Source organism: Microcoleus sp. Pol17C6, from assembly GCF_036701145.1.
Classification (GTDB): Bacteria; Cyanobacteriota; Cyanobacteriia; order Cyanobacteriales; family Microcoleaceae; genus Microcoleus.
Genome location: NZ_JAUBQH010000015.1, coordinates 1 through 57,671, shown reverse-complemented (window position 1 = coordinate 57,671; position 57,671 = coordinate 1). Strand labels below are relative to the sequence as shown.

Genomic DNA, 57,671 nt, shown 5'->3' with positions numbered 1-57,671 from the left:
CACCGATAAATGTGGGATAGGTAAACTCAAGCTGAAAGGGACTCGCACTCTGCTGTTCTATAGCTTAGATCAAGTAAAACGGGTTCGACTGGTGAAGAGAGCTGATGGTGTCTATGTTCAGTTTAGTATTTCCGTAGACCGCTCTGAATCTATCCCCGCAACGGGTAATGCTATAGGGTTAGATGTGGGTTTGAAGGAATTCTATACCGATTCAAACGGTGAAACAGCAATCAATCCCCGATTCTTCCGCACAGGTGAATTGAGATTAAAGAAGGCCCAAAAGCGCTTATCAAAGCGGGTTAAGGGCTCAAACAATCGTCGCAAAGCACGGGTGGTTCTGGGTAAGAGGCATCTCAAAATAAGTAGGCAACGTAAAGACCATGCTGTCAAGTTAGCGCGGTGCGTAATCACATCAAACGATGTAGTGGTCTATGAAGATTTGAGAGTGCGAAATATGGCAAAGAATCACTGCCTTGCAAAATCGATTAACGACGCATCTTGGTATCAGTTCCGTATTTGGCTGGAATATTTCGGCAAGGTGTTTGGGAAAATCACGATTGCCGTAAATCCAGCTTATACGAGCCTTGAATGCTCTAGCTGTGGGACAGTGGTGAAAAAGACTCTATCCACCCGTACCCATGCTTGTCAGTGTGGATGCGTCCTAGATAGAGACCACAATGCAGCTAGAAATATCCTGAGTCGAGGATTAAGTACGGCGGGGCACGTCGGAACTTTTGGACGAGTCCAATAAACGTTTGGGGAGTTGAGACCGCTACTGAGGTTGGTGCAAACCTATCTCAGCAAGTCACGACGCGGAACCAAGAATCCCTGCGCCTTGAGACCGGGGAGTGTCAATATGATAAATAGTCACCCTAACATTTAGAAAAGTTTGAGTTAAAGCAATTATCAAGCTTTCAGACCGAGCCCCACACATGATTCAATTGGTGTCTTCTATGATAGGGTACAAAAAATTAACACTATCTGAAATGTAACTTAAGGAGTGCTCGGTAACTTGGAAAACCATAAAGAAAAAATTCTGGTAGTCGATGACGAAGCCAGTATCCGCCGCATTCTGGAGACTCGCCTTTCCATGATTGGCTACGATGTCGTCACCGCTGCTGACGGCGAAGAAGCTCTCGAAACATTTCGCAACACCGAACCCGACTTAGTGGTTTTGGACGTGATGATGCCGAAGCTAGACGGTTACGGCGTCTGTCAGGAGTTGCGTAAAGAGTCAGACGTGCCTATCATCATGCTAACTGCTTTGGGAGACGTAGCCGATCGCATCACCGGTTTAGAATTGGGCGCCGACGATTACGTCGTCAAACCTTTCTCTCCCAAAGAACTCGAAGCCCGCATCCGTTCGGTACTGCGGAGGGTTGACAAAAACGGAGCATCGGGGATTCCCAGCTCCGGAGTCATCCACGTCACCAATATTAGGATTGACACCAACAAGCGCCAAGTTTACAAAGGCGACGAACGAATTCGGCTCACGGGCATGGAATTTAGCTTGTTAGAACTGCTTGTCAGCCGTTCTGGAGAGCCTTTTTCGCGATCGGAAATTTTGCAGGAAGTTTGGGGATACACGCCAGAACGCCACGTAGACACCCGCGTAGTGGATGTTCACATCTCGCGGCTGAGGGCAAAGTTGGAAGACGACCCCAGCAATCCCGAACTAATTCTCACCGCCCGTGGCACCGGCTATCTCTTCCAGCGAATTGTCGAAATTGGAGAAGTAGGATAAAGTCAGTTGGCAGTTGGCAGTTGGCAGTTGGCATTAGTTAAATTACCAACTACCAATTACCAATGACTAATGACTAATGACTAATGACTAATGACTAAATCTGATCCTAATAAAGTTTTGCGGCAATTGCCCTTAGTTGCAGGAGGATTAGCAGGTACGCTGCTAATGGTAAACCGCTTGCTGACAGAGCAAATTACAGATTCTCAAGCTCGATCGGACGCTTTGGGAGTAATTATCAGCGCTCTGCTGATTTTAACAGGTTTGCTGTGGCAGCAGGTGCAAGCGCGATCGCCCGATTCGGTAAAACTTATCGGCGAAGAAGGTTTTGAATTTGCGCCGGATTTGCCGGAGGCCGTGAAAATAGAATTAGCCTGGGCGTCGCGTTTGCTGTTGACAAATACCGCCACAAGGTCGATCGTTGCTGTGTATCAGGGAAAAGTTTTATTGCGGCGTGGCATTTTAGGCATCAATTCCGAAGTCAAACCAGGGCCGATTTTGCAGCGAGTGCTCGACAAAAATAAACCAGTTTATTTAGTAAATCTCAATATTTATCCCGGGCGAATTGAATTTGACTATTTGCCAGAAAATACTCAAGGAGTCATCTGTCAGCCCATCGGCAGCCAAGGCGTTTTAATCTTAGGTGCTAACGCCCCCCGCAGCTACACCAAACAAGATGAAAACTGGGTTGAAGGCATTGCCGACAAACTAGAAAATACCATCAATCGATTTGAGATTTGAGATTTGAGATTTGAGATTTGAGATTTGAGATTGTGGATTGTCGATTGTCGATTGTCGATTGTGGATTTGAGATTCTGGACTGTGGATTTGAGACTGGAGACTTGAGATTGTGGATTTCACAATGCCAGCCCTGTCAAGGTGCGATCCTCTTCGAGGGCTGCGCTAACGACCGATTTGCCTCATTCTCGGTGTTGGCTATCGGCAATAAACAAGATTTATTACCGATATCTTTTGAAAAGAAGAAGAGCCAGCGCTCCCCCCAACGAAATTTCCAGGGTTTGAGGGTCTTCTTAACCACCAAGACGCGGGCTGCGTGTACAGGGCGCACCTTAGTCCTCAACAAGAATCTCCGGGTGCGCTAGGCGCACCTTACTAGCTCACAAATCGCAACTCAAAACTCAAAACTACTCGCGAGCCCAGTCAGTACCGCGCCACAGCGTAAAAAACAAAACACTAGAAATCAGCGCGCCCAGCAGCCACTTAACAGCATTTTTAAATAACCCCACACGCTGACTTTGCTGAACCGCAGCACTTTGCGTCTGTAACCGTTCCTTAGCCGGAGTAATTCTCGAAAGAATTTGCTCTTTCAATTGCTGTGGGTTTTGCGTATCCGCTTGTACCCCCAAACGAGTAAGTTCCCCCGCCAAATTCCTTAAATCTTCAGGACTACCCTTATTGAGCCGTTCTTCCACCTGCTGCAACTGAGCTAATTGTTGGTTTGCTTGAGTAGTAATTTGCTGGTTGTTTTGGTTATTGACGTAGATAGTGCCAAAAATTCCCAAAGGCAGCATCAACAGAAAAACCAGACCTAGCAGCAGACAAACCCAAGACAAAACCTTCAAAAAAACGTCTTCCAAACCTCTGCGGTCGTACCCTTCACCAAAAAATATCAGCGCCATTGCCAGTAAAGGAACGGGTACCCGTTCCACTATAGCCCCAATTGTTTGCAATTCCCAGAGGCGATTGCCAAAATTTGCTGGTATAAGAACTGCAATTGTATCTAATACAGACAAAATTAATAGACCGTAGCCAATCCAACGCAGTCTGTAGATAGAAAAACCTTGTTCGCCTTGTAAGTCATTCATAAAATAATCAGAGTTGTTGTTAAGAAAAATCTGTCTTGACGCCGCCCAAGAACGGATACAAGCCCCCGACAACAGTCGTGGAGAGTCAAAAATTTTAGACTCTTGTTCCAGCTTCCAGATTCACCTGTGGAGTAAATATAAAAGCTAAAAGCTAAAAGCTAAAATCGACTGAATCGAGTCAAGGCTCGGGGAATCGCGGCTGCCACCACTCATACCAAGAAACCCAAGCATTCTCTAGAATTTTTTTGGCATCTTCTGGAGTTGTTTTATCCAAAGGCACAGACATCTGAGTCCACAAACAGCGCCGGTCTTGAATATTTCCCCTACCCAACAACCAAAACAGAATACGGTTGGGCTGCCAATCGCGAGTATTTCGATTATATCTAAACTGTTGGGAAGTTACTGTAGGACTGCCATGAGGATTGATACACGAACTCAAATACAGTCGATTTTGCTGTTGCACAATTCCGTGAAACCCCGCGCCTTGAGTGTTTACTAATGCTAGTTTACCAGGATACGACTTGAGAATAGTATGTCCCCTCATCATACCTTCCACATCCCCAATGGTGTTTACGGCATAGCGCATCTCTATGTCTAGAGCCATGCTATTTTTTTGATATTCATATTTCCTGGCAGCTTTGAATTCTGAATTTTCCTTAATTTTCAGAAGCGCGCTCTTGTTGAGTTTCCACTCGGCTAGAGGCACCGACTCGGGAAACTCAAAAGGGGTTGCCACATTCTTGCCGTCCGATGGATAGAAAACCAATTTTCCGGCAACCAACAAAACGCCTCCAAAAGTAACAGCCAACAGGGAAATCCTAAGTGGTTTCCAAGAGATAATAGCCATTAGCAATTCTGTCCTTCCTGATTTGGGGGTTGGTCTTTCAAAATTGCAAACCAGCAGAATAAACCGAAAATAAATACAGCAATCATAGAAAATATTACCGAACCATTTCCTTCGTGCCAGTATTTAAATGCTTCTGGTTGAGATAGCGATACCAGCACGGCCAGGAGACCAACTCGCGCGGCATTCACTACAAATGCAGTAATTATTGCCACGAATGGCAATACCATTTTCTGACCCGTAGTGGTAGGAAACATCAGTAAGAAAACCAGAGCTAGTCCTAACAATTGTAGCATCGCATTCACCCCGGAACAGCCGTGATTCACTTCCACGCTGCCCTTTTCCAGGATTAGAAAAACCCCTTTTTGCACCACTTCAAATCCTAGATAGTGGAGGAGGAAAGCTGAAAATTTAGCTGTTAGTTTGGGGACATCAACGAATACTCCGATTAATCCGGGAGGAATAGCTGTATAGCCAAGAATTAGAAGTTCCTGCCAATATTGTTTCAGTCCTTTTGTGCCGGAAGCCAGCAATGCGAGACTAATTGCAGACAAAAAAGGCGTTGCTCGGATAAAAAAGTCGTATCCCGATATCGAGGAACTTTTGAGCAATATTAAAGCAATTAACGATGTCCCAAAGAAGCTGGCGAAAACTCCGCTTTCAAAAGTTAAGGATTCGTGCCTTTCCCAAATGAGAAATGCTACGACTCCCCAAAACAGTAACATTGTACCGAACAGGTCTGTGTCGTTTGTTCTGGAAGTTAGAGTTAGGTGTATGGCAATCAAACCGGAGGCGATGCCTAACAGCCAGTATTTAGGTTCTTGGACGTGCTTGAGCCAGTTTATTTCGGTCATTGGTGCTTTTTGTTTTTCCTAAAAGCTTCTAAAATGCTTAATCTTGTAACTATATTAAAATTATCAGCTACAAACACTTAAATTTATGCGTTTCAGATGATTTTTAACTAAATCTTCACAATGATTGACAAGGGCGAATGTGTGTGATACTTACCTCCACCTAATTAAATCTGAAGTTAGGCGCAAAGATTAAAGAAAACAGGTTTTTTAACTGTGATCGATCGCACTCAACTAAATATTTTCCTTTCTCTAACCCGGTTTCTGCGCCGGGAGTTTAAATGTAAAGCTTGAAGGCAAGACATAAACCTTTCTGGACGCACTCTTGAGCGGGAAAACCAGTTTTTTACTGGTTCTGGTTTTTGGTAGCCCGTGCGTCCAGGAGTAGATTAGTTAGAGTAGACTTTCCGGTAGTAAGTTTGATATTCCTCAGAAAGCAGGGGTTCCCACCAATCCCGATGGGCTAAGTACCATTCTACAGTCTGCCGCAAACCTTCTTCAACTGTTACTGAGGGAGTCCAACCTAACTCTGTTTTAATTTTGGTGGCATCAATAGCATAACGCCGATCGTGTCCGGCTCTGTCTTTGACAAATGTGATCAATTGTTCGCAAGGACGGGCGGGTAAATCCTCAGCTAATTCGTCCATTAGCTGACACAGCATTTTTACTAAATCGAGATTTTTGACCTCGTTGTTGCCGCCAACATTGTAGGTTTCCCCAGGCTGACCACGGTGAATAACAGCATCTAAAGCGCGGCAGTGGTCGAGAACGTAAAGCCAATCTCGCACGTTTTGACCGTCGCCGTATACTGGCAGCGGTTTGCCCAATAGCATATTGATGCACATTAATGGAATGAGCTTTTCTGGGAAGTGATAGGGGCCGTAATTGTTGGAACAGTTGGTGATAATTGTCGGGACGCCGTAGGTGTGGAAATAGGCGCGGGCGAGGTGGTCGCTGCCAGCTTTGGAGGCTGAGTAGGGACTGTTGGGCGAGTAGGCAGTTGTTTCTGTGAAGGCTGGGTCATCGGGGCCGAGACTGCCGTAAACTTCGTCGGTAGAAACGTGGAGGAAGCGCATTTGTGCTTTGAGAGATGCCTCATCAATTGCTTCTAAATGCTTGCGGAAGGCTTCTAACAGTGTGAAGGTTCCGACAACGTTTGTTTGAACAAAGGCGGCAGGCCCGATAATTGACCTGTCAACGTGGGATTCTGCGGCAAAGTGCGCGACTGTGGTGATGTTTTCTTCTTTGAGCAAGGTATCGACTAAGGTACGATCGCAAATATCCCCCTGCACAAACCGAAAATTTTCGCCTCCTTCCAAAGTTGCCAGGGTTTGTCGGTTTCCGGCGTAGGTTAAAGCGTCCAGTACCACTACTCGATCGCCCGGATAGCTGCTGCACCAGTGATGCACAAAATTCGAGCCGATAAATCCAGCCCCGCCCGTCACCAACAATCGGCGAGGGAATCGCTCAATGCCTTGATTCGCGTTGTCTGTCATAAAAATAAGAGTTATTCCAATAACTAAGCCTTTACAAAAGTAGCCTTAAAAGTAGTTTGTCACCAACTGTTTGCCAGTCTGTAACTAAATTTTCTACTGTCTCACCTCCGATTTTCTAATTTGGGCGCGATCAAAGTATTGGTTCACAAAACTTGAAATTCTACCGATCGGTTAGTTAAAACGCTTACACAGTAAGCATTTCATATATTTAAGCGGGCAATTTTAAATTTGAATGGCGTGACGCTATAGCTGACTTTTGCGATCGATCCGCGATATGGGCGGCGCACAGAGTTGATACATTTGTAAAGAGCTGTTACCATTAATTTTTTAATTATCCTTTACAATCTCCAGAGCACCATGAAGAAGTTTCAAGTGTTAGCTGGCATTGCTTCCGTCGTCGCGATCGCAAGCAGCATCGCCATAGGTGACGCCGCATCTGCTTTCCCCTGTTCCTACAGCAAATCTGGCGCGGCTAAATCTGGTTCTGCGACAACGATCCTAGGTTCCGGCGGCTCGGAGCGCATGAATCCCTGGAAATCCTACAAAACAGCAGCTCTCGGTTTCCTAGGTTTGGCTGGAGTTTTGGGTGGCGGAGCGGCCTACATGAGCTACCGTGCCGGCAAGCGCGCTTCTGCTGCTTGCGCTGCGATGACCGATAATTTTGAAGTTTTTGAAGAGTCGCTCGATCCGATCGCAGATGCAGATGTTTCTGGACAGATGGAAGTTCCGGCGTTGCTCGATTTGGCTGGGGCGGGTGCTGTAGCTGAGTCAGCAGATGGGGTTGCAGCCGTTCGCGAACACCCAGAAGCTCCGGGCGGCGAGCTGGATTTGCCGGTTTCGCCAGTTGCTGAGTTGAGTTCTGAAATTGCGATCGAACAAGTCCAAAGCGCGATCGTCAAATAGTTATCTCAAACCAACGTATTCGCTTAGCGCACCTCCAATCTTGCAAGATTGGAGGTTTTTTGAGTTGAAATTATCTACCCCTACAATTTCTTGTCATGGCGATCGCGAAGCACTGCCAACAATAGACAGATGAATCGATAGCACACAATATCATATTCCGGCTAAGCAAACGAGCGCTGAATTAATATCAATTAAAAAAACTCTTGCTACCATCATCAATCTCATAGCAATTATTAAAAATCGCTGCTCCCAGTCAGGACAAGGCTGTGCGGTTTTCCTACTGTAATTTAACTGTATTTGATCCGATGGAAAACTGCTATAAAATTAGATGAGTCAAAGCGAGACAGTACGCTGCCTAGGCGATCGCTAAAAATACTCTTCAGATCAATCTGAGGGTAGACGGCAAGAGTTCAAATCCCCTGCTATGGTGGGAAATATAGCCCTACAGATTACAACTATAGGTTATTATGAATGCTTGGCGCGATCGATTCAATCAATTTACAGGTAAAACTCGACTGGCAGTTTGCCGGGTGTTCGTTTACCTAACAGGCGAAGAAGTTGCACCGCTGTTAGGAGTTCTCAACCGCACCGCCAGACAAGCAATTGATGGCGATGGCGACATAGCAGTTTTAGGAGAAGGTCTTGTAGAAATTTGCAATCACCTGTTGCAGTACGACAACTACTGGCAAGCAGCCGCCAATGAAGGCGATATTTTTTGGAATGAAGGCGAAGCCGGCGATTATGTGGATGAACTTTTCACGGATTCAGCCGAGCGCTATCTCAGCGAGCCTCAATACAGTACATCGGTTTACGATAAAAATTCCCCCTTGTCTTTGCCGGTAACTAGAAATGTGGTGGTGATGCTGACAGTTGCGTATGAAGGCGAAGTTCCTGCCCTAGAAACTGACCTTGCTGACATCAGCGCGCTGAAAGTCGGTTTAAAAGCCCTGATTAATTTACATTACCAAGAAAGGCTCCGAGCTGTGCAAGTTCACTTTTCTCCCGCACAGTTGGGAGACGAACTTACCAACGACCAAGTGTTGGTCAATTTCCCCGAACTTATTCCCCTTTAAGGAAGGAGTAATTAGTTATTAGTTATTAGTTATTAGTTATTTGCGGTGCCCAGAGCGGAGTCGAAGGGTTATTTGCTACCAATGCGCGATGCCCGATGCCCGATGCCCAATGCCCAATTCCCAATTACTATTTATGATGCTGCGAAAACTGACAATTTATTTAATGGCTTTAACTTTTTTGTGGACGGCAACAGGCTGCGGTTCTCCTCGCACACAAACTTCTACAAATCCTGCCGGAAATCCGAATATTAACACAGTGCGTCCTGCACCAAATAATAACTTAAGTCAAGGTCAATATCCTGTACAGCAAGCTACCTACGACGATGCGGATGGCGAATACAGTTTGATGTTGCTGAATACTCCCCCCGGCAGTCCCCCAGTTTACCGCACTACGGATTTGCAAATGGCTCGGTTAACGGATGAAGAAATATCAGCAGGCAAGAAAAGTTATCTAAATGTGAATAACAATCAAGCGGTTTTGCATTTGACAGAAGATTTTAAAATTGAGTACGTTCACAACGTTACTGAAACTGTCAATAACCCTCAAACAGGTCAGCCACAAACCGTAGTAGTGCGGCAGCAATCTGGCTTCTGGGCGCCGTTTGCTGGGGCTATAGCCGGTCAGGCGATCGGCAGTTTGTTATTTAGACCGCAATATTATATGCCACCAGTCTATCAGCCGGGAATTATGACAGGATATGGCGGGTATGGCAATACTTACGGCCAAGCAGTTCAGCAGTATCAAACTCGCTACCGAACTCCGCCTCCAGTTGTGAGAAACCGTCAAGTTTTAAGGACGACCGGCCGCTTGCGATCGCCTACATATAACCAGCCAGTAAGACCCTCAGCACGGCCAAATGGCAATCGATCGACCGGTTCGGGTTACGGTGGCAGCACTTTGAGGCGATCGCCGCAGCAACGTCAAAATCAATACAAGCGGCAGCCGAGTTTTGGTAGTGGCAGGAATTCTCGTCCACCGAGTCGGACTCGCTCTTTCGGGAGTAGAAGGCGCTGATTTGAAGATAGCAAAAATCAGCAACTGACATCGGTAAAAGTTGATTTTATATATTCTCCCGATGTCACGCAGCCGCAGGTAGGGAGAATGAAAACTTTGGAATAATTGATTTAGTTTTCTCTGTTTCCCCCAGACCCAAAAAATATGTGATTTAATTTCTACATTGGTATGTAGGTGACAATATGTCTTCTTCACAACCCCCGTCAGGGGAAAGAAATCCTCTAGGATTGGATGAATTGATTGCGATCTTGGTTGCCTTCGGCACGATGGGAGCAATTTTATTTTGGGTAACAGGTAAAAATCCCGATCGATTGAATGCCAGAAATTGGCAATTTCCAGCCGTTTTTTCTCAACCTGCTGTCACACCCGCGAGCCCGGGAATATTAGCACCCGAATCGCCAAGTTCCGATTTGCGATCGCCCGCTAAAACGCTCCTTCCCTCAGAACCGGATGTCGCACCTGTGGGACCTTTAGGGCCGGTTTTACCGCAAACTCCTCCGGTGGGTGTAATCGTTGTTCCTCCCAAGCCAATTGCGCGATCGACTCCCGATCCAGCAATTACCAAACCGAAAGGCGATAAACCCAAAGTTGGGCCGGTTAGATTCTCCGATGTTCCAGACAAATATTGGGCGCGTCCGTTCATTGTCGCTTTAGTCGATCGGAAAATTTTTGCTGAGTCCACCGACAACAAATTTCGCCCCGACGAACCGATGACGCGAGCCGAACTAGCGCGCTTAATTCAGCGAATGTCCGACGACAAAGAACCGATCCGAAAACCGATTGATTTTAAAGACGTAAAAGACAAGAGTCCTGTAGCTCCTGCGATCGACCACACCGTCACAACTGGATATCTTAAAGGATACCCAAACAATGAGTTCCGTCCCGAAAAACAAATTCCGCGTGTCGAAGTAATCGCAGCTTTAGCGAGCGGTTTGAGCCTGAAACCATCAACAAGAGCAACCAAAACTTTACAAGTTTATACAGACAGGGCAAAGGTACCGAAATGGGCAGCTAACAAAGTAGCATCAGCCACCGAAGCTGGCATTGTTGTTAACCACCCGAAGCGCACACTTTTGCAGCCTAATAGAACAGCAACTCGTGCTGAAGTCGCAGCCATGATTTACCAAGCTATGGCCAAAAATGGCAAAGTACCTGCTAAGTCTTCACAGTATGTTGTGAAGCCTTTAAAGTTGCCCAAATAATATTTTAGGGGCGTTGCTCCTAGCCCGCCCCACAATAACATTTAATCGTTATTGTTTGTAGTAAGGACTGAAGCCTTCACTACGAAGCAGCTAAATTAATCTTGAAACACCATAATACTGCCCGAATAGCAAGCTACCCAAACCTGATTAGTTTCCGGATCGTAAGTAATCCCGATCGGACTTGAATTAACCTTCACTGTTTGCAGCACTTTCATATCGCTCGTCCTAACCTTGCTAACCGTATTCGAGAAATAGTTGACCACATAAAGCAGTTGTCCCTGATCGGAAATTGTCATGCTGCGAGGTGCTTTTCCTGTAGAAACTTTGTCTACCACTTTACCCGTTTTTATGTCAATTTTTGCCACATTTCCTTCACCATTTAAAGTGGCATAAAGATAATTTCCATTGGGGTCGATCGTCAAATGACGCGGCGCATTGCCAATATTCTTCAGCCATTCTACCGAAAAGTCGATGAGATTCACTTTCGCAATATCGGAAGAACCCATGATGGCAACATAGGCATTTTTTGAGTCGGGAGTAACAACAATGCCCCGAGGATATGCACCCAGTTTAACTCGCTCGATTTCGAGATTTTTATTGATATCAACTACGCTCAAATCCCAACTGCACCAATTGCTAGCGAGCGCGAAGCGATTGTCAGGCGAAACAGCATTGAATTTCGGAACTGCACCTACAGGAATTACCTTTTCTATTGTCAAAGTTTGGGTATTTATGCGGTACAGAAAACTTTGGTCGTGTTTTGCCGCTGGAGAACACCTGTCGGTTCCCGGATTTCTAAACCCGGAACCGTACATTTTGTAGTTGGAGACGTAGGCATATTTGCCATCGGTTGAAAAAGCAGCTTCTACGGGAGAGCCTTTATAATTGCCTTTGAATTTAGAAAAGCCGAACTTCGACAAGTTTACTGTATCGGGAATAGTCTTGACTAATTTAAAGTTCCTGTCGTAAACTGTGATTGTGTGGCGGTACATCATGTTTTGAGCAAAAAACAAACCCGCTCCCGAATAAACTATTGATTTGGGCGATATGTTACCGTAAATTGTTTTTTTCAAAGTCATTTTTCCTTGAGTATTATCGGGAGGATTTACGAGGCTTGTGGGTGGTAACTCACTTTCTTTATCCTCGGAATTTTCAGTTTTAAATGGTGGCAAAGAGGGTTCTTGAAATAGAGGTTCTTGGGGGTGAGTTTTAGTTGGATCTTCGAGTTCGTTTGTGTTTTCTGTGGCGGTAGGAGATGGCGAAGATCGATCGACCTTTGGCGAGATTTTTTCCGCAGCTTCCATGCTGGCGTCTTCCGGCTTACCTTTCAGTGCTGACAAGGTTTTAGGGCCAACAATTCCGTCAACTTTCAGGTTGTTCTCTGCTTGAAACTTTTTCACAGCAGCCTGGGTGAGAGAACCGTAAAATCCTGTAGCCTTACCGCGAAAATAGCCTGCGTTTTGTAGAGTTTTCTGGAGTTCGGCTACTTCCGGGCCTGAATCACCTTTTTTGATGGCGAGTGCGGGATTGACTAAATTGAAAATTGTGAGAGCGATCGTAAAGAAAAGTAAAGCAGAAGAGGCTAAATTCAGGTGCCTTTTTGAGTGGGTCGATCGAGTTTGACCCGCAGCCGTTTCCCAAGTTTCAGCTAAATGTAGGTAGGCCAGTCCGTCCATAGTTTTTACCGGGTATTTTTGGTGCTATGATACACCAGTTAACTTTGATGAAAGAGAGAATCTTATTATAATCAAACTTAGAGTAAAATCTCCAAGCAGTTTTTAATGGTGTAAGCAAGTAGGAGCGATCGACAATGTGGAGTGGGGAACAAACAACCGCAGAATCAACGACAAAAGAATCCCGCCAGACGTTGCTGTGGGACGATAACGGGGGGCTTTGCCAGCGGGCTTGGGTAGAAATCGATTTAGCAGCTTTAACTCACAATGTAAAACAGCTTAAAAAGCTCTTATCTCCCCACACAGAACTGATGGCAGTTGTGAAAGCGGATGCTTACGGTCACGGTGCTGTTGCAGTCAGTCAAACAGCATTGCAAGCAGGTGCTAGTTGGCTGGGAGTGGCGACAATTCCCGAAGGAATAGAATTGCGAGAAGCTGGGATAGAAGCGCCGATTTTGCTGTTGGGGGCAACCCATACAGCCCAACAGGTAAAGGCGATCGCCCATTGGCACTTGCAGCCCACTATTTGTACTGCCAAACAAGCCCTAATTTTTTCGGAAGTTCTCGCCGATCTCAACCAATCTTTGCCAGTTCACGCTAAGTTAGATACGGGAATGTCTCGCTTGGGTACGCCCTGGCAAAAAGCAACAGAATTTGTGCAATTAGTCCAGCGGTTGCCAAATTTAAAATTAGCCAGCATTTACTCTCACTTGGCGACAGCAGATAGTCCCGACCCCGCAGTTATGAGAGAGCAGCACCAGCGGTTTCAACAGGCGATCGAGCAAATTAAAATAGCAGGAATTAACCCCCCCCGCCTCCACTTGGCCAACTCTGCAGCAGCCCTCGCTGACCCGGCTTTGCACTACGATTTAGTGCGAGTCGGTTTAGCTACCTACGGTCTTTATCCAGCACCTCACTTGCAGTCGAGATCCAATTTGAAGCCCGCAATGCAGGTAAAAGCTAGGGTAACGCAGGTGAAAACAATTGAAGCAGGAACAGGCGTCAGTTACGGCTATCAATTTATAGCTGGGCGCCAGACACAGATTGCCGTAATTGGTATCGGCTATGCAGATGGCATTCCGCGCAATCTTTCTAATAAAATGCAGGTTTTAGTCCGGGGTCAATTCGTGCGGCAAGTGGGCGCGCTAACGATGGATCAATTAATGCTGGATGTAACCGATATTCCCGATTTAGAAGTCGGCGAAGTGGTGACGCTGTTGGGCAAAGATGGGGAATATCAAATTACTGCTGACGATTGGGCCGCGACTTTAGGAACTATTTCGTGGGAAATTCTCTGCGGTTTTAAACACCGATTGCCCCGCGTAGCAGTACACTATTAGCAGTCGTCCGGCAGGGGTTTAAACCCCTGCCTCATAGCAAAAGTCGGTTTAAACCGACTCAAGAGTTTGAAGGATAAAATTATCGATTTTAGTCCTCTTTTAGAGGACTTCCGCTATGAGACAGGGGTTTTCAACCCCTGTCGGACTCTCAGACTTATACAGAAGACTGAGACTGCGTTTACCAATGCCCAATTCCCAATTCCCAATTCCCAATTCCCAATTCCCAATTCCCAATTGATATGACAGTTATTCAGACGTTTTTACCCATAGCTCAAACCTTCTATTCTCAGCTAAATGCAGAAAGAACACAAGCCTTGGAAGTAGCCCAAGAATTCTCGAAAAAATTCGTAGAATTGGGGTTTAAAATTGTACCTCAACTGCTGTGGGCGATCGGCATTTTGTTAATTACGCGATTTGCGATCGGCTTTGCGGGCCGCGTGACTCGCCGAGCACTGAGTCGCACCGAAGCCACGCTGCGGAAATTCTTAGTTCAAGCTGCTGAAATTACGATTTTGGTAGTGGGAGTAGTCGCCGCTTTGAGTCAGTTGGGAATTCAAACTACCAGTGTGGTTGCGGTGGTGGGTGCCGCGGGTTTGGCCATTGGTTTGGCGTGGCAAAATACTTTGTCGCACTTTGCTGCTGGGGTAATGTTGATTAGTTTGCGCCCCTTTGAAGTCGGAGATGGGATCGAAGCTGGGGATGTTAAGGGAGTGGTGGACAGTATCGGGATTTTTTCAACAACCGTGGTGACAGACGATCGCATAAAAATTATTGTCCCGAACAATCAGTTGTTTAACGGTACACTGAAAAATACAACGGCAATGGGAACGAGGCGAGTAGACTTGAAGATTGATATTGGCGATCGGCCAATTCGTCCAACTGTAGCTGAGTTATTAGAAATTGCCCACTCTCACCCGCTGGTGTTGGAGAATCCGCCCCCGACTTGTTTGGTAGCCGAGATTACTCCCGATACAACTATTTTATCTCTCCGACCTTGGTGCGCGTCCGTGGCCTACGAACAAGTGCGATCGCAAGTTCAACAATACGTCAAAGAGGCAATGGATGCCGACAACAATCAAGAACAATAGATATAAATCTAAAATCTAAAACCCAAAATTGATCGGAGGTATTTCCCATGAGCAAGTGGTATCCCCAGCAAATTTTGCAAGAACCCGGTGTCAGAATCACCGCCACCGAAAAACAAACAATTCTCAACAAATTTCCCCCTCCCGACGAAAACGGTCAAATCTATGCCGACGGTGTTTTTGAAGGCGGCGGCGTGCGCGGAGTTGCGTTTTTAGGAGCACTCCGGTGTTGTAGCGATTTGGGCATCAACTGGCGAAAACTGGCCGGCACTTCGGCAGGTGCAATTACGGCTGCAGTATTGGCAACCGACTTGTCAATTGATGATTTAGAGGAAATTTTAGGACAGCTCGATTACAGCATATTTTTAACTCAAAAAAACAGTCCTCTAATTTTAAACGGCGACCCCGCCGACGACTTGCAATCTCCTGCTTGGACGCTGCTTTTCCTAACAGTTAGCCGTCAGATGGGAGAATATTCGGCGCAGCCGTTCCGGCAGTGGCTGGAAACAATGCTCGGTCGAGGTAACTTGCACACTTTTGCCGATGTCAAACAAATCGTAAAAGACCGGGAATTAAAAGTAGTAATATCCAACCTCTCTCGCGGTGAAATGTTGGTGCTGCCCGATGACTTGCGACGGCAGGAATCGGCAGATTCCGATGCTTTATACCAGCAGTTGCGACTCGCAAATCCCGAAGATTTTAGCGTAGCTGAAGCTGTGCGGTTGTCGATGAGTATTCCCCTATTTTTTGAACCGGGAAAACTCGGCGATGACTTAATTGTAGATGGCGGAATTTTGAGCAATTTCCCCCTGTGGATTTATGACAAACAATCCGTCGGTTCCACTCCCGCTATGCCGCGCTGGTTTACCTTTGGGTTTCGATTAGTCGATACCGGAATTGAGACTAAAGCTAAGATTGATACTCCCCTGTCGATGCTGGCGGCGATGTTCAGAACGATGATGAAAGCAAGAGACCGCTATCACCAGCGGGAAATGGATAAGGGCAGGGTGATTAATATTGATGTGACTGAAGCTCGGGTGACGACGACGGACTTTAATCTCGATGGCGATCGCAAGGCTAACCTGTACCGCTTGGGGTATTTGTATACTAAGAGGTTCTTTTTGAGTTCCAATTTTAGTTGGGAGAAGCACTTGAAAGCTAGGGGCTTTGGGGAGTAGGTTTCGAGTCTGGAGTTGGGCCAGAGGCGGATATTGGGTAAAATCTGCCTTTTGCCTGGGGCGGAAAGTATACAGAGTAAGGGATTGAGGAATTTTTAACTTAGGGGTTGGCAAAAATAAGATGTGTGTGCTATAGTTAGTTACTGTCATCTTGGAGAGGTGGCTGAGTGGTCGAAAGCGGCAGATTGCTAATCTGTTAAGGGTGTTAACATCCTTCGAGGGTTCAAATCCCTCCCTCTCCGTTCTAAGTTGTTCTAAGTAAGCCCAGCTAAAAAAATAGAATACCTAGAGCCCCGACTTCTTAGAGAAGTCGGGGCTCTAAAAGCGCTCGCGTTTTACCTTAGTTTTGTTACTAAAACCATTACAAACCAGAAATTTTCAAGAATTCATTTTGGAAGCAACGATGAGTATCTGAATCGGAACAAACAAAAAGAATAGACCCGATCGCACTAGATGTTAAAAGAAAGCGACGGGTTTGTGCAAAAGCAATTTCCGCCGCACGATCGGCTGGAAAACCCATTTCTCCCGTTCCAATAGCTGGAAAAGCAATACTCCGCAGTGAATGCTGTACAGCTAATTCCCAACAACCCCAGTAACATTCTGCTAATAGGTCTTCCTCTCCCTGAGAGCCACCGCGCCAAGGGGGACAAACCGTATGAATAACCCACGGTGTCGGCAAATTATAGCCAGGAGTAATTTTCGCCTCCCCTTCCTCACAACCACCTATACGGCGACATTCTTCTAGAAGTTCTGGTCCAGCAGCTTGGTGAATTGCGCTGGATATGGCACCAGAGTTGGATAGGTCGCGATCGCACGAATTAACGATCGCATCGACTCCTAAATCTTCAGTAATATTCCCCAAGATCGGGCCTTTGCGATAAGCGTATAAAAGGCTGACATGACCGCTACTGCGAGAAAAAGCCCGGGTGTAGCTTTGATGAGTTGACGTTTTGCGATATTTGTTATAATCTCGCTGTTTGAGTTGTACTTCTAAGTCGGTGATTGCCTCCGTTTCTGGGGCACTCATGGGAAGATCGGGATTATTGAGCAACTGCTGTTTTGTCTCCTGCAATAGTTGGCTGGCGCGATCGTAATCCCCTCCATCTACCAGTCTGACGGCTTCTTGTTTGGCGCGTCCTGTCATCATTAAAATCGCTTGCTGTCGTACCTCAGAGTTGAAGGGAAATTCCTCTAATTGTGCAGCACTGACGACGGGTAAGCGCAAGGAAACGCGGATTTTTTGCTCCTGTGGTTGTTCGGGGTCGTTCCAACTGACGCGAAAATAACATAAATCTACTTCCTCTGTCATCGCTGGCACTTTCAGCCGCACGACTACATCAACTGGATTACCAATTACTAAATTAGGTAAGCGAAACCGACCATTTGGGGTGACATCGAGCTGATTGAGTACCTCAACCAATTCTACTCCAGCTTGTGGCTCAATTCCCAAGGTGACATTTGTGCCAACTGTCGCCATTAAGCCCAGTAATTCTTGTTGAAAGATACTTGGCAATTGTTCGGGAGATTGAATGTAATAATAATTGCCATCCCCACTCCGCGCCATTGCTTCTAGCAAGTCTTCGTTGTAATCCTGACCAATTCCCATTGTGGTAGTGCTGACACCTCGTTTGGTTAAACCGTTTACATCGGAGGCAATTACATCGGGATTTGTTTCGCCCATATTGGCTAGTCCATCTGATAAGAGAATGACTCGATTTAAGTGTTCTGGATTGAGGTGTTGGCTAACTTGAATTCCTCCTTGCACCCATCCGGCGTGCAGTGCCGTACTGCCTCTGGCCTGAATTTTTTGAATTTGCTGCAAAAGGTGGGATTTATGAGTAGCAAGGGTGCTAGGAACTAGGGTTTCTATCTGGTTATCGTAAATTGTGATACTAACGCGATCGCTTGGTAACAACTGTTCGATCGCGTAACTAGCTGCTTGCCGTGCGTATTCAATTTTTTGTCCGACCATAGAACCAGAGCGATCGATTACTAAACCTAAATTAAGCTGCGGTCGCTCAATTGTTTTTTCCGGTGCTGGGGGCGTAATTCTGACTAAAACATCTAGAGTCGTTGAGCGTTCGGAACAAACGGCAGCACGTAGGGGGATAAGCTGTATGTCCATATTTGACCTCTTTTAGAGCTCGACTATTTAAATGATACAGTAGAGTCGAGGTGAATAGAGTACGCTTCAATCCCAAGCACTTACGAAAGTGTTTTACAAACTGCTGCCACTGTACTCCATAAACCTGCACCCTGCTGTATCTTTAAGCTCCTAATTGGCGGCTGCTATAAGAGCAGGCCCCACAAAAATTTTAAGTTTTGTCAATTTACAAGTTAAAGTTTAATTAAGCACTTTCATCGCTTCGACAAATTGCCGCGATATAAATGGTAAAATCTCTTCATTCTTGCTATTCTCTTTGCCCTCGGTAAATACAACCAACAAATACGGCCGCAAGCCCGATATTTCAATATAAGCAGCATCGTGACGCACTTGACTTGTCAGTCCCGCTTTTGACCATAATTTTGCTGATTCTGGCAATCCGCCGCCTAAAAAACCTGTAACTTGATTTTCGGGATCTGCCTCTAATTCTGCGGGGTCTAAACTGCGTTTCATTAAACCCATCATTTCTTGCGATGCTTGCGCCGAAACAGCTACGCCGCCGATTATACTGTGCAGCAAACGCGCCGCTGCATTTGTAGTCAGCATATTTCTATTTTCCATTAATTCTCCCAAAAGGGCTCGCTCGCGACCGTAGGGGCCGTCACACCAGGTTTTTTGATTGACGTTAATATTTTGTAATTCCGGCCAATCTAATGATTGAAAGTAACGGTTGACGATGTTTCGCTGCTGTTTCCAACTTTCAAAGGGCGCGGGTGATAATTCTGGGCCGCTGGTGGTTCCGGTGAGCACGTCTACTACTAAACTGGTGGCGTCGTTGCTGGAATCAACTATCATATCTCGGACGGCGCGTTCTAATTCTGGCGATGTTTGAATCATGCCTTTTTGCGCCCATTCCCAGATGGCAACGAGGTAGAATAATTTGACGATGCTGGCGGGATAAATTCGTTCGGAAGCTCTAGCGCTAAAACCTCGGGGTTGATATTTCCAAAATTCTTCTGGACTCAGGGCGCCGCCTGTATTGACTCGCACCGGCGGATCGTAGACTATCCAGGTAATGGCTGTACGATCGCCACTTAATCCTGTAAATTCTGCTTTGGCTGCGTCTATAATGCTACTGCCGAGGGTTTCTAATTGTTCGTCTTTGTGAAAAAATGTCATGGTTGATGGCTGACGGTTAACGGTTAACGGCTAGCAGCTAATGGCAATCTCTCGTTAAATGCGAACAATAAATGCGAACAATTAACAGCAAACAATGAGCAATTAGCAATGGCCAATTATCAATTATCTGATGTTCTGGAGTACCGCGCCCGATCGCACATAAATATTTACGATTCCCCAAAGTGCGATCGATTGGCAACTCAAGCAGCGCTGGGGCGACATTTGCGCGTCGTTGAACTCCCCCTAAGACAGAGCGATGTAAACTTGGATACAAGGGCTGTGATGGTGCGGCTGTGCGAAGATGATTATCCGGGATGGCTGGATATTCGAGATGTTGAGTTGCTCGACCCGACAGAAACAGTGTATCATCCTCTGGTGCTTTCTGAGGCCCAAATCAAGGAAAAATTACCACTTGTAATTACTTTCGCTCGTGAGGCTATGAACCAATCCAATTATTATCTTTGGGGCGGTACAGTCGGGCCAAATTATGATTGTTCGGGCTTGATGCAAGCGGCTTTTGTGGCTGCAGGCATCTGGTTGCCGAGGGATGCTTATCAGCAGGAAGCTTTTACTAAACCTATTAGTCTCAGTGCTTTAGAAGCGGGGGATTTAGTATTTTTTGGGACGCCAGAAAAAGCAACTCACGTAGGATTGTATCTCGGAGATAATCGCTACATTCACAGTTCGGGACAAGCACAAGGTCGCAACGGTATCGGTATCGATGTTTTGTCGGACGATGGCGATATAGTCAGTCAAGCTTATTACCAGCAATTGCGGGGATATGGTAAAGTTGTGGCAAGTTATCAACCTAGTTAGTTGTTGACGGTTGACGGTTGACTGTTAACTAATGACTAATGACCAATGATTACTGATGTTATCAAATAAATAAATGGACGCTGCATTATTTTTGGAAAAATTGGCTGCACAGCAAGCTGGCGCTGAGGTTGTTCTCGACGTTTCAGTGGTAGTGCCGGTGTATAATGAGGTGGAAAGTTTGCCTCATTTGATTGAGGCGATCGCCTCTTCTATCCAACCATCTGGACTCAGCTATCAAATTATTTGTGTAGATGACGGTTCTAAGGACGGTTCTGCTGAACTTCTCCAGCAGTTAGCCAGCACTCGCGATGACCTTTGTGCTGTAATTTTGCGCCGCAATTACGGGCAAACTGCTGCCATGTCGGCAGGTTTCGATCGCGCTCGCGGCCGTGCTATTGTTACCCTTGACGGCGATTTGCAAAATGACCCTGCTGATATTCCGCTATTGTTAGCAAAGTTAGATGAAGGCTACGATTTAGTTAGCGGCTGGCGGAAAAATAGGCAGGATAATACTATTAGTCGGTTGATTCCTTCTAAAATTGCCAACTGGTTAATTGGTCGCGTTACAGGCGTAACTCTGCACGACTACGGCTGTTCTTTGAAAGCTTATAAATCCGAGTTGGTAGCAGACTTGAATCTGTACGGGGAATTGCACCGCTTTTTGCCTGCCTTGGCATTTATTGAAGGGGCGAGAATTGCAGAACTGCCGGTGCGACATCACGCCCGCCGTTTCGGTCAAAGTAAGTACGGAATTTGGCGGACTTTTCGCGTGTTGATGGATTTGTTAACTATTTCTTTTATGAAAAAGTTCCTGACTCGACCCATGCACGTTTTTGGACTTTTGGGACTGAGTTCTATGACGTTAGGAACGATTTTAGGAATTTATTTGACAGTCTTAAAATTGGGTTTTGGCCAAATTATTGGGAACCGTCCTTTGCTGATTTTGGCTGTAGTTTTGCTGTTGACTGGCGTGCAGTTATTTTGTTTTGGTTTGCTGGCGGAAGTGATGATGCGGACTTATCACGAGTCGCAGGGAAAACCGATTTATCGGGTGCGCGAGGTGTTTGGTTCTAAGTAAGGGTTCGATACCAATTATACTCTGCCATAAAAAGAGGGAAAGTTTTGAGTTATAAGTTAAATAATTTAAAACTCAAAACTCAAAACTACTTCCTAATCTTCAATTCTCTTATCTAAAATCTCAAATTTCAAATCTAAAATTGATTGACTTTTTGAGCTTGTCGGAGAGATGTAATAGTTGCGATCGCGTGTTCGGCGACTGCATCTATTTCGGCTTCGGTATTGAACCGGCCAATACCAAAGCGAATTGAAGCATAAGCTAATTTGTCCGATCGCCCGATCGCTGCTAAAACATGAGATGGAGATATTTTCGCGGAAGTGCAAGCAGATCCCGAAGAAACTGCCGCCGCCGGTTGCAAACCCAACATCAACGCTTGACCGTCAACCCCGGCTACACTAATATTTAGATTCCCCGGCAATCTCTTAGTAGCGTGACCGTTAAGAAAAACATCGCCCAATTCACTTAAATTTTCCCACAAACGCTGCCGCAAATTAACCACTCGTTCTGTTTCCGACTGCATTTCTGCAATTGCCAATTCTACTGCTTTGGCAAACCCAACTATTTGCGGTGGGTAGAGAGTTCCCGATCGCATTCCCCGTTCGTGGCCTCCTCCGTGCATTTGCGGCGCTAGCTGCACTCTCGGTTTGTTGCGGCGGACGTAGAGAGCACCGATCCCTTTTGGCCCGTAGATTTTGTGGGCTGTCAAGGACATTAGATCGATATTCATCTCCTCTACGTCGAGGGGAATTTTGCCGATCGCCTGTGCCGCATCTGTGTGAAAAAGAATGTCATTTCCGCGACAAATTGCTGCAATTTCTGCGATGGGCTGGATGACACCAATTTCGTTATTAGCCGTCATCACTGAAACTAAAATTGTCTCGGCCCGAATAGATTTTATCAAATCGCCTATATCAATCAATCCGTCGCTTTTCACCGGTAAAACAGTAATGTCAAACCCCAATTTTTGCAAATATGTACAGGGGTCAAGAATTGCATTGTGTTCGGTTTTTACTGTGATAATGTGCTTTCCTTTGCTGAAATAAGCTTCGGCGATACCTTTAATCGCTAAGTTATTTGCTTCGGTTGCACCGCTGGTAAAAACAATTTCTTCGGGGGAAGCATTGATCGCTTCTGCTAAAATTTGTCGTGACTGTTTTACCGCTGCTTCTGCTTCCCAGCCGTAGACGTGGCTGATGCTGGCTGCGTTGCCGAACTGTTCGGTAAAATAGGGCAGCATCGCATCAAGTACCCGTTTGTCTACGGGGGTTGTGGCGTGGTTGTCGAGGTATATAGGACGTGCGGACATAGTGCAGTTTTGGTTGAAAAAAATGTTAGGTTTATTGTAGACGAGCCCCTTGTTCTACTACAAAACTTTATAATTAACAAATATTTGTGAAGATTTATGCGAGCTGACATTCAGGGATTAGAAATTACTGTTGGTGAGCTCAAGCACCTCAGCGGCGCGGGGCCCGATCGCGTATACCGGCCGGCGAGTGCGACTAATTTTGCCCGCGAAGCTCTCAAAACAGTCCTTTTAATTATTTTGGTGCTAGTCAGTTGTTGGCTGCTGGTTGCAATATTTCCTAGAGCTTATTTGTTGTGGTTCGCCCTCCACCTCGCTGCGATCGTCGGTTTAATCTTTGAGGATGCGTGGAAAATTCGGTGCAGCCACAACAAAGATTTAATCAATCTTTTCGATGATGTCGATCGCTATAATGGTATAATCAAAGCGATCGAAATAAATGACAAGATAGAAGATGCCGGCAATGCGGCAGTCAAAATAGGCGATCGAGCAAAAGTCATTCAAGCCTTGCAGCTAATCAGAGACGATTTAGTGCGAGCTCTGAAAACCGAGAGAATTCTTAGGGAAAACAAAAAATTTGTCGCTACTAACTCAGAACTGTTTGCCAATAATTTGAGAACTTTGAATGCCCTGCAAATTAGCGATCGAGCCAGCAAACAAGGGCGATTGCTCAACGAAGCTTTGCAGCTAGCTATAGGAGTTCAAGAAGAAATGAAAAAGTTCCAAGACCGAAACGCTGCTAATTAAAAAAATGGAAAATATTAGTAGGGTGCTTATGCCCCACCTTATTTGGTAGCAACGCGCACCTTACTGAAGCGATCGAACTAAAACACATTTTAAAATTTATGAGTTCTGGGAATTGTTAAGAAATATCATAGAGCAACCGCGCCCGACGTTGAGGACATTCTTAATCGCTGAAACCGTTGCTATTACTGCTTTTTCTTTCTTGCTTCTTCCGACTTCCATTTCTCTTCTGCTAGAATTGTAAATTTTTTCCTGTTACGTAACAGGTAAGGATATCTTGGAAAGGAGACGTTAACAACCAGGTCAGTATGTCAGCTAAACCCAAGATTATAGTTCTCGATGACGATCCCACAGGTTCTCAAACTGTACACAGTTGCTTGCTGCTGACACGTTGGGACGAAGAAACCCTGCGTTTGGGACTGCGGGACAAGTCCCCGATTTTCTTCATACTGACAAATACTCGATCGCTAACTCCCGAAAAAGCAGCCAGTGTCACCCGCGAAGTGTGCCAAAATCTCAAAAGGGCGATCGCCAGCGAAAAAATCGAAGACTTCCTAATAGTTAGCCGTTCCGATTCTACCCTGCGCGGTCACTATCCTATCGAAACCGACGCGATCGCCGAAGAACTCGGCCCCTTCGACGCACATTTTCTAATTCCCGCCTTTTTTGAAGGAGGCAGAATTACCCGCCACAGCGTGCACTACCTAATGGTTAACAGCGTCGCAACGCCTGTTCACCAAACCGAATTTGCCAAAGATTCAGTCTTCGGCTACAGTCACAGTTACCTGCCAGACTACGTAGAAGAAAAAACCAAAGGTCGCATCAAAGCTGATGCAGTCGATCGCATTTTACTCGCAGACATCCGCTACGGAAGTTTAGATCGACTGATGGAGATGGAAGACAACCAATGTGCAGTTGTTGACGGCGAAAGCCAAGGCGATTTAGACACATTTGCCAAACACATTCTCGCTGCAGCCAGTCAAGGCAAAAAGTTTTTATTCCGCAGCGGGGCGAGTATTTTAACGTCCTTAGCTGACCTCGGCCCGCAGCCAGTAGCAGCCGACGAAATGGCAAAATACGTCAGGGATGGCAAACCGGGTGCAGTAATAGTTGGTTCCCACGTTAAGAAAACTACTGAACAATTGGAGCGCTTGTTAAAAGAACCCAATATAGTTAGCATTGAAATAGATGTATCTCACTTGCTAGAAGATTCACCAGAGTATCGCACCCAAATGCTCGATGAAATTCTCGAAAAATGCCGCACTGCTCATGCCGATGGTAAAACGCCTGTAATTTATACCAGCCGCAAGGAACTCGAATTTGACAATGCAGAAATTAGGTTAAAATTTGGAGAAGCGGTTTCTGCTTTACTGATGGATATCGTGCGGGGGCTGCCTGCCGATATCGGGTTTTTGATTAGCAAGGGCGGCATTACTTCTAATGATGTTTTGAGTACAGGTTTGTCGCTGAAAAGTGTCAGGCAAATCGGTCAAATTATCGCAGGTTGTTCGGTCGTAAAAACCGATGCTGATCATCCTCTGTTTCCCAATTTACCAGTGGTTTTGTTTCCGGGAAATGTGGGGGATAGCCATGCTTTGGCTACGGTTTACAAGCGGCTGAGCAAGTAGTATAGTTCGACCAATCGCAGATTAACGCAGATGAATTTAGCTTCTAGTCAGGGAGGAGAATGTTCATCTGCGGTTGGTCGATGAGTTTCAATGCTCGATCGAACTTGATGGCAACTGCCACTGCACCACCACTTCAAAAAAAATCTCTCGCCTACTTTTTCCTTGCCCAATCCACCCAACTATGATATGATAGAGAGTCTGTCTGTAAGTAAAGCCGATCGCCAAACTTAAAAATCGCGTCACCGTTAGGCACTCTCAAAAAAATTAGATTTCTCAAAAATAGTTACCTCCGAACTCTACATATAGGGCCAACAGCACCAGAGCTACTGCTATCAGTAGCGTTTCCAGCTTGTACCAGCCTAAATTTTAAAATTAAGTAGAAATTTCCACATAGTAATTTTTAGCTCAAAGGATTAGCATATAAGGGTGACAGAACATTATCATCCCCTAAACTCATTAAAAGATGGCCATTGGTTCAAGCTGATCTGTGGGGCGAGCTTTCAACACCTGCCTGCTGTACGGAATCTCACCTTGGCTTACACCTTAGCAGGCGCTGACTGTATCGATGTCGCGGCCGATCCCGCCGCCGTCGCCGCAGCGAAAGAAGCCCTACAAGTGGCCAGCGACTTACAGGCAAGAACTCAAAACCGCAGGTTTGGCGGCAAAGGGTTGCCCTTGCTGATGGTGAGTTTAAACGATGGGGAAGACCCGCATTTTCGCAAAGCCGAATTCAACCCAGCCGATTGTCCGGCGGACTGCTGGCGGCCGTGCGAAAAAATATGTCCAGCCGAAGCAATAGTTTTTCAGAGTGCTGGCAGTGGTTTTTCCGGGGTGATAGACCAGCAATGCTATGGCTGCGGTCGCTGTCTGCCGATTTGTCCGAGCCAACTAATTTATACTCGTTCTTACGTGTCTGCTCCCGCCGCGATCGCACCTTTAATCTTGCAATCCGGTGCGGACGCCCTAGAAATCCACACGCAAGTAGGCAGAGAGGCAGATTTTGGGCGACTTTGGTCGAGTATAGCTCCCTGGGTCGGTCAACTCAAGGTAATAGCAATTAGTTGCCCCGATGGAGAGGGTTTGATTGATTATTTGCGGACACTCTATAAAATAATTTCCCCCCTTCCTTGTCCGCTAATTTGGCAAACGGACGGTAGGCCAATGAGCGGAGATATCGGAACAGGAACGACTAGAGCCGCGGTCAAACTCGGTCAAAAAGTTTTGGCTGCCCAGTTGCCGGGATACGTGCAACTTGCAGGCGGCACTAATGCTCACACTGTCAGCAAGCTGAGAGCCGAGGGACTGATGAAGGATGGCGGGAAAAATTTGTCAGTTCCCCCTGTCCCATACATTGCAGGTGTAGCTTACGGCAGCTATGCCAGGGTTTTGCTATCGCCAATTTTAGAACAGTTAGAAACAATGCAGACCGATCGAGCCTATGCCGTTCCGGTGGCAGTCGCGCGGCCAGGAGCCGGAGTTCAAACATCTCGGCTACCTCAACTCGAAGCCGTCCCAGAACTTCTCTCACAGGCCGTGAGTTTAGCTCGTTCTCTAGTTTCCCCGCTCAAAGAATTTTAGTCAGTAGTCAGTAGTCAGTAGTCATTAGTCATTAGTTACAAGTAAAAAACAACTGGCAACTGACAACTGTTAACTGACAACTGACTAAAAAGTTGAAAACGTCACCGAACACATCGAGGCGAATGCAGATTACAGACGACCTCAACAGATTATTAGACATCGTGCCAGATGAGATCCGGCAGCCCTTAGAGCAGCACCCGCAGCGCAACAATCTCATTGAGATTGTCATGGATTTGGGCCGCCAACCTGAAGCTCGTTTTCCATCCTTGGCCGAACCTCTTTCCCAAACACCGGTTTCCAAGGCACACCTCAACTATTGCATCGAGCGAGTCGGCCACTTCGGCGGCGACAACCGAGCCGGTATCGAGCAAACCCTGCACCGAATTAGCGCCCTTCGCAACCGCAGCGGCGAGATTATCGGCTTGACTTTGAGGGTGGGCCGCGCTGTGTTCGGGACGATCGGCATTATCCGCGATTTAGTGGAAACCGGTCAGTCAATTTTGATGCTCGGTCGCCCCGGAGTCGGAAAAACTACGGCCCTGCGGGAAATTGCCCGCGTGCTCGCCGATGACTTGGAAAAACGGGTGGTAATCATCGACACCTCCAACGAAATTGCCGGAGATGGAGATATTCCCCACCCAGCGATCGGCAGAGCTCGCAGAATGCAAGTTTCCCGTCCCGAACTCCAGCACCAAGTCATGATCGAAGCAGTGGAAAACCATATGCCGCAAGTGATCGTGATTGACGAAATCGGCACGGAACTCGAAGCTTTGGCAGCTCGGACGATCGCCGAAAGGGGCGTGCAGTTGGTCGGTACCGCCCACGGGAACCGGATCGAAAACTTGATGAAAAATCCAACTCTGGCAGATTTAATTGGGGGCATCCAAGCGGTGACGCTGGGAGATGACGAAGCAAGACGGCGCGGTTCTCAAAAGACGGTTTTGGAGCGCAAAGCACCGCCAACTTTTGAAATTGCCATCGAAATGCTGGAACGCCAGCGCTGGGTAATCCACGAGCGAGTTGCAGATTCGATCGACACTCTGCTGCGGGGACGCGAACCGAGCCAGCAAATCAGAAGCGTCAGCGAGGCTGGAGAAGTAATTATCGAGCAGGAGTCGGCAACTCCCCCCGCCCGGTTTCCGGGGATGGCAGCTTCCAGCGGTCCGGCTGCGGTATCGGCAATCCGGCCCGTCACACCGATCTCAGGGTGGCGGAGTGCTGGCAAAATGGTGCCGATGCCCGCTCCCAGCGAGAACTTTGCTGCTAAAAGCGCGCCGGTTTCTGAGACTCGGTATTTCGAGCAACTGCTCGAAGAATCCCTGTCCGTCGAACCGGTACCCAAGGCCGGACGCTATTCCCATAATGTCGGCCCTAACGGCGAAGATTTGCCCCTCCACGTTTATCCTTACGGCATACCTCGCCACCAGCTCGAACAGGTGATTTCGACGCTGAACCTGCCGGTACTGCTGACGAAGGATATTGAGAGCGCTGACGTGGTTGTGGCTTTGCGGTCGAACGTTCGGAACCAGTCGAAATTGAGGCACTTGGCCAAAACTCGCCAAGTTCCCGTGCACACAATTAAGGCCGCCACTATTCCCCACGTAGCCAGAGCTTTGCGGCGTCTGTTGGACATGGATGACCCCGGCACCCCGGAAGTGGCAGACCTCGCCTTATTCGCCCGCAGCGGTTCTTCTGACGAGCTCGAAGCTCTCGAAGAAACGCGCTTAGCAGTCGAGCAAATTGTCATTCCCAAGGGACAGCCGGTGGAACTCCTGCCCCGTTCTCCGAATGTCCGCAAAATGCAGCACGAACTTGTGGAACACTATCACCTGAAATCCCACAGTTTTGGGGAAGAACCTAATCGCCGCCTGCGGATATATCCAGCTTAAAGTGGGAGATTAGTGCCTTTGAAGGCAGAAGGTGGAAGGCAGAAGGGATAATTTTTTCCTGGCTTCTGTCTTTTACCTTTTGCCTTTTTCCTTTAAGTAGCTGGCAAGTTTCTGATATGATGTGGTGTAACACTGTTCTTGTTAAGGCGATCGGCTAAATGCCCGATTTCTAATTCCAAATTCCCCAATTCCCAATTCCCAATACTTCTACTACACGAGCTTACAAGTTCTCCAATTTCCAATAGTTCAGCTACGCACTTCCCTTCTGCTCCCTGCAGCTTTGCGAACCGACGAGCCGCAGGCTAGCAGCTATGCTCAGCCCAAACTCAGCACCAGATCAGTAAAAGTTGCCACTTCCCAAATTATTAAATGAATCTACCTCAGTTGACATGAATGATTCCATAATTCAGCTATTTATCAACTTAATTACTACTGAGATGGGTGTGCGAATCAGGTCTCAAGATCGAGCGGGTTTGTCTCATAAAATCATGACTCGGATGAGAGAACAAAAAATTGCAGAACCAGAAAAATATTATAAACTTTTAACCGCCAAAACTTTTGAAAGTAAAAATGAATGGGCAAAATTAGTATTGCTATTAACAACAACTGAAAGTTATTTTATGCGAGATAAAGGACAGTTTGCTCTGTTAAACAGAGTAATTTTTCCTGAATTGATAGAGCAGAAAAGAAACTTGCACAAAACCTTGGGAATGCAGCCGACACTGCGAATCTGGAGTGCGGGCTGCTCCACCGGTGAAGAACCTTATTCTTTAGCTATTGTTTTAAAACAATTGATTACTGATTGGGAGCAATGGAAAATATTAATTTTAGGTACAGATATCAATGAAAAAGTCATCAAAAAAGCGCCCAGAGGAGTTTACAGTCATTGGTCGTTTCGCTTGGTTGAACCGCAGATACAAATGCAGTATTTTCATCAGAGGCAAAATGATTGGGAAATTAATCTAGAATTGCGCGAAAGTGTCAATTTTAGTTGTGTAAATTTAATCACAGATGACTTTCCTAATATTTACCAAAATCTTTATAACATAGACTTAATTTTATGTAGAAACGTTTTTGTGTATTTTGAACATAAGTATATTTCACTGGTACTGAAAAAATTTTCCAACACCCTGAGACCTGGAGGGTATTTAATGACCGGTCACGCTGAAGTTTATGGTCAAATTATGAACGAGTTTGAACCCAAGATTTTCCCGGAGTCCGTGGTGTATCAGCGTCGGGATGCAGTACCGGAGGAAGGCTGTCAAATAGAGTCTAGGGTTGCGACGCTAGGGGAAGCCAACTCGGCATTTCGGGAATTCCCGAAAGCAGATACTATGGGCGATGATAGTGGTGAGTTGCTAACAGGGGAAACTATGCCACCTCGTTTTACTACTAACAGCAATTTTCCAGAGATAGAGATGCCGCCCGTATTAAAAATAAGTAATCCGCTGGGGAATATGCTGCCCTCTCGCTATCTGGAGGACGGCTTGCCGAACAATGCCGTGTCAGTTACAGAAAAAATACTAGCAGAAAATACTCAAAATCAAACGCCTCAAATGCTAATTTTAGAGGCTAAAAAATTATTTAAAAATCAAGATTATGCTGAAGCAATCAACAAGGCACAACAGGCAATAGAGTTGCAGGGGCCTAATTTTGATGCTTATTTTTTAATCGCTCAAGTTCAGGCAAATGCCGGTAATTATTCTCAGGCAATAGAATACTGTAATCGAGCTAGAAAAGTAGAGCCTGGATCAGTATATACGGATTATTTACAAGCTCAAATTGCTGAAGAACAGGGACAATTGGAAATAGCAAAAAAATTATTAAAGAGGACTATTTATATGTGTCCCTCTTTTGTTTCAGCTTATATAGAACTAGGGAATATATACAATAAAGAAGGTCAAGTAAAAAGAGCTCTTAAAATGTACAATTCATCTTGTGAAATCCTGAAAGCACTACCGCCCCACACTCCCATAGATTCCCAGGGGAAAATGACAGCTAGTCAAGTGCTGATGAATGTTAAAAAAAAATTGTTAAAATTATACAGTAAAGAAACTGTACACTAAAATATGGAAACTAAACCGTATCTTATCTTTGAACAGAACGGTTTTCTCTGCGGTATAGAAGCCTGCTACGTTCGGGAAATTTTCTTTTTGCCGGAGTTGACAGCAATTGCAGAAGCACCTCAAGATATTGTTGGGGCGATCGACCTTCGCGGCGAAATTCTGCCCGTGATGGATCTAAATCTTCGTTTTGGATACGTTTGGCAAGAGTATTCTGTGACAGATAGTACGATCGTCATAGAGTGGCAAGAATCGAAAGTCGGTATAATTGTCAATCAAGTTCGCGAAGTTAAGGAACTCTCAGAAGAGGCCATCACTCCGCAGCTATCTTACGGGCGAGAGAATTCAGAAGCCTCTCATTATTTTGTAGCTGGACTTGCCCGCAGCGAAGCCGATATTATCATGCTGCTGAATCTCGATCACTTAATTCGATATTCTCCCGAAAAGTCACAGGAAAGCTGGTTTGTTTCTCCAAGCAATGCAGGTAGTGAAGCAGCAGCAGGTGAGGCAGAGACGGAAAATTTACACGGGCAAATAAGTGCAAAATTGTTAGGTAAAACTCCTAAAATTTTGAGCAAGCGTCACGTTTTTTGCCCGCAGGCTACCCCGGAAGAAAAAGCAATTTTTCAATCGCGCGCTAATCATTTGAGGCGGCGAGGCGAGGGGGAAAATGATGCTGCAATTAATATGTCCTTGGCGGTGTTTGTTTTGAATGGCGAATACTTTGGTATTCATTTAGATCTAGTCCGCGAATTTACTGATATCAACCAAGTAACTCCGGTTCCTTGCACTCCCGATCGCATAGTGGGAAATATAAATTTACGGGGAGAAATTGTGACGCTAATTGATATTCGCAGTGTTTTAAATATGTCTTTAAATATGTTAGAGACTGCAAATTATCTCTCTAAGGCGATCGTTGTTGAAGTGGTCGATTTGGTCGCGGGTATAGTTGTTGACGAAATCTTAGATATTATATACTTAAATGTGTCGGAAATTGCGGCTGTTCCGGCAGCACTGCATTCTGCCAACCGCGAATATCTACGGGGGACAGCTATTTACGGGGAAAAAATGATGGCTATTCTGAACTTGCAAAAACTGCTGACAAAAGGAGGAGTAGTTGTTGATGAAGAGGTTTGAATCCAGAACAGGACTTACGCAAAGCATATCTGTCATGAGTCCAGTGAAGCATCTCGCTTGATGCTTCATTTCGTTCGCAATCCCGATCCAACGCAGAGATCAGAACGGGTAACGAGCGGGACTTAGCATGAGAGAATTATCTTGAAATGCGTCCAGGACTAAAGAAGTTAGTTATGCCACAATACGGTTGAGTTAAGCTCGATCCCCCTAGCCCCCCTTCTCAAGGCGGGGACAACAACTTACTCAAAGTCCTCGCAACGATGCGGGGGATGCGACGGGGATCTCTGAGGAATAAATAGTTTTAACCCAAGCGTATTGAGTTATACCAAATCCGCTTTTCAAGTGAGATTTGACTAAGCAATCTAATTCGTGTATGCACGTGCTTAAATTAAGGAGAAAAATATGTTTTCTAAGTTAATAAAATTAAATATTAGAAATAGAATGCTGCTGGCTTATGTAGCACCTGCAACTATATACTTGGGTTTTCCCGTCCTAGTTTATACAACTACTAATCAGGTTTTGAATAATTTTGCAGAAGTAGAAAGGATTGAAAATGTAATCAGACACACAAGTGATATGTCCGCAGGTGCTGAACAAATGGTACGCGGAATGCGCGGGTATTTAATTAATAAAAATCCCCAGTTTTTAAATGATTTTCAAACAGGGGGAGAATTAGCTCGGGAGTCGGGGAATAGTGCGGAGTTGAAAATGGAAAATCCTGAACAGAGAATGCGTTTAGAGAAGATGCTAGAGCTATGCAACGAATATTATGACGGTTCTACCGAAATAGTTGCTTTATTACAAAAAAATAATAGAACCGCAGCATTGGCTCTCTTTAACACCGGAAAACAGACACGATTTGTGGATGAATTTGTGGAAGTAAATAAGCAATTTCGCGCACTAGAAGTAAAAGCGATTAAGCAAGCTACAGAAAAAACGAAGCAATCCTTAATTTTCTTGATCTCGGCATTGGTATTTGGTTCCGTGTTTTTATTGGTGTTAGGTGCGGTTATAGCTTGGGTGATTTCGTCAGGAATTGCCCAAACTATCGATCGGGCAATTAGCTCGATCGCCGCTTCTTCCACTGAGATTGCAGCCACCGTGGAAGAACAGGAACGGATGGCAAGTCAGCAAGCAGCTTCAGTAAATCAAACTACTACTACAATGGACGAATTGGGAGCATCTTCTAGGGCGACATCACAGCAAATAGAAACCGCCGTGGTTCAAGCAATGCAAGCTTTGAATTTAGCTGGAGGTGGCACAAAAGCTGTAGAACAAACTTTAGAAGCAATGGCAACTCTGAAAACTAAAGTTCAGGATATCCAAGGACAAATTATAGAGTTGAGTGAACAAACAGATCACATTGGTAATATCTCAACTGTAGTTAGCGATTTGGCCAATCAAACTAATATGTTAGCACTCAATGCTGCTGTTGAAGCAGTGCGGGCGGGAGAACACGGTAAGGGGTTTGGCGTGGTGGCGTCAGAAATTCGCAAACTTGCCGATCGCAGTAAAAAGTCAGGAGCTCAAATTAATCTATTAGTTGCTGATATTCAAAAGGCGATTAACTCAACGGTAATGGTGACAGACGAAGGAACTAAAACAGTGGAGTCTGGCGTGAATATTGCCTCAGAAACCGCAGCGGCATTTGCAGGAGTTGCCAATGCCATTAACAATGTGGTTTTGAGCTCTCAGCAAATTTCGCTGAATGCCAAACAGCAATCGATCGCGATCGAACAGGTAGTGCAAGCTATGAACTCTCTCAATCAAGCCGCAGCCCAAACCGCTTGCGGTATCAGTCAAACTAAAGTCGGTACTCAAAAATTGAATGAAGCAGCCTTAGATTTGAAAGCAGTTTTGTAGGAGATCGATGAATTATAAATAGTTCCCAAAAAATGCGAAATATATCCTTAAAAATTAAATCAATTGCTTTGGCGATCGGCATCGCTACAATTCCAGCGATATTAACGGGAGTAATAACTTGTTTCTTGGCCAATCCGAACCTAATCTCAAATCAGCAGTGTAGTTAGTTGTAAGTTATTATTTGGGAGTTGTTATTTTTACTTTACTACCAATTCCCAATTACCCATACTTGGGCTAAGCGAGCGTACAATTTTCCAATTCCCAATACTTGGGCTAAGCGAGCGTACAATTTCCCAATTCCCAATACTTGGGCTAAGCGAGCGTACAATTTCTCAATTCCCAATACTTAGACTATGCGAAGGTACAAGTTACCAGTAACCAATTCCCCGTAACCAATGATGAACAAATTTTTCCAAAAAATGCAACACCGACTGCTCCTCCTCCTAATTTTAAGTACATTGATTCCAGTATCTATTGTTGGTTGGTATGGAATTTCTTCTTCAACAGAAGCATTACAAAATTTAGCATTAATAACCCTTAGTGACAGTGTTGATTCCACCGCAAATCAAATGATTAACAAATTTGAAAATCTGAGAGCTGATATTTTGTTTCTTCGTAAAACTCCCCCAGTCCAGGGAATGATTAGAGCTAGAGAAGGAAATGGAGTAGATAAACAAACAAATTCTACTTATAAAGATTGGGTTTATCGAATGCAACTCACATTTTTATCCCTGATGGAAGCCAAGTCATATTATATGCAATTGCGTTACATAGATAACAGCGGTAAGGAGATCGTGCGCGTAGATTCTGACGGCACAAATATTAAAGTTATTCCAGATTCTCAACTACAAAATAAAGCAGACAGAGATTACTTTATGGCAACTAAGAAGCTAAAATCAGGAGAAGTCTATGTGTCTTCTTTAGAGCTAAATCAGGAAAGGGGGAAAATAGAAATTCCTTACAAGCCAACAATTCGCTACGCAACTCCAATTTTTAATTCCAAAGGAGAAAGACAAGGTATTTTGATTAGCAATGCTCTGGGTAGCACTCTGATCGATAGGGTTAAAAATTTTAATCATGAATTATCAGATCAATCTTTTATCTTAAATCAAGATGGGTATTATCTGGCTCATCCCAATCCGAAAAAAGCATGGGGATTAGAACTAAAAACCAAGGAAAATGTCACAAATGATTATTCAGCAGACATTGTTGCTAAAATAATCTCAGGTGGCGAGGGAAATATTGAGAATAGGGATCTAGTAATTAGCTATAATACAGTTTTTCCCAGCAAACAAAATACCAAGAAATTTTTAGTAGTTGTGGATACTTCACCCAAGAAATTGCTATTCAATTCTATTGATGATCTTCAAAAGATAGCAGCGATTATTGCTATGGTTTCTCTGGCTGTGGTGCTGGGATTTGGATGGTTTTTTCTGCAAAAGATTGTTGCTCTCATTCGGGGGCTGATTTACCAAATCTCGTCATTTTCCCTGGAAATAGAATCTAATATGAGTCGGCAAGAGCAAATAGCAGATAGGCAATTTGTTTCGGTTAATCAAACAACTATAACTCTAGAAAATTTGGGCAGATCTTCTCAGCAAACAGCCGAGCAAGCTGAGTCTGTTGCCATTGCCGCTCGCCAAGCTTTAAATCTAGCCGAAGAAGGTACTAAAAAGGTAGATCTAACTCTCAATCAAATGCTGAATCTTAGAGAAGCTGTGGTGGCAATTTCTCAGCAAAATCATCGACTCGACGACAGCACGAGTCAGATTGGCAATATATCGACTCTCGCAAGTTTGGTTAGCGATTTAGCCAGTCAAACTAATATGCTGGCTCTCAACGCCGCTGTCGAAGCAGTCAGAGCCGGCGAGTACGGTAAAGGTTTTGCGGTGGTAGCAAGCGAAATTCGTAAGTTAGCAGATGAAAGCCAACAAGCAGCACAAAAGATTAATGGTATTATTCCAGAAATTAAGGGCGCGATCGACTCAACGGTGAAAGCAACTGAAGATAGTCGCAAAACGGTTGCAGAAGGGGTAAAAACAGCACAAGATACGGCAGAAGCTTTTACGGGTGTGAGGGAAGCTTGCAATCTGGTGTTTGCTAGCAACCAGCAAATTTCATTTAATGTTAAACAGCAGGCGATCGCGATTCAGCAAGTAGGTGATGCGATGATTTCTATGAAGGAATCAGCGTCTCAAACAGTCAGCGGCATTACTCAAGTAAAAATCGGTACTCAACAACTCACAGAAGCTGCATTTAATCTTAAAGAAGTAGTGTAGTCATGAGTCATTAGTCATAAACTATGAGGCATTAGTTATTAGCAATCGACTGATAATTCAACATAACTATCATTACCAATCACCCATGAGCCATGCTCAATTCCCTATTACTCAACAACATATATGATGATTGAAGATCAAGAACTTCGAGATGTATTTAAAGTCGCTAGTCAAGAACACTTACAGAAACTAGACGACGGATTGCTGTACTTAGAACAACATCCGAGCGACTTAGCTAAGGTAGAACAATTGTTGCGAGAAACCCATTCTCTTAAAGGTGATGCTGGGATGCTAGGCGTAAAAGATGTAGCATCTTTAGCTCATCAAATGGAGCATATTTTGGGAGCTGTCAAGCGGGGAGAAACTCAACTGAATTCCGATATTAGCGATCGACTTTCGCAAGGTTTAGACGCCATGCGAAAACTCGTTAACGAAGCCGTTACCGGCGAAGATTCCGGCGTTAATACTTTTTACATCCTCGCTAGCATGATGGGTGCTTCTAGTGAGTCACAGCCACAGGCAGCAGCCTCAATAGTAGATTACTCATCTTCACAAGTACCAGAACAACCGTTGGTAGAACTGCCATTTACTGAGCCTGTTACCCCAGAACTAGAAACAAATGTTGAAACTTCTGAAGTCCTTAACTTAGAGAAAAATTCCTCTTTTTTACCACCCCTACAATCCAAGCCCGAATTTCTACTGCAAGCTCAAAACTTGCCTGCACCTTCTGGGCGCGCCACTGAGTCGGCTTTGCAGTCGGCAGTTACTGCATCATCAACCTCATCTTACCGCATTGAAACCATTCGCGTTGCTACTCAAAATTTAGACGATTTAATGACTCAAGCAGGGGAACTTACTGTCACAAAAACTCGGCTAGGACACCGAGTTGCAGAGATCGAACAAATTACAACTTTGTGGGAAGAGTGGAGCCGAGAATATTTTGTAACGAGCTTGACTGTTGATCGGATGCAAATAGATGAAAACGGTATAAAAGCCAACGGTAAATTTAGCCAATTGCAGGATTACTATCAACGTACAGAAGAACGTTTAGAACGTCTCGGAACTTTAGTCAACCGCTTGAGAAATCGAGTTTATGAAGATACTGCCAGACTCGAATTAATCGCTGAGGCACTAGAATCAGGAATTCGCACTCTGAGACTGCTGCCTTTGTCTACTATTTTTAATTTATTTCCTCGAACTGTTCGAGACTTAGCAAAACGGGAAGGTAAAGAAGTTACATTAGTGATTGAAGGAGGCGAAACTACAGCAGATAAACGCATTTTAGAGGAAATGAAAGACCCTTTAATGCACATGATTAGAAATGCGATCGACCACGGCATTGAAACTGTTGAGGAGCGGAAAAAACTAGGTAAACCTCCCGTGGCTACTCTCCGAATTAAAGGCTATAATATTGCTAGCAATATTATTATTGAAGTTGCTGATGATGGCCGGGGACTAAATCTAGAGAGCATTAAACAAACGGCGGTAAAACGTAATATTTGTACGCTTGAACAACTGGCAGAGATGACCGAAACTCAAGTACAAGCTTTAATTTTTACTCCAGGTTTTTCAACCAAGAAATTTGTTACCGAAGTATCGGGTCGCGGCGTGGGTTTAGATGTAGTTCGCACTAATGTTGAAGCCCTAAAAGGTAGTATTCAAGTAGAGTCTTTACCGGGAAAAGGATGCACTTTGAGGCTGCAAATCAGCACGTCTTTAGCTACAGCAAATGTATTAATTGTCCTAGTTGAAGACATTCCTTATGCTCTGCCAGTCGAGTTTGTAGACACGGCACAACAGGTGGCTCAGTCGGAGATATTTGCTATAGAAGGTAAGGAAACTATACTTTCCAATGGTCAGCCTCTGTCAGTGGCTCATCTGACAGATTTACTAGAATTAAACAATAGAAAATGGTGGGACAAAAATAGGAACTTGAGACAGGAAAACGGGAGCGAACTTCAGAGAAAAAATCACAACTACTTCCGAAATTCAACTTCTTCAAAAATGCCTTGTATTGTTTTAAAAGTTGGGGAGGAAAGATTGGGATTATTTGTAGATGCTTTGATAGACGAACAGGATGTGGTGATGAAACCTCAAAGTCAATTGCTGAAACGGGTGCGAAATGTTTCGGGTGCCACAATTCTCGGTACAGGGGAAGTTTGCATGGTACTCAATCCCCACGATTTGATAAAATCTGTACGCCAGCAAGTTTCGTCCCGTGGGGTTTCTGGTGCGCGATCGCAACTTGAGACTGCCAGCAGAAAACAAGTTATACTATTAGCAGAAGACTCGATCGCCACGCGCACTCAAGAAAAGCGCATCCTGGAAGGTGCGGGTTACGAAGTTGTGACTGCGGTAGACGGATTGGATGCTTTCCATAAATTAAAAACTCGCGATTTTGATGCTGTGATTTCTGACATACAAATGCCAAATTTAGACGGTTTGGCCCTGACTATTAAGATTCGGGAGCAAAAAGAATACAGTGAGTTGCCGATAATTTTAGTGACCTCTTTGGCATCGGATGAAGATAAAAAAAGAGGGGCTGATGCGGGGGCAAATGCTTATATTCCTAAAGGTACTTTCAATCAAGATGTGTTGGTAGATACACTCAAAAGGTTAGTTTAGTCATTAGTCATTACTCCTTGGTTATTAGGCATTTGTTATTTACTACCAATTAGCAAGCCCAATGCCCAGTGCCCAGTGCACAATTACCAGTGCATCGATGCTGATCCAGGCCCAATACTTTGACTACGCGGTTACTGAGCGACTCGTGCTGAGCTTAGCCAATCGCCCTGCGCGCCTTGCCCGCTCAGCTTCGCCGAAGAGAAGTAAGTCGAAGGGCAGCACAAGTGCCCTATTTCCCATTCCCCATTCCTCATTTCCCATTCCCCATTCCCCATTTCCCAGCAAACTGATGTTATCGCCCATTAAACTATTGTTAGTTGAAGATTCTCCAGTAGTTACGCTCGTCCTCAAACGAATTTTTGAGTCCTCGCCAGACATCCAAGTTGTAGGAACCGCTTGCAACGGATTAGAAGGACTAGAATTAATCCCCAAACTTCAGCCCCAAGTAATCTGTACGGATTTGAACATGGCACCAATGAACGGGTTAGAATTTACGGAAGAAGTAATGAAGAAATATCCGCTACCAATTTTAGTAATTAGTGCTTCAGTACAAGCGAATGATACTCAGAATGTATTTCAAGTGTTAAAGGCGGGTGCATTGGATGTTTTTCCGAAACCGATTGGCGGGTTGGTATCTGATTACGCTCGCCTAGCCAATCAATTAATAGCTAAGGTGAAAATACTCTCAGGAGTTAAAGTATTTACACGGCATCAAAAAAAGATGCCAACAGAAGATAATAATCAAATAGTAAAAATCAACCAAGCACCAGTTCCTAATTACAAATTCTCCAACGAAAATGTTAAATTTTCACCTATTAAAGTATTGGCTATAGGGGCTTCGACAGGCGGGCCGCAAGCACTGTACGCGATTATTTCTAAACTTCCCGCTAGTTTTCCAGTGCCTATAATTTGTGTCCAGCACATCAGTGAAGGTTTTTTGCAAGGATTAGTTGATTGGCTGGGTTATGAATCGAAACTGCCTGTTAAGATAGCTGCTTTTGGAGAATTGCCACAAGCAGGAACTGTTTATTTCCCGCCAGAAAAGCGTCATTTAGAATTGGACGCTCAAGGGCGATTTGTTTATTCAGAAGCTGCTCATGCTGCGGGACACTGCCCTTCTGTAACGGTGACATTTAAGTCGGTAGCTAATTTTTATAGTCGGGCAGCAGCGGGGGTTTTGCTGACAGGAATGGGTAGAGATGGTGCTGACGGAATGTTGGCGATCGCCAGAGAAGGGGGGTTGACAATCGCCCAAGACGAAGCTAGCTGCATTGTCTTCGGAATGCCCAAGGAGGCGATCGCCCTCGGTGCCGCCCAATATGTTCTACCTGTCAGTGCGATCGCCCCCCTACTCTTGGCTAAATTAAAAATTTAGGACTTACCTCGCAAATAGTGCAGAAGGGCCCGCCCCTCGACTTGTTAAAGAAGTCGAGGATCAGAGAGCGCGAGCGCAACTTTTTAGTTCATTAATTACTCAAATTACTTCATTAATTACTCAAAACTGATTTTTTTTCCTAAGTCCGATTATTTGATTTTGATAAACTTACCAATTACCTCGCGCAACTTATCAGCATCAAACGGCTTAGTTAAATACTCTGTTGCTCCCGCCAAACGCCCCTGTACCTTATCAAAGGCTCCATCTCGTGCTGTCAGCATTACGATCGGCAAATTCTGAAACTGAGGCAAGCTCCGCACCGTGCGGCAGAGTTCCAATCCGTCAATACCAGGCATCGAAACATCCAGCAACAAAACAGAAATTTGTTCGTGATAAATCGTTGACAAAGCATCCACTGCATTGTCGGTTACGAGAACTCGAAACTCTTTGCTTAAGGCCTGTTTAACAAGTCCTTGCATCACGACGCTATCATCAACTGCCAAAATAGTTGGTACTTGACTGCTACTTGCAGACATATTCTTCTCCCTGTTTATTTATAGTTCTTGAAAATACAAAACATACTTCGTTCAGTTATTTTTAGAGAGTTGCCTCTACCCAATAATTGTCAACTCCGTTGGAGAGTTAGTTGAAGCTTTACCCCTGTTTTTTTACCTCAAACTCGAAAAAAGGGATTGGGAGAGTGGTCGATCGGCAATTACAACAGTTGCAAAATGTGCATCAGGGCCCAGAAACCCTAAAAGGTCGAGTTTGAACAACTATTGTTACAAAGTTTAACATCTTACCAATCTTTTGTAATTCATCTCCTAACTGTAGTTGAACTACCGGCTAAGGCACAGCTCGGTAAAGGACACTGGTATTGTGGCACAAACCCCTGATTTAAATCTACCAGCAAGCCAGCTACCCACGATTAGACAAGTCTGTTAAAATACAATTAAACTGATAAAAAAATTCTAGGTAAGCAATAGTCATATATTTTGGAAAGCTGCTTCCTCCCAACAGAGGCTCTTAGATTTAGAGAGCCGGAGGTATTCAAAAGCATAGTCAACTGGAAGTATAATTTATATAGTCTTAGATCTGGGGTGCTCTAACTCCGATAACTCAAAAGTTTCCCGATCAGTCAAGAGGTTAGTCTGAATTTGGCGCAAGCAACCTGCGCCGAACTTGCGCCCCGAGTCTCCCAGCACAGAATTCATAGCTTGTTTTTCAAGGGAAGTATTGAGAAGGGCGGTTGCCAGCAACTAAACGGGCAGTTACACATGATGAAAGCACCCTTGCCTCTTGGTAAAAAAGTGTTCAAGCTCCATAACATTGATTTGTATCAGCTTCTTGGCTCTGATCCAGAGGCTTGCTTGGACAGTTTGGTTAGTTTGGCAGCTCATATCAGCCGAAGTCCTATTGCTTTCTTGAGCTTGATTGACGGTAACCGCCACTGGTTGAAGTCGCAGTTAGGTATCGATCGAACTTTGGCCCAGCGTTACCTGAATTTTTGCGATCGCGCCCTAGACCCAACTCCCGAAGATTTCCCCCAGAGTTCAAACTCAAACTCGGAATTTGACCGGGCAATTTCCCTGCAACAACCGCCCGTTGCTCCCGAATTTGCGATCGAACTTCCTATAAATTCCTTTAAAGAACTGCCTGCCGCCATTGTTCGAGACGCTTCCACAGATATGAGATTTGGCGATCATCCGCTGATCGTTTTCTACCCCTTCGTGAAATTTTACGCCGGAATCCCAGTTGTTAGCTCAGAGGGGCAGGTGCTGGGAGTGCTATCCGTCATGGACTCGGTGCCGCGAGACTTGACAAAAGAAACGATAGAAGCTATGCAAGCTTTGAGTCGGCAAGTTGCGAGTTTGGTGGAGTTGCGCTGGCAATTAGTCCAAGCCCAGAAACAGTTGCCAGAGGTAGAAGATATCACCTCGGAGAGCCCGCAAATCTCGGAGTTAGTTCCTGGCTCGAACCGCGACAGCTTGTGTGCCGTCCATACGCCACAGAGCAGCATGAGAATATACGCAACAAAAGAGCTCCCAACGCTGGGGGAAACAGGCAAATCTCAATATGTGTGGGAAGCTTCAGCGGGCATCGGACACGCGGACGATACCCAACAAATCCGAGAAATCGTTGCCGGCCCCCGCGACACCTCCGATCGCCAACTAACGGCAGCGTCCCTACAAGAGCGATCGCGCTTGGGAACCCTGCAAGCTAAAGTCGGTGCAGCCCTCGGACAAGGCGGGAAAATATCGGTCATCCTCAACCGCTGCACTGAGGCAATGGTAGAGTACCTCGACGCCACAGGGGTGAGCATCTGGACTTTTAACTTGCAGACAGAGCGGTTAGAATTGCAGGCCAACTCAGGACTTAGCAGCCAAGAGTGGGCACCGGAAATAGAAGATTGGGTGCGAACAGAAGCCGGAAACCTCCAAACGGCTCCTGTGTGCCTACTGTCGAACCCGTCTCTTTGCACCATTGCCTATCCGCTGATTGTGGAAGAGCGACTGGTGGGAGTGATGGCTCTGTGCAGTAGCGCTTTGGCAAGCGAGGGAGCGCTAGAAGTTCTCGGCTGCATGACTAACGCCATCGCTGTGGCGATTGATCGCCACGCAGCCCGAGAAGAATTGTTGAGCCGCCGGGAAGGCTTGCTGTTCGGCCTCGCCAGCCAGATGCGAAATTCCCTCGACCTCGACAAAATTTTAGATACGGCTGTCAACGAAATTCGCAGCTTGTTACAGGTTGACCAGTGCTACTTTTTGTGGTATTCCATCTCGCGAGACGGGCAGCCAAGCTTTGCAATCACCCACGAAGCGGCAAATCCCGAAGTGAAAGACCGGCTTACAGAATACCCGATCGAACAAGTAACCCTGCTGGCCGAGAAAATTTGCCACCGCCAAACGCTCCGGATTGGCGACGCGGCAACAGCACTCTGCATCGAACAGCCGACGCGAGATTTTTTGACCAGTATCGGGATTGTTTCTAACCTGCTGCTGCCGCTCAAGACTCGCTCCGGTCAAATGGGGGCTGTAGTTTGCAACCATTACAGCAGCCACCGTTCCTGGGCGACGAGCGAAGTGGAATTGCTGCAAGCGGTGGTGGATCAACTGGCGATCGCGATCGACCAAGCCGAACTCTACGCCCAAACCCGCGCGGCAGCCTTAGCCGCCCAAACTCAAGCCCGCCAACTGACGGAAACTTTGCAGCAGTTGCAGCAGAAAGAAGCTCAGCTCATCCAAAACGAAAAAATGTCCTCTCTCGGTCAAATGGTCGCCGGCGTCGCCCATGAAATTAACAATCCGGTTAATTTTATTTACGGCAACTTGACTTATTGCAAGCAGTACATGAAAAATCTGCTGGATTTACTGCACTTGTATCAAAAGCATTACCCGGAGCCTTGCCCCGAAATTCTCGACAAAAGCGAAGAAATCGATGTTGATTTCATAGTGCCGGATTTGCTGAAAATTCTGTCTTCAATAGAGATGGGAACTGAACGCATCCGCCAAATTGTCCTGTCTCTGCGGAACTTCGCGCGGCACGACGAAGCAGAAATGAAGCTGGTGGACATTCACGAAGGAATTGACAGCACGCTGCTGATTTTGCAGAGCCGCGTCAAGTCAAATGGGCTAATACCGGGAATTGAGGTAATTAAAGACTACGGTAACTTGCCGAAGGTAGAGTGCTATCCCGGACAGCTCAACCAAGTATTTATGAATATTTTGGCGAATGCGATCGACTCTTTGGAAAATCAGCCTCCACCCAAGACGATCAAAATCTCGACGGCGGTGGTGAACCCAAACTCGGAGGCTGATGAGTCAGGAAAGTCAAGCGGTCAAGTTGTGGTGATTCGGATTCAAGACAGCGGGCCCGGATTGGCCGAAAAAGCTAAATGCCACTTGTTTGACCCTTTCTTTACCACTAAACCTGTGGGCAAGGGTACGGGACTCGGCTTGTCTATTAGCTACCAGATTGTGGTGGAAAAACACGGAGGAAGCTTGAACTGTATCTCGAAACCAGGACAGGGAGCGGATTTCAGGATTGAAATCCCGGTAGCTCGCCCCCGTGCGATCAGAGCATAAACCTGCGGGCGATCGCTTCCAAAAACATTTTTAAAATTTTCTTGTCAAAATGCTTGACAGATTGCTGTGTTTGAATGTTAAGATAGTGAAGGTTAAGACGTTGGGGCGTCGCCAAGTGGTAAGGCAGCGGGTTTTGGTCCCGCCATTCAGAGGTTCGAATCCTTTCGCCCCAGTTAAATTGTGTCAGGTCAATCAATTGTTTAACTCATCGTTGAGAGTTAGCGATCGACCGACGGGAGACAAACAACTTCCTAACTACAAATCTAATTAGGACTTACTCACAGGATATAAGAAACTGGGTTTCTTGCTGCGGGTTTTACCTAAAATCCTAGATTTGTGGTCAAGAAATTGGTTTTTTTGGTCGCCAGTGCCCATTTTTCGCAGAAACCGTTGTTTGTGCGTAATCTCACTTCTGACTGCGCCGAAATAGTATAGCAGAAGGAAGAAGGAAGAATCAATAAAATCAATCGTTTCAGCCATTAACAGCGTCCTAACCGTCGGGCGCGGTTGCTATAAAATCGAGTTAACATTCAACACTCATATCAAATCCGGTTGCATTGGAATGATTAAACCAATCTTGATGCAGAGAATACAGAGGAAGAGAACAGAGAGATGAATAATTCCGATGCAACCGGATTTGAGATCAACCATCCTTCAGTTTTTCAACTAATAGTCAACATTCAACAAGCCCTACTCCATATCACTGCAAAGTGCTGGGGCCACGAGCGTTTAGCCGATCGAAAACGTATCGGGAAATGGCCGGAAAAGCTGTTTCGTCCTTGGCATAAGCCGGATCGTCTGCGAAAACAACTAAGATATAAATCGCGCGATCGTCTAAAGTTCTGACAAAGGCCGCTTCGCTGCGGGATTTGGAAGTATAGCCTACTTTGGAACCAAAATAAATATTAGTTGGTAAAGATTCGCCCAGAAATCCTTGTATCGAATTGCTAGGGTCATTTTTCCACGCCTTGGGGTCTAAGTCTCTCGTTAGCAAGTAAGCCATTTTGCGGCTGGCGACGCTGGAAACGGCTTGTCTAGTATAGATTTCATATATTAATCTGGCGGCTTGGTCGGTAGTTACTTGATTACGAATCGGCTGAGAAGCATCGCCCCGCAATTGCAAGTCGCGACCGATTGGTCCTTCTTGTCTTAAATAGTATATGGGATAATTTTTGGTGCTTATACGAAGATCATTGTAGCCTGCAGACTGGAAAAATGTGTTAATTTGAGTGCGCTTTTTCAGCCATGTTTGCAACTCTTCTCCTGCGAGCCGTCCGCCGGATTTTGTATCTGTGATTTTGTCTAAAAGCCTGCTAGCAGAATCGTTGTTGGAGATGCGAATCATTTGCTCCAGGTCGTTTTTAAAGGCAGATTCTTTTTGCGTAATGAGGCCTTTTTCAATGGCTGAGTAAAACGCTGCCATCCAAAATAACTTGGCAACACTAGCGGGAAATCGGAGAGTTTGATTTTGATATCCGGCGAAGGTGTGAGTTTTGGAATTGCTAACATCAAATAAGGTAATTGATAGCCGTTCTGCAGGCAATCCTTTGCTGGTTGCAATTTTCACAGATTCATCAACAATCCCTTGCAATTCTTGAGAGTAAACGGGATTGGGAGGTGTTTTGATGTTGTAGCTAAACGTAGGCTCGCTTTGACGATCGGCTAAATTTTCCGATGGTTCAATTGTCGGAGGCGAGAGTGCTTCTTGAGGCGAGACGGCCTGTTGAGCCAAGATGACTGGCGGTTCTGGGGGACGGCGAATTCTGAACGGTATTGTGACAATCCAACCGATCGCGATCGCCCCGGCGATTAAACACAAAATGTTACGGTATTTTAGCCGAGAAAATTTCGTCCTCACTCGGCGACGAGAAGGCACTGGGCTTTCGCTGCTTTGGCGTCGGCGTCCGACTGGGCGCTGGCTGCTTTGGGGTCGGGATTGGATTAGACCTGTTGCATGAATCTTTGCTCGATCGGTCAACCTCAGATACAAGGGAGATGAACGCAGATTAACCCAGATAATTTCAAGAATTGAGAGCGACTTTTGCAAGAGGTCTATGGGGCGTCGGGTCTGGATTGGGCGACGAGATGGGACTGGGCGCTCGGTGCTTTGGCGTCGCGACTGGACTGGACGCTCGGTGCTTTGGCGTCGGGACTCGATTGGGCGTTGGGGCCCGATGGGGCGGCGTCGGCGTTCTACTTGCATTACAGTTTTGTGCTATCAAACTCGCACGATCAGTTTATAATAGGGCGGCATCTAAATGACAAGTGTATCGATCTAGTCCGCTGTTGCCAATTTTATCGGTCTACTAGGCTGATTGAGACTTCTAGTAATTGTAAAATGTAATTGTAAAATTTTCAGGATAGCACTGAGTTGAAGCAAAATCCTTTGAAAAACATGAGAAATTTTTGGAGTCTGGCTGTTTTGGGATTTGCGATCGTCGGCGTGAATAACTCTTTGATACCTGATGTTTGGGCATTTCAGTCTCAATCTGCTACGGGATATGTTGTCGAGCGACAAACAGCAGGACAGGGCGCGGATTTAGCGTTTTCCTTGACGGGAAAAAGCGAAAATCTGGAAATAACAAACAACCAAACTGTTTCCAGTTTTCCGAGTATGTTTTGGGACTTCAACAATTTAGCGGAAATTTCCTATTCCGAATTGCTGAAGGTGCTGGCGAGACGCTCGGACTCAAATAATACGGAGAGAGAAACCGTTGCACAACCTGAAGACATAGCACGTTTTGAAAAGGTTGTACAGTATGCAAAACAACAAAATTTGCACGATCGCTCGATGGGAGAAATCGTCCAGGCGATCGCCGATAATTTCCTAGGAAAGCCCTACGCCGCGGGTTTGCTGGACAAATCCGGCGAAGAAAAGTTGCTCATAACTTTGAATAAATTTGATTGCGTTTTGTTTGTAGAAACCGTTTTGGCGATCGCGAGGGGCGTAGCAGTACAAGATTACGACTATCAAAATTTTGTAAATCGCATAGAAGAACAGCGGTATTTAAACGGTAAAATCAACGGTTATTGCAGCAGATTGCACTATTTTTCCGACTGGATTAACGACAATCAAAAACGGCAAACAGTAGAAAATATCACGGCTGAATTAGGCGGAGTGTCCATGAATAAAACACTAAATTTCATGAGCCAGCACCGCAGCAGTTACCCGCAAATGGTCAAAGACGAAGCAACTTATCAGTGCATAGTCAGCCAAGAAGCAGAATTAGCAAAAACTACTGTTAATTACATTCCGACAAATCGGATAAAAAGTGTTTATTCTCAGTTAAAACCAGGGGATATTGTAGCAGTAGCTACGGATGTTAAAGGATTGGATGTCACGCACACAGGTTTAGTTTACCGCAATGCTGACGGCAATATGGGCTTAATTCACGCTTCGCCGGCTGGGGAGGTGACAGTTGCTTACGACTTGCAGAGATATATTAGGAGAGTCGAAAGTGCGATCGGCATTGTAGTCGCTAGGGCCAAAACACCTGATTAAATTAGTTTGTACTCCTAGGGTGCATCAGCTTGCATTATTTTAGCTGAAAATTTAAAATTTCTGTGCTGACGCACCCTATAAACTCTCTTGTGGGGTGGGCACGCGAGCTCGCCCGGAATATACAATTTCAATGCACAACAGCTTATTGAACAATTTCGCTGCGAGATACCTTACTACTTCTAGCAGGATTTGGCGTTAATTCCGGCGGCGAAACTTGAACACTTCCCCACTCATTCAAAAAGCTTTTCAGCAAAACCTCTTGCTGAGTGCGAAATGTCTCGACATTTGCCCCTCCATTCATAATCACAAACCACACAGTTTCTTGTTTTTGAGTTGGCAGGGCTCCGCCCAAAGCGCTAACATTATCCAACGTGCCAGATTTGACTACTGCTAATTTGGGAAGCGCCCGTTCTGCCAGTATTCCTTGATCTTTCCCAACTACAGTTAAGACATCCGCAACTGTCATGCTGTAAGGTTCAAGATAGCGTTCTAAAGCTATAAATAACGCGCAAGCAGCCCGGGGAGAAATGAGATTTTCTTCGCTCAATCCCGAACCGTTGACGAGTTGAATTTCTGCGGGAGGAACTCCGGTTGCTGCTGCTGCTTTTTGCGCGACTGTTTTGGCGCCGCCGACAGTATCAGCTAGCATATCTGCCATGAGATTGTTGCTGTACTGATTCATTTTTTTGATCAGTTCGGTAAGGGGCAAAGAATAATGTTTGACTAAAGGCTGCACATCGTTGGGAGATGCTGGCAAAACTTGTACAGTACCCTCAATGGCTATTTGGGGTTTCGGCGTATTGGGAGGCAGGGTTTGATACTGGGCGGCGGCTTCGCTGGGCCAGATTTGACTGTTCAATCCTTGTTTGAGCAATTCTCCCGATTTGAGGGGATCGAGTTCAAAGTTCATGTAAAACTTATCGACAATTATCAAATTGCCACTGACTCGCTTGATCCCTTTTTGATTTAAGGCGTTACCGAGGGCGATCGCCTCTTCCCATACAAACAACGGGTCGGCGTTTCCCTGTACAATTAAATCGCCTTTTAATACGCCGTTTTCAATTTTTCCCGTTGTACCAATTAAGGTGATAAATTCATGTTCCGGCCCGAATTCTTGCAGGGCTACCAGAGATGTTGCTACTTTGGTAATAGAAGCGGCTGACAGAGGAACTGTACCTTGATGATTGGCTAGCAAAGTATTGCCAGATTGCATCCAGACGCCTTGGTTTTCTTTGGCAAAACCTTGGGCTGCCAACCCGTTAAGATATTGCTGGATTTTGGTATTTGTGGCGGTTTCGGGATTGCTAACAGAGACTATTAAGGGCTGAGGTTGACTTGGTTTAACTGGGGGCGGAGAAGATTCAGCTACAGGAGTGGGAGATGCAAGTTGAGGTGATTCAGTAGCTGCACATCCGGCAATAATTGTGAGAAGGGCGATCGAACTCGCAGCAGTTAAGTAGGGGTTTTTCAGCATTACCTTAATTTTTTTCATCAAATGTACGATCGTCTGTTCGGCACGCCCGATGGAAATTTTAGCACTAGCCAGCGCGTTGTAGAGCCTCCGCATCTGCGTTACCAGAATTGCGAACTGCTAACATTACCTCTCTTCTTCTCCATCTTCCTTCGCGTTCTTCGCGTCTTCGCGGTTCGTTCAATAGAGATTGTTTAAAGACTGCGGAATTTTATACCAATAGTCCGGACTGTTTTTAGTTCGTAGTCTGAAACCCTCGATTTTTCGTTGGTAGCTCGATTGCCTTGGAGCAGGGAAACCCTTATTCTACGGTTGGTAATCAAAAACTGTCCGAAGTATTGAAATCTAAAATCTAAAATCTAAAATCTAAAATAGTCTGATCTTCAGCGCCTGGGGCCTTCACCCCAGGCCGATCGCTCTCACAAATTTTCGATAAACTGGTTTATCCGGCCATACTCCCTATACTCAGCGGCACCATTTCGCCGTGCATCGTCAGGCCTAATAACATCGGCCCGCCCGGTCGAATCAACTCTCCTGTAAGCGCGCAGCGTTCCTCCTGCTGTGCTGTGGCATTAATGCTGGCTCGAATATCCGATCGAGAAAACATCTGGCGATACTCTCCAGACTTCTGCTGCACGTAATTCCAGAGCAAATCTCGAATCAAAGCTTGATAGCCTTGATTGCCCGCGAGCTCTTTAAGTCTCTCCTTGAGCTCTCTTTCTAGTCGAATGCTGGTGACTTCCATTTCGGTGGTTGAGGTTCTAGGTAGGGTATGCATAATTTTTTCTCCGTGACGGGTGGACATATGTGTAATATCAGTGTAGTATGTTTACAGCTAGATTGAAAGCCTCTTAACCACCTTCTGCCTACAGTGAAATTTCTCCCCACCTACTCCACCTATCAACTGAAGTGCGATCGCCCCACAGGTCACTCCGAGTCGTTACAGCACGTCTTTAGCACGGGTTTTGCGACTGTCGCAGCGACCTCGTGGGCGGGCTTGGGCCTAATTAAACGCGGTTATAGTGGATTAGAACAAATTGCAGAAATTAATTACAACGAGGTAGACCGGGACGGTCTGCAAGTGGCACAGCCACATCGAGATACGCGAAGCGGGAGGTACAGCTAAACGACTGTACCAAGACAGGATGAAAATTTGCATGAAAGCAGTTTTTCTAGCCCCCGCTTCTAAGTAAGAGAAGCGGGGGCATTTGATTGGATATTTGAGAAATTCGATCCGCTTGGGGAACTGGGAAAAAACCAGATGTAGCCAATGCTGACGAAGCAAGCAAAATTCAAAATTCAAAATCTAAAATCTAAAATCCAAAATTGATGAGGAGGAGCAAGCCGTGACCGTAGTAACTGATGTATTGAGGCAATCTGTGGTGGTGTTTTCTCAGAATTACCTACCAATGAGCCGTGTCAACATCAAACGGGCGATCGTACTGTTGGTAACAGGCAAGGCTGAACCTCTCGATTTTAGCATCGGCAACGGCTGGCTGGTGCGATCGCCCAGCACCAGCATCCACGTACCCGAACAAATCCGCTTGACTTTTGGTAACAGGGAACGCCTGTGGAAAGTGCCCCCGGTCAATCGCCGGGAAGTTCTGCGCCGCGACGCTCATTCTTGCCAATACTGCGGTAGCAATCGGCATTTGACGCTGGATCACGTGATGCCTCGATCGAAGGGCGGCCCGCATACTTGGGACAACGTGGTGACTGCTTGCGAAAGGTGCAACTCTCGTAAGGGTGATCGAACTCCCATAGAAGCTGGAATGTCTCTGCGAACTAAGCCGAAGGCTCCTATACACCCCACTGTTGCTTTTGCCGAACTGTTTTGGCACGAATACCAAATTGGGGAATAGGGCATGGGGCATGGGGCATGGGGCAGGGGGGATTGGTAATTGGTAATAGCTAATAGTTAATAGCTAATTCAGTCCTGTAATTGAAAAGGATTTTAGTTCGGAATAGCAAACTTTTCATTCCGACCTATCCAATGCCCGATGCCCGATGCCCGATGCCCAATTCCCAATTCCCGATGCCCAATTCCCAATTCCCGATTTTCAATTTTAAACTTTCAATTCCAAATTTAGGGCTGTCAATATGCTGAAGTTGACTTACACTGAAACGGGCTTTAACCTAGAGCGTTTGGCTCAATCTCCCGAACAGTTAGTGGCGCTGCGAGTTGTGCTGGCTATGCGAGTTGGTCAAAGCATCAGCGTCGAACCGAGCACTGCGGCATTTTTGCTGCCCGCGAATTTGCCGGCGCTGTCTCTGTTGGAATCTGAGGCGCGCCGAAACGACAATGATGCGATCGAGCTTTGTGTTGCGGATACTGACTTTGTAGAAGTGACTCTGCGCGGTACGTGGATTTCTGAGGCGTCTGAGGGGGCTGACGGCGTGTTTGCGACTGTGTTGGGCGATCGGGTGGAGCTCTTGCTGCTCAAACTCTGGCTCGAAACTCAGGCTGCTGCGGAGGTTGTCGGGGAAGTCGGCGATTAATATCGGATGTGGAAGGAAGAGGGAAAAAGGAAGAGGGAAATATTTTCTTCATATCGGACTCCCCCACTTTTTCCCCTTCTGGCGATGTCAGTGGCGCACTCAATTCCATTCTCCTTGCAGCCCAAAAGCGGCCCAATAATAAGGAGATTGCCATTCTGGAAGCTGTAGCACTTCGATTTGCGCCGATCGCAGTGCCGCAGCAGGCGCCAATTTATCTTGGAGCATTTTTTTGTAAAATCGTGTCATCAGCTCAGAAGTTACTTGGTCGTCAACACTCCACAAAGAAACCACCACACGCGGCGCCCCCGCATACATAAACCCTCTCGTCAAACCCACCAACCCTTCTCCTTTAATTTCTTTTCCCAAACCCGTCTGACACGCGCTCAGCACCACCAATTCTGCAGGTAAATTGAGATTGAAAATATCATTCAGTCGCAAGTAGCCATTTTGTAAAGAGCCTTTCTCATCAACCAAAGAAAGCACCAATCCCGACAATTCTGGATGTCTGCTATTAGCAAATCCGTGCGTAGCGAAATGAACAATGCGATATTGAGATAAATCGGGATTGGTTGCCGTGGTACGATTAGCAGTAAAGTCAAACGCTGGTTTTTCCAAATCATCGGGAACCAAAGCCAGAATTTGCTCAGCTTCAGTTCGCGAGAAAGGTAAGCGAGTCCAATTAATGTTAGCCTCTGATGCAGATCTCTGTAATTGTTGCGCTTCCAAGGGCAGATTTTCAACAGTTTGATTCCTCGTTACCTGCGATGTACTCGTGCCTTTGAGCCGTTCATCGTCAGTGCTAAAAACTGGATCGGCAAACAAGGCGATCGTCTTTGGAGCCGGTTGACGAGTCGCCATATCCCGCCGCAGAATAGCTAAAGTTGAAGCAGAAGGCAGATTAACAATTTCATGCTTAACTATTAGCGGCGCTTCAGATTTTTCCAGAGTAAGGGCGCCAAAAGGGATGTATTGCAAGGCTCCATCCGCAACAATTAGCAAGCGCTTGTTGCCCAACTCAGAAGCAACTGGAGCGAGGATCATTTGGCTTATAAGTGCAGCAGATTCGGCAACCATTTGAGGAGAGGTTCTCGTGGTCTCTTTGGTTAAAGTATCGCGGAAATTCTTAGCCGTAGCTTCAATCTCGGTGCGAGAAGGAAGTTCGTAACTGGTGAAAGAAGTTTTCGTCACCGCCCACAAATAACTGCGCTCCTCACCCAAAGAATATTCTAAAAGTAGCGTATTGTCATCGATTACCTGTTGTTGAATTTGTTGCAAGTTGAGAGGTTCGGGATATTTGAGAGCAGCGTAACGAGGACTGTTGGCGCGAATTTTAGCTTCTATTTGAGCGAGTTCCTTAAGAACTGTGTCGATTTTTTGTTGAATTTCCTCCCGAGCTTCTTGCGTAGATTGAGCGATGACAATTTGGTATTTGCGAGTCTGAAAATCACTAAGTTGTTGTTGCAAATTTTGTTCTTGTGCTAGCAGTTGCGGGTCAACACCTTGGCGAATATTTGCGCTGGCTTCGCTGAGGAGTTCAAGCAGACTGCGGGCACGGGCACGTTCGCTAGCATGAAAGGCTTGTGCGTCGTAACCTTTATCGGGATTTTTCTGGTGCAGTTGCATCAACAAATCGATGTAAAACTGGTAATAATCTTGGTTGCGGGCAAAGTAAGACTGCCGCAGTTCTTGGCTAGCGATTTGAGTGCGGAGGTTTTCAATAATATTAATGGCGGTTTCGATTGGTGTTTTGGCGGCGGCGAGGTTATTTTGTTGGCGGTTTAAGATGGCAAGATTGTAGAGGATGTGCGCTTCTTCTGTTTTGTAACCGAGTTGTTGGGATAGAGATAAAGCTTGGTTATAGTTTTCAATGGCGGTAGAACTTTGCCCTAAAGCAGCTTGTATTTTCCCCATTTGGTTGAGGATTGTGGTTTCTTTTACTTTGTCGTTTAAGTGTCGGGAGATGCTCAGGGCTTGGTTGTAGGCATTCAGGGCCGTTGACCATTCTTTTGAAGCGATGTAGGTGCTACCAAGGCCAGTTAAGGCAGTAGCTTCTGCTGCTAAATTACCTGCGGGTCTGGAGATTACCAGGGCTTTGTTGTAGGAGTCTAGGGCATTTTTCCAGTTTCCTGTAGCAGCGTGAATATCACCCATGCTGTTGAGGGTATTGGCGACTGTTGCTTGGTCATTTAATTGATAGAATAATGGTAATGCTTGGTTATAGTAATCCAGGGCGCTTGTCGGGTCAGCTAAATGGATGTAGAGTTGACCAAAACTGTTGATAATGGCGGCTTCTTCGGCTTTGGCACCGGCTTGTTGCGATAAGGGTAATGCTTGATTGTAGGAGTCGAGGGCAGATTGAAATTGTCCGAAATGGGCGTAAATTTTACCCATTGAAAGGAGAGTTCGTGTGGCTTGGGCAGAGTTTTGCTCTGCACGATAGCCTGCAAGGGCTTCTTCTAACTTTTGAAGTGCGAGTTGTCTAGATTCGACACTACCTTGGCTAGAAAGTTGAGTTCCTTTGATAAAGGCGACTTCAGCCGCAGAAACTTTGATGCCCGTAGCAATATCCCAGACACGGGCAGTTCTATCCTGACTAGCCGTGAGGATTTGCCGCCCATCGGGGCTAAATTCTGCATGGTTGACCCCATCCTCATGTCCTCGAAATATCGCTAGAAGATTGCCTTTTACATCCCACAGACGGGCGGTTTGATCCTCACTGGTGGTGAGGATTTGCCGGCCATCGGGACTAAATACGGCGCTGTTGACAGAACTGTCATGATCTCGCAATACTGCTAGGAGATTGCCAGAAATATCCCACAGGCGGGAAAGTCTATCATTACTGGTGATCAGGATTTGATTGCCATCGGGGCTAAATACTGCACTCTCATCGTGACTGGAACCTTTATATACATCCTTCTGTCCCCGAAACTCTGCTTTGAGATTGCCTTTGGTATCCCACAGGCGGGCATTTCCGTGGAAATCACTGCCTAGAGTAAGAATTTGGCGACCATCTGGGGTAAAGATTGCACTTTCGACACTGTTCTCATGCCCCCGAAACTCTGCTTTGAGATTGCCTTTGGTATCCCACAGACGGGCGGTTTTGTCTAAACTGGCGGTGAGGATTTGACTACCATCGGGACTAAAGACTGCACTGTTGACATCATTCTCATGTCCTTGGAATATAGCCAAGAGATTACCTTTGGTATCCCACAGGCGCGCGGTTTTATCTATACTAGCGGTGAGGATATGGCGACCATCCGGGCTAAATACTGCACTTTCAACATCCTGCTGGTGTCCCTGGAACTCGGTGAGGATATTACCTTTGGTATCCCACAAGTGGGCGGTTTTATCACCAATTGTCAGGATATGGCGACCATCCGGGCTAAATACTGGTTTTCTGACCTCTTTCTTAGGGGCTTGAAACTCGTTTAGAAGAGTGCCTTTGGTATCCCACAGGCGGACGGTTTTATCGGTGGTGGTGAGGATTTGGCGACTATCCGGGCTAAAGACTGCACGCTGGACTCCATACTTATCGTCCCGTAACTCTGCTAGTTGAGCGCTATTTTTAGATACGCTTTCCCGAAAAGTTTGCAGCGCTGCCATTTGCTGGGCTTGGGCAGCAATTGCTACTGATACATCCCACAGACGGGCGGTGCCATCAGAACTAGCGGTGAGGATTTGACTACCATCGGGGCTAAATACGGCACTTGTGATACCTCTTTCATGCCCTCGCAACGCAGCCAGGAGATTGCCTTTGGTATCCCAGATTCGGGCGATTGGGTCTATTCCATTTGCAGCTTCAATACTGGCTGTGAGAATTTGGCTGCCATCGGGACTAAAAACTGCACTGTGGAGATATCTTTCATCTTCCCGAAACTCTGTCAAGAGATTGCCTTTGGTATCCCACAGACGGGCGGTTTTATCTAAACTAACCGTGAGGATTTGACTCCCATCCGGGCTAAATACGGCTGTTGTGAGTCTCTCTCTATGCCCCCGGAACACAGCCAGGAGATTGCCTTTGAGATCCCACAGGCGGGCGGTTTCATCATTGCTAGCGGTGAGGATCTGGCGACCATCCGGGCTAAATACTACACTTCTGACCCCATCCTCATGTCCCCGAAACTCTACCAATAGATTGCCTTTGAGATCCCACAGGCGGGCTGTTTTATCGTTACTAGCAGTAAGGATTTGCCTGCCATCAGGACTAAATACCGCACTTGTGGCTATTCCCCCCCATACTTTCTCAGGTGGTTGCAACTCAGCTAGGAGATTACCTTTAAGATCCCACAGGCGGGCGGTATCATCACCACCACCATTACCACCAGCGGTGAGAATTTGGCGACCATCGGGGCTAAATTTTGCACTGTAGATTCCTAAAGAGCCACTCCCCCGCAACTGAGCCAGGAGATTGCCTTGGGTATCCCACAAACGGGTAGTGCTATCATTCGCATCAACACTACCAAAACTAATGGTGAGGATGTGACGACCATCGGGGCTAAATATTGCGCGGCTGAGCCCCTCCTGCCCCTGGAACTCGGTTAGGAGATTGCCTTTGAGATCCCACAGACGGGCTTTTTTATCCTGACTAGCGGTGAGGATTTGCCTGGTATCGGGACTAAATACGGCACTGAGGACATCACTATTGTGCCCTCGGAATATTGCCAGTTGAGCGTTATTTTTGGACACGCCTTCCTGAAGGCTTTCCTTGACAGCTATTTGCTCGGATTCGGCAGCAATTGCGGCTGACACATCCCACAGGCGGGCGATTTTATCCCAACCTAATGTGATGATTTGCCGGCCATCGGGACTAAATACTCCCCAGACGAGATCCTTATGCCCCCGCAATTTTGCCAACAGATTGCCTTTGGTATCCCAAATTTGAGCAGTTCCATCCATACTACTGGTAAGGATTTGGCGACCATCCGGGCTAAATCCTGTTGCAATCGAGACAGAACTCCAGTGGGAATCTCCATGCTGCCCGAACACAGCGAGGAGATTGCCTTTGGTATCCCAAACTCGGACTTGCCTACTATAGGTTAGGATTTGCCGACCATCGGGGCTAAATATTGCATTTTGGACATGATTTTCATGCCCCTGGAACTCGGTTAGGAGATTACCGTTGGTATCCCACAGGCGGGCAGTTTTATCTAGACTAGCGGTGAGGATTTGCCGTCCATCGGGACTAAAGACTGCATTGGCGACACGATCCTTATGCCCCTGGAATTCTTTGAGAAGATTGCCTTTGATATCCCATAAGCGGGCAGTTCCATCCGAACCTACAGTAAAGATTTGGCGACCATTAGGGCTAAATACAGCTTTTGGGCGGACTGGTGCGCTAATTCTTGCTTTATGCCCCTGGAATTCTTTGAGAAGATTGCCTTTGATATCCCACAACCTGACAGTTTCATTCCCAAAGTTACTACTGGTTAGGATTTTAGAACCATCGGGACTAAACACGGCACTTATAACTTCACCCCGCTCCTGATCCCCCCGGAACTCTTTGAGGAGATTGCCTTTGATATCCCATAAGCGGACTCCATACTCAGTAGTAGTGAGAATTTGGCTGCCATCAGGACTAAATATGGCTGTACTGAATCTGGTTCCTGGCAAGCCTCCCGATCTACTTCCCGCTTTATCTCCCTGGAACATAACTAGGAGATTGCCTTTGGTATCCCACAAGCGGGCGGTTTGATCGGCACTAGCGGTAAGAATTTGCCGACCATCGGGGCTAAATACGGCACTGGTTACCTTCTCCTCATGCCCCACAAACATGGCGAGTTGCCCGCCAAATGCTTGCACGGGTTGCTGCGTTCCTGATGGGTTGGGTTTTTCCGTTGTCGGTGATTGGGATGGTGTGGCAATCCTGGGTTGGCCGCTGATGGGGATGCTGTAGGTAGTAGCGAATACAACTCCCATCACCAGAGGGAGACAGCGATGCACTTTTCGGTATTTATCTGGCAGCATAATTGTTTTTTGGGAGAGTTAAGAATTGGGAGAGGGGGGTCAACTAAACCTGTCTCTAGCGAATCCGTAAAAGCCAAAAGCTATAGTTTCTTTTTGGATAGGCAAATCTGCTTAGCGTTGGCTCATTTTTTACAGAGGTCATCAAAATTAAGATGGGCTGGGGGTTAAGCTGCTACGCAGCTAAACCGGATAAAATAGCATTGCCTTTATTTTTGATTTTTCGATCCCATTTAATAACCATTTCTCCTTCATTTAATAATCT

42 protein-coding genes, 2 tRNA genes and 1 pseudogene (1 of these 45 running past the window's edge) are annotated in these 57,671 nt (G+C 45.9%); 29 read left to right on the top strand and 16 right to left on the bottom strand.

What is annotated here, in order from left to right; translation table 11 throughout:
• The 3 genes and pseudogenes from QUA25_RS10110 to QUA25_RS10100 all read left to right on the top strand — a co-directional run.
• Window positions 1–867, top strand: a pseudogene (locus tag QUA25_RS10110) (RNA-guided endonuclease InsQ/TnpB family protein) (it extends 374 nt beyond the left edge of the window).
• 145 nt (window positions 868–1,012) lie between these two features.
• Window positions 1,013–1,744 carry a response regulator transcription factor RpaB gene (rpaB, locus tag QUA25_RS10105; RefSeq protein WP_071587789.1) on the top strand — a complete coding sequence of 244 codons (732 nt, stop codon included), beginning with the start codon at window positions 1,013–1,015 and terminating at the stop codon, window positions 1,742–1,744.
• Between the two features lie 90 nt (window positions 1,745–1,834).
• The gene (locus QUA25_RS10100) at window positions 1,835–2,482 is read left to right on the top strand and encodes a cofactor assembly of complex C subunit B (RefSeq protein ID WP_333037322.1); all 648 of its coding nucleotides are present in this window, start codon (window positions 1,835–1,837) and stop codon (window positions 2,480–2,482) included.
• A gap of 404 nt (window positions 2,483–2,886) precedes the next feature.
• Here QUA25_RS10100 and hpsJ-A read toward each other — a convergent pair whose 3' ends face one another.
• The 4 genes from hpsJ-A to rfbB form a co-directional block, all read right to left on the bottom strand.
• Window positions 2,887–3,567: an HpsJ-like protein, cyanoexosortase A-associated gene (hpsJ-A, locus tag QUA25_RS10095; RefSeq protein WP_333037321.1), complete on the bottom strand. Its 681-nt coding sequence runs from the start codon at window positions 3,565–3,567 to the stop codon at window positions 2,887–2,889.
• A gap of 178 nt (window positions 3,568–3,745) precedes the next feature.
• Complete coding sequence (locus tag QUA25_RS10090) at window positions 3,746–4,414, bottom strand: cyanoexosortase A system-associated protein (RefSeq protein ID WP_333037320.1); 669 nt, start codon at window positions 4,412–4,414, stop codon at window positions 3,746–3,748.
• Entirely contained in the window at window positions 4,414–5,265 is an 852-nt protein-coding gene (gene crtA, locus QUA25_RS10085; protein WP_333037319.1) for a cyanoexosortase A, read from the bottom strand. The genes QUA25_RS10090 and crtA overlap by 1 nt, the downstream gene beginning before the upstream one ends.
• A gap of 386 nt (window positions 5,266–5,651) precedes the next feature.
• Window positions 5,652–6,758 (bottom strand): dTDP-glucose 4,6-dehydratase, encoded by a 1,107-nt coding sequence (gene rfbB / locus QUA25_RS10080; RefSeq protein ID WP_333037318.1) that lies wholly within the window; start codon window positions 6,756–6,758, stop codon window positions 5,652–5,654.
• 357 nt (window positions 6,759–7,115) lie between these two features.
• Between rfbB and QUA25_RS10075 the strand changes: the two genes are divergently transcribed.
• The 4 genes from QUA25_RS10075 to QUA25_RS10060 all read left to right on the top strand — a co-directional run bounded on the left by QUA25_RS10075 (window position 7,116) and on the right by QUA25_RS10060 (window position 10,951).
• Window positions 7,116–7,661: a hypothetical protein gene (locus QUA25_RS10075; RefSeq protein ID WP_333037317.1), complete on the top strand. Its 546-nt coding sequence runs from the start codon at window positions 7,116–7,118 to the stop codon at window positions 7,659–7,661.
• Between the two features lie 467 nt (window positions 7,662–8,128).
• Window positions 8,129–8,734 (top strand): DUF1517 domain-containing protein, encoded by a 606-nt coding sequence (locus tag QUA25_RS10070; RefSeq protein WP_333037316.1) that lies wholly within the window; start codon window positions 8,129–8,131, stop codon window positions 8,732–8,734.
• 133 nt (window positions 8,735–8,867) lie between these two features.
• On the top strand, window positions 8,868–9,749 hold the full coding sequence (locus QUA25_RS10065; protein ID WP_333037315.1) for a hypothetical protein: 882 nt from the start codon (window positions 8,868–8,870) through the stop codon (window positions 9,747–9,749).
• Window positions 9,750–9,931: 182 nt separating this feature from the next.
• Entirely contained in the window at window positions 9,932–10,951 is a 1,020-nt protein-coding gene (locus tag QUA25_RS10060) for an S-layer homology domain-containing protein (RefSeq protein ID WP_333037314.1), read from the top strand.
• Window positions 10,952–11,046: 95 nt separating this feature from the next.
• Here QUA25_RS10060 and QUA25_RS10055 read toward each other — a convergent pair whose 3' ends face one another.
• Window positions 11,047–12,627 carry a peptidoglycan-binding protein gene (locus QUA25_RS10055; RefSeq protein ID WP_333037313.1) on the bottom strand — a complete coding sequence of 527 codons (1,581 nt, stop codon included), beginning with the start codon at window positions 12,625–12,627 and terminating at the stop codon, window positions 11,047–11,049.
• Window positions 12,628–12,761: 134 nt separating this feature from the next.
• Between QUA25_RS10055 and alr the strand changes: the two genes are divergently transcribed.
• The 4 genes from alr (at window position 12,762) to QUA25_RS10035 (ending at window position 16,469) form a co-directional block, all read left to right on the top strand.
• Window positions 12,762–13,964, top strand: coding sequence for an alanine racemase (alr, locus tag QUA25_RS10050; RefSeq protein WP_333037312.1), 1,203 nt, complete (start codon window positions 12,762–12,764; stop codon window positions 13,962–13,964).
• A gap of 239 nt (window positions 13,965–14,203) precedes the next feature.
• Window positions 14,204–15,052 (top strand): mechanosensitive ion channel family protein, encoded by an 849-nt coding sequence (locus tag QUA25_RS10045; protein ID WP_333037311.1) that lies wholly within the window; start codon window positions 14,204–14,206, stop codon window positions 15,050–15,052.
• A 47-nt stretch (window positions 15,053–15,099) separates the two neighbouring features.
• Complete coding sequence (locus tag QUA25_RS10040; protein ID WP_333037310.1) at window positions 15,100–16,227, top strand: patatin-like phospholipase family protein; 1,128 nt, start codon at window positions 15,100–15,102, stop codon at window positions 16,225–16,227.
• A 153-nt stretch (window positions 16,228–16,380) separates the two neighbouring features.
• Window positions 16,381–16,469, top strand: a tRNA-Ser gene (locus QUA25_RS10035).
• A 119-nt stretch (window positions 16,470–16,588) separates the two neighbouring features.
• Here the strand turns inward: QUA25_RS10035 and QUA25_RS10030 are convergent.
• Both QUA25_RS10030 and QUA25_RS10025 read right to left on the bottom strand, forming a co-directional pair.
• Window positions 16,589–18,352 (bottom strand): macro domain-containing protein, encoded by a 1,764-nt coding sequence (locus QUA25_RS10030; RefSeq protein ID WP_333037309.1) that lies wholly within the window; start codon window positions 18,350–18,352, stop codon window positions 16,589–16,591.
• A gap of 219 nt (window positions 18,353–18,571) precedes the next feature.
• Entirely contained in the window at window positions 18,572–19,510 is a 939-nt protein-coding gene (locus tag QUA25_RS10025; protein ID WP_333037308.1) for a serine hydrolase, read from the bottom strand.
• Window positions 19,511–19,618: 108 nt separating this feature from the next.
• On the opposite strand from QUA25_RS10025, the gene QUA25_RS10020 reads away from it, so the two are divergent.
• Together QUA25_RS10020 and QUA25_RS10015 are read left to right on the top strand one after the other, a co-directional pair.
• The gene (locus tag QUA25_RS10020; protein ID WP_333037307.1) at window positions 19,619–20,326 is read left to right on the top strand and encodes a C40 family peptidase; all 708 of its coding nucleotides are present in this window, start codon (window positions 19,619–19,621) and stop codon (window positions 20,324–20,326) included.
• Between the two features lie 73 nt (window positions 20,327–20,399).
• Window positions 20,400–21,404, top strand: coding sequence for a glycosyltransferase family 2 protein (locus tag QUA25_RS10015; RefSeq protein WP_190657555.1), 1,005 nt, complete (start codon window positions 20,400–20,402; stop codon window positions 21,402–21,404).
• Window positions 21,405–21,537: 133 nt separating this feature from the next.
• Here QUA25_RS10015 and QUA25_RS10010 read toward each other — a convergent pair whose 3' ends face one another.
• Window positions 21,538–22,710, bottom strand: coding sequence for an IscS subfamily cysteine desulfurase (locus QUA25_RS10010; protein ID WP_333037306.1), 1,173 nt, complete (start codon window positions 22,708–22,710; stop codon window positions 21,538–21,540).
• Window positions 22,711–22,806: 96 nt separating this feature from the next.
• Here QUA25_RS10010 and QUA25_RS10005 point away from each other — a divergent pair, with 96 nt between their 5' ends.
• Both QUA25_RS10005 and QUA25_RS10000 read left to right on the top strand, forming a co-directional pair.
• The gene (locus QUA25_RS10005) at window positions 22,807–23,454 is read left to right on the top strand and encodes a hypothetical protein (RefSeq protein WP_333037305.1); all 648 of its coding nucleotides are present in this window, start codon (window positions 22,807–22,809) and stop codon (window positions 23,452–23,454) included.
• A gap of 305 nt (window positions 23,455–23,759) precedes the next feature.
• Window positions 23,760–25,079, top strand: coding sequence for a four-carbon acid sugar kinase family protein (locus QUA25_RS10000; protein ID WP_333037304.1), 1,320 nt, complete (start codon window positions 23,760–23,762; stop codon window positions 25,077–25,079).
• An 87-nt stretch (window positions 25,080–25,166) separates the two neighbouring features.
• On the opposite strand, the gene QUA25_RS09995 is transcribed toward QUA25_RS10000, so the two are convergent.
• Window positions 25,167–25,322 carry a hypothetical protein gene (locus QUA25_RS09995; RefSeq protein WP_333037303.1) on the bottom strand — a complete coding sequence of 52 codons (156 nt, stop codon included), beginning with the start codon at window positions 25,320–25,322 and terminating at the stop codon, window positions 25,167–25,169.
• 183 nt (window positions 25,323–25,505) lie between these two features.
• On the opposite strand from QUA25_RS09995, the gene ldpA reads away from it, so the two are divergent.
• The 5 genes from ldpA (at window position 25,506) to QUA25_RS09970 (ending at window position 33,609) form a co-directional block, all read left to right on the top strand.
• Window positions 25,506–26,657, top strand: coding sequence for a circadian clock protein LdpA (ldpA, locus tag QUA25_RS09990; protein ID WP_333037302.1), 1,152 nt, complete (start codon window positions 25,506–25,508; stop codon window positions 26,655–26,657).
• Between the two features lie 122 nt (window positions 26,658–26,779).
• On the top strand, window positions 26,780–28,546 hold the full coding sequence (locus tag QUA25_RS09985) for a R3H domain-containing nucleic acid-binding protein (RefSeq protein ID WP_333037301.1): 1,767 nt from the start codon (window positions 26,780–26,782) through the stop codon (window positions 28,544–28,546).
• 497 nt (window positions 28,547–29,043) lie between these two features.
• On the top strand, window positions 29,044–30,612 hold the full coding sequence (locus QUA25_RS09980; protein WP_333037300.1) for a CheR family methyltransferase: 1,569 nt from the start codon (window positions 29,044–29,046) through the stop codon (window positions 30,610–30,612).
• 3 nt (window positions 30,613–30,615) lie between these two features.
• Window positions 30,616–31,746: a chemotaxis protein CheW gene (locus tag QUA25_RS09975; protein ID WP_333037299.1), complete on the top strand. Its 1,131-nt coding sequence runs from the start codon at window positions 30,616–30,618 to the stop codon at window positions 31,744–31,746.
• A gap of 402 nt (window positions 31,747–32,148) precedes the next feature.
• On the top strand, window positions 32,149–33,609 hold the full coding sequence (locus tag QUA25_RS09970) for a methyl-accepting chemotaxis protein (protein WP_333037298.1): 1,461 nt from the start codon (window positions 32,149–32,151) through the stop codon (window positions 33,607–33,609).
• A gap of 205 nt (window positions 33,610–33,814) precedes the next feature.
• Here the strand turns inward: QUA25_RS09970 and QUA25_RS09965 are convergent, their stop codons facing one another.
• Window positions 33,815–33,937 carry a hypothetical protein gene (locus QUA25_RS09965; RefSeq protein WP_333037297.1) on the bottom strand — a complete coding sequence of 41 codons (123 nt, stop codon included), beginning with the start codon at window positions 33,935–33,937 and terminating at the stop codon, window positions 33,815–33,817.
• A 241-nt stretch (window positions 33,938–34,178) separates the two neighbouring features.
• Here QUA25_RS09965 and QUA25_RS09960 point away from each other — a divergent pair, with 241 nt between their 5' ends.
• Together QUA25_RS09960 and QUA25_RS09955 are read left to right on the top strand one after the other, a co-directional pair.
• Window positions 34,179–35,888: a methyl-accepting chemotaxis protein gene (locus QUA25_RS09960; RefSeq protein WP_333037296.1), complete on the top strand. Its 1,710-nt coding sequence runs from the start codon at window positions 34,179–34,181 to the stop codon at window positions 35,886–35,888.
• Window positions 35,889–36,014: 126 nt separating this feature from the next.
• Window positions 36,015–38,513, top strand: a complete 2,499-nt coding sequence (locus tag QUA25_RS09955) for a hybrid sensor histidine kinase/response regulator (RefSeq protein WP_333037366.1) — start codon at window positions 36,015–36,017, stop codon at window positions 38,511–38,513.
• Window positions 38,514–38,636: 123 nt separating this feature from the next.
• On the opposite strand, the gene QUA25_RS09950 is transcribed toward QUA25_RS09955, so the two are convergent.
• Window positions 38,637–38,816 carry a hypothetical protein gene (locus tag QUA25_RS09950; protein ID WP_333037295.1) on the bottom strand — a complete coding sequence of 60 codons (180 nt, stop codon included), beginning with the start codon at window positions 38,814–38,816 and terminating at the stop codon, window positions 38,637–38,639.
• Between QUA25_RS09950 and cheB the strand changes: the two genes are divergently transcribed.
• Window positions 38,803–39,888: a chemotaxis-specific protein-glutamate methyltransferase CheB gene (gene cheB, locus QUA25_RS09945; protein ID WP_333037294.1), complete on the top strand. Its 1,086-nt coding sequence runs from the start codon at window positions 38,803–38,805 to the stop codon at window positions 39,886–39,888. The two genes, QUA25_RS09950 and cheB, sit on opposite strands and share 14 nt — an antisense overlap.
• Before the next feature lie 149 nt (window positions 39,889–40,037).
• On the opposite strand, the gene QUA25_RS09940 is transcribed toward cheB, so the two are convergent.
• Window positions 40,038–40,424 carry a response regulator gene (locus QUA25_RS09940; RefSeq protein WP_015175702.1) on the bottom strand — a complete coding sequence of 129 codons (387 nt, stop codon included), beginning with the start codon at window positions 40,422–40,424 and terminating at the stop codon, window positions 40,038–40,040.
• Between the two features lie 741 nt (window positions 40,425–41,165).
• On the opposite strand from QUA25_RS09940, the gene QUA25_RS09935 reads away from it, so the two are divergent.
• Together QUA25_RS09935 and QUA25_RS09930 are read left to right on the top strand one after the other, a co-directional pair.
• The gene (locus tag QUA25_RS09935; RefSeq protein WP_333037293.1) at window positions 41,166–43,973 is read left to right on the top strand and encodes a GAF domain-containing protein; all 2,808 of its coding nucleotides are present in this window, start codon (window positions 41,166–41,168) and stop codon (window positions 43,971–43,973) included.
• Between the two features lie 101 nt (window positions 43,974–44,074).
• Window positions 44,075–44,146, top strand: a tRNA-Gln gene (locus QUA25_RS09930).
• A 527-nt stretch (window positions 44,147–44,673) separates the two neighbouring features.
• On the opposite strand, the gene QUA25_RS09925 is transcribed toward QUA25_RS09930, so the two are convergent.
• Window positions 44,674–45,849 (bottom strand): serine hydrolase, encoded by a 1,176-nt coding sequence (locus tag QUA25_RS09925; RefSeq protein WP_333037292.1) that lies wholly within the window; start codon window positions 45,847–45,849, stop codon window positions 44,674–44,676.
• Between the two features lie 519 nt (window positions 45,850–46,368).
• On the opposite strand from QUA25_RS09925, the gene QUA25_RS09920 reads away from it, so the two are divergent.
• Window positions 46,369–47,475 (top strand): N-acetylmuramoyl-L-alanine amidase-like domain-containing protein, encoded by a 1,107-nt coding sequence (locus tag QUA25_RS09920; RefSeq protein WP_333037291.1) that lies wholly within the window; start codon window positions 46,369–46,371, stop codon window positions 47,473–47,475.
• 142 nt (window positions 47,476–47,617) lie between these two features.
• Here the strand turns inward: QUA25_RS09920 and QUA25_RS09915 are convergent, their stop codons facing one another.
• The gene (locus tag QUA25_RS09915) at window positions 47,618–48,949 is read right to left on the bottom strand and encodes a D-alanyl-D-alanine carboxypeptidase (RefSeq protein WP_445242213.1); all 1,332 of its coding nucleotides are present in this window, start codon (window positions 48,947–48,949) and stop codon (window positions 47,618–47,620) included.
• A gap of 439 nt (window positions 48,950–49,388) precedes the next feature.
• Window positions 49,389–49,724 carry a ribbon-helix-helix domain-containing protein gene (locus tag QUA25_RS09910; RefSeq protein WP_039886507.1) on the bottom strand — a complete coding sequence of 112 codons (336 nt, stop codon included), beginning with the start codon at window positions 49,722–49,724 and terminating at the stop codon, window positions 49,389–49,391.
• A gap of 93 nt (window positions 49,725–49,817) precedes the next feature.
• Between QUA25_RS09910 and QUA25_RS09905 the strand changes: the two genes are divergently transcribed.
• The 3 genes from QUA25_RS09905 to QUA25_RS09895 all read left to right on the top strand — a co-directional run bounded on the left by QUA25_RS09905 (window position 49,818) and on the right by QUA25_RS09895 (window position 51,445).
• Window positions 49,818–50,072: a hypothetical protein gene (locus QUA25_RS09905; protein ID WP_333037290.1), complete on the top strand. Its 255-nt coding sequence runs from the start codon at window positions 49,818–49,820 to the stop codon at window positions 50,070–50,072.
• A gap of 220 nt (window positions 50,073–50,292) precedes the next feature.
• Window positions 50,293–50,808, top strand: a complete 516-nt coding sequence (locus QUA25_RS09900) for an HNH endonuclease (protein WP_190660760.1) — start codon at window positions 50,293–50,295, stop codon at window positions 50,806–50,808.
• Between the two features lie 238 nt (window positions 50,809–51,046).
• Entirely contained in the window at window positions 51,047–51,445 is a 399-nt protein-coding gene (locus QUA25_RS09895; protein WP_333037289.1) for an alr0857 family protein, read from the top strand.
• Between the two features lie 99 nt (window positions 51,446–51,544).
• Here QUA25_RS09895 and QUA25_RS09890 read toward each other — a convergent pair whose 3' ends face one another.
• On the bottom strand, window positions 51,545–57,409 hold the full coding sequence (locus tag QUA25_RS09890) for a CHAT domain-containing protein (RefSeq protein ID WP_333037288.1): 5,865 nt from the start codon (window positions 57,407–57,409) through the stop codon (window positions 51,545–51,547).
• Window positions 57,410–57,671: the final 262 nt, after the last annotated feature.

Bases quoted from the DNA above. Each gene is read 5' to 3' on its own strand.
- QUA25_RS10100 (WP_333037322.1), top strand. From the start codon at position 1,835: ATGACTAAATCTGATCCTAATAAAGTTTTGCGGCAATTGCCCTTAGTT.
- hpsJ-A (WP_333037321.1), bottom strand. From the start codon at position 3,567: ATGAATGACTTACAAGGCGAACAAGGTTTTTCTATCTACAGACTGCGT.
- QUA25_RS10090 (WP_333037320.1), bottom strand. From the start codon at position 4,414: ATGGCTATTATCTCTTGGAAACCACTTAGGATTTCCCTGTTGGCTGTT.
- crtA (WP_333037319.1), bottom strand. From the start codon at position 5,265: ATGACCGAAATAAACTGGCTCAAGCACGTCCAAGAACCTAAATACTGG.
- rfbB (WP_333037318.1), bottom strand. From the start codon at position 6,758: ATGACAGACAACGCGAATCAAGGCATTGAGCGATTCCCTCGCCGATTG.
- QUA25_RS10075 (WP_333037317.1), top strand. From the start codon at position 7,116: ATGAAGAAGTTTCAAGTGTTAGCTGGCATTGCTTCCGTCGTCGCGATC.
- QUA25_RS10070 (WP_333037316.1), top strand. From the start codon at position 8,129: ATGAATGCTTGGCGCGATCGATTCAATCAATTTACAGGTAAAACTCGA.
- QUA25_RS10065 (WP_333037315.1), top strand. From the start codon at position 8,868: ATGATGCTGCGAAAACTGACAATTTATTTAATGGCTTTAACTTTTTTG.
- QUA25_RS10060 (WP_333037314.1), top strand. From the start codon at position 9,932: ATGTCTTCTTCACAACCCCCGTCAGGGGAAAGAAATCCTCTAGGATTG.
- QUA25_RS10055 (WP_333037313.1), bottom strand. From the start codon at position 12,627: ATGGACGGACTGGCCTACCTACATTTAGCTGAAACTTGGGAAACGGCT.
- alr (WP_333037312.1), top strand. From the start codon at position 12,762: ATGTGGAGTGGGGAACAAACAACCGCAGAATCAACGACAAAAGAATCC.
- QUA25_RS10045 (WP_333037311.1), top strand. From the start codon at position 14,204: ATGACAGTTATTCAGACGTTTTTACCCATAGCTCAAACCTTCTATTCT.
- QUA25_RS10040 (WP_333037310.1), top strand. From the start codon at position 15,100: ATGAGCAAGTGGTATCCCCAGCAAATTTTGCAAGAACCCGGTGTCAGA.
- QUA25_RS10030 (WP_333037309.1), bottom strand. From the start codon at position 18,352: ATGGACATACAGCTTATCCCCCTACGTGCTGCCGTTTGTTCCGAACGC.
- QUA25_RS10025 (WP_333037308.1), bottom strand. From the start codon at position 19,510: ATGACATTTTTTCACAAAGACGAACAATTAGAAACCCTCGGCAGTAGC.
- QUA25_RS10020 (WP_333037307.1), top strand. From the start codon at position 19,619: ATGGCCAATTATCAATTATCTGATGTTCTGGAGTACCGCGCCCGATCG.
- QUA25_RS10015 (WP_190657555.1), top strand. From the start codon at position 20,400: ATGGACGCTGCATTATTTTTGGAAAAATTGGCTGCACAGCAAGCTGGC.
- QUA25_RS10010 (WP_333037306.1), bottom strand. From the start codon at position 22,710: ATGTCCGCACGTCCTATATACCTCGACAACCACGCCACAACCCCCGTA.
- QUA25_RS10005 (WP_333037305.1), top strand. From the start codon at position 22,807: ATGCGAGCTGACATTCAGGGATTAGAAATTACTGTTGGTGAGCTCAAG.
- QUA25_RS10000 (WP_333037304.1), top strand. From the start codon at position 23,760: ATGTCAGCTAAACCCAAGATTATAGTTCTCGATGACGATCCCACAGGT.
- QUA25_RS09985 (WP_333037301.1), top strand. From the start codon at position 26,780: ATGCAGATTACAGACGACCTCAACAGATTATTAGACATCGTGCCAGAT.
- QUA25_RS09980 (WP_333037300.1), top strand. From the start codon at position 29,044: ATGAGAGAACAAAAAATTGCAGAACCAGAAAAATATTATAAACTTTTA.
- QUA25_RS09975 (WP_333037299.1), top strand. From the start codon at position 30,616: ATGGAAACTAAACCGTATCTTATCTTTGAACAGAACGGTTTTCTCTGC.
- QUA25_RS09970 (WP_333037298.1), top strand. From the start codon at position 32,149: ATGTTTTCTAAGTTAATAAAATTAAATATTAGAAATAGAATGCTGCTG.
- QUA25_RS09960 (WP_333037296.1), top strand. From the start codon at position 34,179: ATGATTAACAAATTTGAAAATCTGAGAGCTGATATTTTGTTTCTTCGT.
- QUA25_RS09955 (WP_333037366.1), top strand. From the start codon at position 36,015: ATGATTGAAGATCAAGAACTTCGAGATGTATTTAAAGTCGCTAGTCAA.
- cheB (WP_333037294.1), top strand. From the start codon at position 38,803: ATGTTATCGCCCATTAAACTATTGTTAGTTGAAGATTCTCCAGTAGTT.
- QUA25_RS09950 (WP_333037295.1), bottom strand. From the start codon at position 38,816: ATGGGCGATAACATCAGTTTGCTGGGAAATGGGGAATGGGGAATGGGA.
- QUA25_RS09940 (WP_015175702.1), bottom strand. From the start codon at position 40,424: ATGTCTGCAAGTAGCAGTCAAGTACCAACTATTTTGGCAGTTGATGAT.
- QUA25_RS09935 (WP_333037293.1), top strand. From the start codon at position 41,166: ATGATGAAAGCACCCTTGCCTCTTGGTAAAAAAGTGTTCAAGCTCCAT.
- QUA25_RS09920 (WP_333037291.1), top strand. From the start codon at position 46,369: ATGAGAAATTTTTGGAGTCTGGCTGTTTTGGGATTTGCGATCGTCGGC.
- QUA25_RS09915 (WP_445242213.1), bottom strand. From the start codon at position 48,949: ATGCTGAAAAACCCCTACTTAACTGCTGCGAGTTCGATCGCCCTTCTC.
- QUA25_RS09910 (WP_039886507.1), bottom strand. From the start codon at position 49,724: ATGCATACCCTACCTAGAACCTCAACCACCGAAATGGAAGTCACCAGC.
- QUA25_RS09895 (WP_333037289.1), top strand. From the start codon at position 51,047: ATGCTGAAGTTGACTTACACTGAAACGGGCTTTAACCTAGAGCGTTTG.
- QUA25_RS09890 (WP_333037288.1), bottom strand. From the start codon at position 57,409: ATGCTGCCAGATAAATACCGAAAAGTGCATCGCTGTCTCCCTCTGGTG.